The organism is Kitasatospora sp. NPDC001159 (genome assembly GCF_053598235.1).
This window is the reverse complement of sequence record NZ_JBSFJV010000001.1, coordinates 1-54380: the sequence shown is the minus strand read 5'-3', so window position 1 is coordinate 54380 and position 54380 is coordinate 1. Positions and strand designations below refer to the sequence as shown.

The 54380-nt window shown below is 71.1% G+C and carries 59 protein-coding genes, 1 tRNA gene and 2 pseudogenes (1 of these 62 running past the window's edge); 43 read left to right on the top strand and 19 right to left on the bottom strand.

The genetic code is table 11. The features are described 5' to 3' along the window. The 9 genes from ACWC9T_RS00310 to ACWC9T_RS00270 all read left to right on the top strand — a co-directional run. Nucleotides 1–912 carry the final stretch of a DNA polymerase III subunit gamma and tau gene (locus ACWC9T_RS00310; protein ID WP_449818838.1) on the top strand. It extends 1218 nt beyond the left edge of the window, so only the last 912 of its 2130 coding nucleotides appear in the window; its start codon lies beyond the left edge, outside the window; it ends in the stop codon at nucleotides 910–912. A gap of 87 nt (nucleotides 913–999) precedes the next feature. Continuing rightward, nucleotides 1000–1338: a YbaB/EbfC family nucleoid-associated protein gene (locus tag ACWC9T_RS00305; RefSeq protein WP_355668741.1), complete on the top strand. Its 339-nt coding sequence runs from the start codon at nucleotides 1000–1002 to the stop codon at nucleotides 1336–1338. Nucleotides 1339–1552: 214 nt separating this feature from the next. Continuing rightward, a complete protein-coding gene (gene recR, locus ACWC9T_RS00300; RefSeq protein WP_355668740.1) occupies nucleotides 1553–2152 on the top strand; it encodes a recombination mediator RecR in 600 nt (199 codons plus the stop codon). Beyond that, the gene (locus ACWC9T_RS00295; RefSeq protein WP_449818837.1) at nucleotides 2145–2852 is read left to right on the top strand and encodes a DUF5063 domain-containing protein; all 708 of its coding nucleotides are present in this window, start codon (nucleotides 2145–2147) and stop codon (nucleotides 2850–2852) included. The genes recR and ACWC9T_RS00295 overlap by 8 nt, the downstream gene beginning before the upstream one ends. Nucleotides 2853–3192: 340 nt before the next feature. Further along, nucleotides 3193–4473 carry an aspartate kinase gene (locus ACWC9T_RS00290; protein WP_449818836.1) on the top strand — a complete coding sequence of 427 codons (1281 nt, stop codon included), beginning with the start codon at nucleotides 3193–3195 and terminating at the stop codon, nucleotides 4471–4473. Nucleotides 4474–4501: 28 nt separating this feature from the next. Next, a complete protein-coding gene (locus ACWC9T_RS00285; protein WP_449818835.1) occupies nucleotides 4502–5563 on the top strand; it encodes an aspartate-semialdehyde dehydrogenase in 1062 nt (353 codons plus the stop codon). 283 nt (nucleotides 5564–5846) lie between these two features. Continuing rightward, on the top strand, nucleotides 5847–6392 hold the full coding sequence (locus ACWC9T_RS00280; RefSeq protein ID WP_449818834.1) for a SigE family RNA polymerase sigma factor: 546 nt from the start codon (nucleotides 5847–5849) through the stop codon (nucleotides 6390–6392). Then, on the top strand, nucleotides 6385–7545 hold the full coding sequence (locus ACWC9T_RS00275) for a hypothetical protein (RefSeq protein WP_449818833.1): 1161 nt from the start codon (nucleotides 6385–6387) through the stop codon (nucleotides 7543–7545). Before ACWC9T_RS00280 ends, ACWC9T_RS00275 begins: the two co-directional genes overlap by 8 nt. A gap of 93 nt (nucleotides 7546–7638) precedes the next feature. Further along, a complete protein-coding gene (locus tag ACWC9T_RS00270; RefSeq protein WP_449818832.1) occupies nucleotides 7639–8424 on the top strand; it encodes an SURF1 family protein in 786 nt (261 codons plus the stop codon). 23 nt (nucleotides 8425–8447) lie between these two features. On the opposite strand, the gene ACWC9T_RS00265 is transcribed toward ACWC9T_RS00270, so the two are convergent. From ACWC9T_RS00265 to ACWC9T_RS00250, 4 genes are all read right to left on the bottom strand, one after another. Beyond that, the gene (locus ACWC9T_RS00265) at nucleotides 8448–9002 is read right to left on the bottom strand and encodes a hypothetical protein (RefSeq protein WP_449818831.1); all 555 of its coding nucleotides are present in this window, start codon (nucleotides 9000–9002) and stop codon (nucleotides 8448–8450) included. Beyond that, nucleotides 8999–10855 carry a S9 family peptidase gene (locus tag ACWC9T_RS00260; protein WP_449818830.1) on the bottom strand — a complete coding sequence of 619 codons (1857 nt, stop codon included), beginning with the start codon at nucleotides 10853–10855 and terminating at the stop codon, nucleotides 8999–9001. The genes ACWC9T_RS00265 and ACWC9T_RS00260 overlap by 4 nt, the downstream gene beginning before the upstream one ends. A gap of 82 nt (nucleotides 10856–10937) precedes the next feature. Then, complete coding sequence (locus ACWC9T_RS00255; protein WP_449818829.1) at nucleotides 10938–12401, bottom strand: MFS transporter; 1464 nt, start codon at nucleotides 12399–12401, stop codon at nucleotides 10938–10940. Between the two features lie 91 nt (nucleotides 12402–12492). Continuing rightward, nucleotides 12493–12870, bottom strand: coding sequence for a nuclear transport factor 2 family protein (locus tag ACWC9T_RS00250; RefSeq protein ID WP_449818828.1), 378 nt, complete (start codon nucleotides 12868–12870; stop codon nucleotides 12493–12495). A gap of 158 nt (nucleotides 12871–13028) precedes the next feature. Between ACWC9T_RS00250 and ACWC9T_RS00245 the strand changes: the two genes are divergently transcribed. Together ACWC9T_RS00245 and ACWC9T_RS00240 are read left to right on the top strand one after the other, a co-directional pair. Then, nucleotides 13029–15749 carry an ATP-binding protein gene (locus ACWC9T_RS00245; RefSeq protein WP_449818827.1) on the top strand — a complete coding sequence of 907 codons (2721 nt, stop codon included), beginning with the start codon at nucleotides 13029–13031 and terminating at the stop codon, nucleotides 15747–15749. A 1206-nt stretch (nucleotides 15750–16955) separates the two neighbouring features. After that, complete coding sequence (locus tag ACWC9T_RS00240) at nucleotides 16956–18221, top strand: DNA-methyltransferase (protein ID WP_449818826.1); 1266 nt, start codon at nucleotides 16956–16958, stop codon at nucleotides 18219–18221. On the opposite strand, the gene ACWC9T_RS00235 is transcribed toward ACWC9T_RS00240, so the two are convergent. Then, the gene (locus ACWC9T_RS00235; RefSeq protein ID WP_449818825.1) at nucleotides 18190–18999 is read right to left on the bottom strand and encodes an SfiI family type II restriction endonuclease; all 810 of its coding nucleotides are present in this window, start codon (nucleotides 18997–18999) and stop codon (nucleotides 18190–18192) included. The genes ACWC9T_RS00240 and ACWC9T_RS00235 overlap by 32 nt on opposite strands. Before the next feature lie 764 nt (nucleotides 19000–19763). Here ACWC9T_RS00235 and ACWC9T_RS00230 point away from each other — a divergent pair. Then, nucleotides 19764–20333: a hypothetical protein gene (locus ACWC9T_RS00230; protein WP_449818824.1), complete on the top strand. Its 570-nt coding sequence runs from the start codon at nucleotides 19764–19766 to the stop codon at nucleotides 20331–20333. 60 nt (nucleotides 20334–20393) lie between these two features. Here the strand turns inward: ACWC9T_RS00230 and ACWC9T_RS00225 are convergent, their stop codons facing one another. Next, nucleotides 20394–21152, bottom strand: a complete 759-nt coding sequence (locus ACWC9T_RS00225) for a glycosyltransferase family 2 protein (protein WP_449818823.1) — start codon at nucleotides 21150–21152, stop codon at nucleotides 20394–20396. 2 nt (nucleotides 21153–21154) lie between these two features. After that, the gene (locus ACWC9T_RS00220; protein WP_449819019.1) at nucleotides 21155–21943 is read right to left on the bottom strand and encodes a GntR family transcriptional regulator; all 789 of its coding nucleotides are present in this window, start codon (nucleotides 21941–21943) and stop codon (nucleotides 21155–21157) included. A gap of 219 nt (nucleotides 21944–22162) precedes the next feature. On the opposite strand from ACWC9T_RS00220, the gene ACWC9T_RS00215 reads away from it, so the two are divergent. The 15 genes from ACWC9T_RS00215 (at nucleotide 22163) to ACWC9T_RS00145 (ending at nucleotide 30190) form a co-directional block, all read left to right on the top strand. Beyond that, nucleotides 22163–22516, top strand: a complete 354-nt coding sequence (locus tag ACWC9T_RS00215; protein WP_449818822.1) for an SCO3933 family regulatory protein — start codon at nucleotides 22163–22165, stop codon at nucleotides 22514–22516. A 5-nt stretch (nucleotides 22517–22521) separates the two neighbouring features. Then, the gene (locus tag ACWC9T_RS00210; RefSeq protein ID WP_449818821.1) at nucleotides 22522–23919 is read left to right on the top strand and encodes an FtsK/SpoIIIE domain-containing protein; all 1398 of its coding nucleotides are present in this window, start codon (nucleotides 22522–22524) and stop codon (nucleotides 23917–23919) included. 83 nt (nucleotides 23920–24002) lie between these two features. Then, the gene (locus ACWC9T_RS00205; RefSeq protein ID WP_449818820.1) at nucleotides 24003–24215 is read left to right on the top strand and encodes a hypothetical protein; all 213 of its coding nucleotides are present in this window, start codon (nucleotides 24003–24005) and stop codon (nucleotides 24213–24215) included. A 5-nt stretch (nucleotides 24216–24220) separates the two neighbouring features. Further along, nucleotides 24221–24403 (top strand): hypothetical protein, encoded by a 183-nt coding sequence (locus tag ACWC9T_RS00200; protein WP_449818819.1) that lies wholly within the window; start codon nucleotides 24221–24223, stop codon nucleotides 24401–24403. Further along, on the top strand, nucleotides 24400–24564 hold the full coding sequence (locus ACWC9T_RS00195; protein WP_449818818.1) for a hypothetical protein: 165 nt from the start codon (nucleotides 24400–24402) through the stop codon (nucleotides 24562–24564). The genes ACWC9T_RS00200 and ACWC9T_RS00195 overlap by 4 nt, the downstream gene beginning before the upstream one ends. A gap of 72 nt (nucleotides 24565–24636) precedes the next feature. Further along, on the top strand, nucleotides 24637–24849 hold the full coding sequence (locus tag ACWC9T_RS00190; RefSeq protein ID WP_449818817.1) for a hypothetical protein: 213 nt from the start codon (nucleotides 24637–24639) through the stop codon (nucleotides 24847–24849). A gap of 11 nt (nucleotides 24850–24860) precedes the next feature. Beyond that, nucleotides 24861–25568 (top strand): DUF2637 domain-containing protein, encoded by a 708-nt coding sequence (locus ACWC9T_RS00185; protein ID WP_449818816.1) that lies wholly within the window; start codon nucleotides 24861–24863, stop codon nucleotides 25566–25568. A gap of 12 nt (nucleotides 25569–25580) precedes the next feature. After that, complete coding sequence (locus tag ACWC9T_RS00180; protein ID WP_449818815.1) at nucleotides 25581–25778, top strand: hypothetical protein; 198 nt, start codon at nucleotides 25581–25583, stop codon at nucleotides 25776–25778. A 23-nt stretch (nucleotides 25779–25801) separates the two neighbouring features. Next, on the top strand, nucleotides 25802–26332 hold the full coding sequence (locus ACWC9T_RS00175; RefSeq protein WP_449818814.1) for a DUF6197 family protein: 531 nt from the start codon (nucleotides 25802–25804) through the stop codon (nucleotides 26330–26332). Between the two features lie 86 nt (nucleotides 26333–26418). Beyond that, complete coding sequence (locus tag ACWC9T_RS00170) at nucleotides 26419–26967, top strand: GGDEF domain-containing protein (RefSeq protein WP_449818813.1); 549 nt, start codon at nucleotides 26419–26421, stop codon at nucleotides 26965–26967. Between the two features lie 100 nt (nucleotides 26968–27067). Then, on the top strand, nucleotides 27068–27253 hold the full coding sequence (locus ACWC9T_RS00165) for a hypothetical protein (protein WP_449818812.1): 186 nt from the start codon (nucleotides 27068–27070) through the stop codon (nucleotides 27251–27253). Nucleotides 27254–27256: 3 nt separating this feature from the next. Next, a complete protein-coding gene (locus ACWC9T_RS00160) occupies nucleotides 27257–27424 on the top strand; it encodes a hypothetical protein (protein WP_449818811.1) in 168 nt (55 codons plus the stop codon). Nucleotides 27425–27487: 63 nt separating this feature from the next. Beyond that, nucleotides 27488–28828, top strand: coding sequence for a replication initiator (locus ACWC9T_RS00155; protein ID WP_449818810.1), 1341 nt, complete (start codon nucleotides 27488–27490; stop codon nucleotides 28826–28828). Further along, nucleotides 28821–29027, top strand: a complete 207-nt coding sequence (locus ACWC9T_RS00150; RefSeq protein WP_449818809.1) for a helix-turn-helix domain-containing protein — start codon at nucleotides 28821–28823, stop codon at nucleotides 29025–29027. Before ACWC9T_RS00155 ends, ACWC9T_RS00150 begins: the two co-directional genes overlap by 8 nt. After that, nucleotides 29024–30190 (top strand): site-specific integrase, encoded by a 1167-nt coding sequence (locus ACWC9T_RS00145; RefSeq protein WP_449818808.1) that lies wholly within the window; start codon nucleotides 29024–29026, stop codon nucleotides 30188–30190. The genes ACWC9T_RS00150 and ACWC9T_RS00145 overlap by 4 nt, the downstream gene beginning before the upstream one ends. 68 nt (nucleotides 30191–30258) lie before the next feature. Here ACWC9T_RS00145 and ACWC9T_RS00140 read toward each other — a convergent pair. From ACWC9T_RS00140 to ACWC9T_RS00130, 3 genes are all read right to left on the bottom strand, one after another. Next, a tRNA-Pro gene (locus ACWC9T_RS00140) sits at nucleotides 30259–30332 on the bottom strand. A gap of 100 nt (nucleotides 30333–30432) precedes the next feature. Beyond that, nucleotides 30433–31377, bottom strand: a complete 945-nt coding sequence (locus ACWC9T_RS00135) for a metallophosphoesterase (RefSeq protein ID WP_449818807.1) — start codon at nucleotides 31375–31377, stop codon at nucleotides 30433–30435. A 24-nt stretch (nucleotides 31378–31401) separates the two neighbouring features. Continuing rightward, nucleotides 31402–32124 (bottom strand): CGNR zinc finger domain-containing protein, encoded by a 723-nt coding sequence (locus tag ACWC9T_RS00130; protein WP_449818806.1) that lies wholly within the window; start codon nucleotides 32122–32124, stop codon nucleotides 31402–31404. Between the two features lie 102 nt (nucleotides 32125–32226). On the opposite strand from ACWC9T_RS00130, the gene ACWC9T_RS00125 reads away from it, so the two are divergent. Further along, nucleotides 32227–32679 (top strand): GatB/YqeY domain-containing protein, encoded by a 453-nt coding sequence (locus ACWC9T_RS00125; RefSeq protein ID WP_449818805.1) that lies wholly within the window; start codon nucleotides 32227–32229, stop codon nucleotides 32677–32679. A gap of 92 nt (nucleotides 32680–32771) precedes the next feature. On the opposite strand, the gene ACWC9T_RS00120 is transcribed toward ACWC9T_RS00125, so the two are convergent. Then, on the bottom strand, nucleotides 32772–35018 hold the full coding sequence (locus ACWC9T_RS00120; protein WP_449818804.1) for a transglycosylase domain-containing protein: 2247 nt from the start codon (nucleotides 35016–35018) through the stop codon (nucleotides 32772–32774). 502 nt (nucleotides 35019–35520) lie between these two features. On the opposite strand from ACWC9T_RS00120, the gene ACWC9T_RS00115 reads away from it, so the two are divergent. Continuing rightward, nucleotides 35521–35844 (top strand): WhiB family transcriptional regulator, encoded by a 324-nt coding sequence (locus ACWC9T_RS00115; RefSeq protein ID WP_195911063.1) that lies wholly within the window; start codon nucleotides 35521–35523, stop codon nucleotides 35842–35844. Nucleotides 35845–35871: 27 nt separating this feature from the next. On the opposite strand, the gene ACWC9T_RS00110 is transcribed toward ACWC9T_RS00115, so the two are convergent. Continuing rightward, nucleotides 35872–37041, bottom strand: a complete 1170-nt coding sequence (locus ACWC9T_RS00110; protein WP_449818803.1) for an ArsA family ATPase — start codon at nucleotides 37039–37041, stop codon at nucleotides 35872–35874. A gap of 144 nt (nucleotides 37042–37185) precedes the next feature. After that, nucleotides 37186–38259 carry an ArsA-related P-loop ATPase gene (locus ACWC9T_RS00105; RefSeq protein WP_449818802.1) on the bottom strand — a complete coding sequence of 358 codons (1074 nt, stop codon included), beginning with the start codon at nucleotides 38257–38259 and terminating at the stop codon, nucleotides 37186–37188. A gap of 328 nt (nucleotides 38260–38587) precedes the next feature. Between ACWC9T_RS00105 and ACWC9T_RS00100 the strand changes: the two genes are divergently transcribed. From ACWC9T_RS00100 to ACWC9T_RS00080, 5 genes are all read left to right on the top strand, one after another. Further along, complete coding sequence (locus ACWC9T_RS00100; RefSeq protein WP_094743074.1) at nucleotides 38588–38746, top strand: DUF4177 domain-containing protein; 159 nt, start codon at nucleotides 38588–38590, stop codon at nucleotides 38744–38746. After that, nucleotides 38743–39210: a RidA family protein gene (locus ACWC9T_RS00095; RefSeq protein WP_449818801.1), complete on the top strand. Its 468-nt coding sequence runs from the start codon at nucleotides 38743–38745 to the stop codon at nucleotides 39208–39210. Before ACWC9T_RS00100 ends, ACWC9T_RS00095 begins: the two co-directional genes overlap by 4 nt. A 63-nt stretch (nucleotides 39211–39273) precedes the next feature. Next, a complete protein-coding gene (locus ACWC9T_RS00090) occupies nucleotides 39274–40140 on the top strand; it encodes an NUDIX hydrolase (protein WP_449818800.1) in 867 nt (288 codons plus the stop codon). A gap of 94 nt (nucleotides 40141–40234) precedes the next feature. Beyond that, complete coding sequence (locus ACWC9T_RS00085) at nucleotides 40235–40408, top strand: hypothetical protein (protein ID WP_449818799.1); 174 nt, start codon at nucleotides 40235–40237, stop codon at nucleotides 40406–40408. Beyond that, on the top strand, nucleotides 40405–41238 hold the full coding sequence (locus ACWC9T_RS00080; RefSeq protein WP_396254025.1) for an MBL fold metallo-hydrolase: 834 nt from the start codon (nucleotides 40405–40407) through the stop codon (nucleotides 41236–41238). The genes ACWC9T_RS00085 and ACWC9T_RS00080 overlap by 4 nt, the downstream gene beginning before the upstream one ends. A 58-nt stretch (nucleotides 41239–41296) precedes the next feature. Here ACWC9T_RS00080 and ACWC9T_RS00075 read toward each other — a convergent pair whose 3' ends face one another. After that, on the bottom strand, nucleotides 41297–41971 hold the full coding sequence (locus ACWC9T_RS00075; protein WP_030288117.1) for a Crp/Fnr family transcriptional regulator: 675 nt from the start codon (nucleotides 41969–41971) through the stop codon (nucleotides 41297–41299). A 152-nt stretch (nucleotides 41972–42123) separates the two neighbouring features. Further along, nucleotides 42124–43161 carry an ArsR/SmtB family transcription factor gene (locus tag ACWC9T_RS00070; protein ID WP_449818798.1) on the bottom strand — a complete coding sequence of 346 codons (1038 nt, stop codon included), beginning with the start codon at nucleotides 43159–43161 and terminating at the stop codon, nucleotides 42124–42126. 109 nt (nucleotides 43162–43270) lie between these two features. Between ACWC9T_RS00070 and ACWC9T_RS00065 the strand changes: the two genes are divergently transcribed. Further along, a complete protein-coding gene (locus tag ACWC9T_RS00065) occupies nucleotides 43271–44107 on the top strand; it encodes an isocitrate lyase/PEP mutase family protein (protein WP_449818797.1) in 837 nt (278 codons plus the stop codon). A 57-nt stretch (nucleotides 44108–44164) separates the two neighbouring features. On the opposite strand, the pseudogene ACWC9T_RS00060 reads toward ACWC9T_RS00065, so the two are convergent. Continuing rightward, nucleotides 44165–44790, bottom strand: a pseudogene (locus ACWC9T_RS00060) (RraA family protein). 169 nt (nucleotides 44791–44959) lie between these two features. Further along, complete coding sequence (locus ACWC9T_RS00055) at nucleotides 44960–45748, bottom strand: alpha/beta fold hydrolase (protein ID WP_449818796.1); 789 nt, start codon at nucleotides 45746–45748, stop codon at nucleotides 44960–44962. Between the two features lie 130 nt (nucleotides 45749–45878). Between ACWC9T_RS00055 and ACWC9T_RS00050 the strand changes: the two are divergent. Then, nucleotides 45879–46142 (top strand): annotated as a pseudogene (locus ACWC9T_RS00050) (hypothetical protein); the annotation flags it as partial. Nucleotides 46143–46257: 115 nt separating this feature from the next. Here the strand turns inward: ACWC9T_RS00050 and ACWC9T_RS00045 are convergent. Then, entirely contained in the window at nucleotides 46258–47244 is a 987-nt protein-coding gene (locus ACWC9T_RS00045; protein ID WP_449818795.1) for a DMT family transporter, read from the bottom strand. Between the two features lie 64 nt (nucleotides 47245–47308). On the opposite strand from ACWC9T_RS00045, the gene ACWC9T_RS00040 reads away from it, so the two are divergent. Further along, nucleotides 47309–48142, top strand: a complete 834-nt coding sequence (locus tag ACWC9T_RS00040; RefSeq protein WP_449818794.1) for an AraC family transcriptional regulator — start codon at nucleotides 47309–47311, stop codon at nucleotides 48140–48142. On the opposite strand, the gene ACWC9T_RS00035 is transcribed toward ACWC9T_RS00040, so the two are convergent. Beyond that, entirely contained in the window at nucleotides 48108–49475 is a 1368-nt protein-coding gene (locus tag ACWC9T_RS00035; protein ID WP_449818793.1) for a cation:proton antiporter, read from the bottom strand. The genes ACWC9T_RS00040 and ACWC9T_RS00035 overlap by 35 nt on opposite strands. A 505-nt stretch (nucleotides 49476–49980) precedes the next feature. On the opposite strand from ACWC9T_RS00035, the gene ACWC9T_RS00030 reads away from it, so the two are divergent. The 6 genes from ACWC9T_RS00030 to ACWC9T_RS00005 form a co-directional block, all read left to right on the top strand. Beyond that, nucleotides 49981–51498, top strand: a complete 1518-nt coding sequence (locus tag ACWC9T_RS00030; RefSeq protein WP_449818792.1) for an amino acid adenylation domain-containing protein — start codon at nucleotides 49981–49983, stop codon at nucleotides 51496–51498. Further along, nucleotides 51491–51760 (top strand): acyl carrier protein, encoded by a 270-nt coding sequence (locus ACWC9T_RS00025; protein WP_449818791.1) that lies wholly within the window; start codon nucleotides 51491–51493, stop codon nucleotides 51758–51760. Before ACWC9T_RS00030 ends, ACWC9T_RS00025 begins: the two co-directional genes overlap by 8 nt. Before the next feature lie 5 nt (nucleotides 51761–51765). Beyond that, the gene (locus tag ACWC9T_RS00020) at nucleotides 51766–52722 is read left to right on the top strand and encodes a chlorinating enzyme (protein WP_449818790.1); all 957 of its coding nucleotides are present in this window, start codon (nucleotides 51766–51768) and stop codon (nucleotides 52720–52722) included. An 89-nt stretch (nucleotides 52723–52811) separates the two neighbouring features. After that, nucleotides 52812–53534 carry a thioesterase II family protein gene (locus tag ACWC9T_RS00015; protein WP_449818789.1) on the top strand — a complete coding sequence of 241 codons (723 nt, stop codon included), beginning with the start codon at nucleotides 52812–52814 and terminating at the stop codon, nucleotides 53532–53534. A gap of 118 nt (nucleotides 53535–53652) precedes the next feature. After that, nucleotides 53653–53835, top strand: coding sequence for a hypothetical protein (locus ACWC9T_RS00010; RefSeq protein WP_449819018.1), 183 nt, complete (start codon nucleotides 53653–53655; stop codon nucleotides 53833–53835). 312 nt (nucleotides 53836–54147) lie between these two features. Beyond that, the coding region (locus ACWC9T_RS00005) for a class I tRNA ligase family protein (protein ID WP_449818788.1) at nucleotides 54148–54380 on the top strand (233 nt) is incomplete at its 3' end.

Sequence of the window (54380 nt, the reverse complement as noted above, 5' to 3'; positions counted from 1 at the left end):
TCGATGGAGGCGCCCGCGCCCGTGACGGCACCGGCCCCGGTGGCCGAGGCCGCCCCGATGGCGGCGCCGCCCGTCCAGGCCGCCCCCGTGCAGGCCCCGCCGCCCCCGGCCCCCGCCGGGCCCGCGCCGGGCGCCTGGCCGATCCCGCGCAGCTTCCCGCCCGCCGGAGGCGCCCCGGCCCCCGCCGTGGCCCCCGCGCCGCAGCCGCAGGCCGCCCCGGCGCCCGTCGCGGCACCGGCCCCCGTGCCCACGCCCGTGCCCGCGGCGGCCGCCCCCGGCGGCCAGCCGTCCGCGGCCGCGCAGCAGGGCGCCGCGCAGGTCCGGCAGCTGTGGCCGCAGATCCTGGAGGCGGTGAAGAACCGCCGTCGCTTCACCTGGATCCTGCTCAGCCAGAACGGCCAGGTGGCCGGGTTCGACGGCAGCACGCTCCAGGTGTCGTTCATCAACGCCGGCGCCCGGGACAGCTTCGTCGGCAGCAACAGCGACGACGTGCTGCGCCAGGCGCTGGGTGACGCGCTGGGAGTGGACTGGCGGATCGAGTGCATCGTGGACCCGTCCGGCGGTGCCGGCGCGGCCCCGAGCGCGGCCCCGGCCGGCGGCGGCTGGGGAGCCCCGGTCCGTCCGGCGGCCGCCGCGCCGCCGATGGCCGCCCCCGCCCCGGCGCCGGTTCAGCAGGCCCCCGCCCCGGTCCAGCCGCAGCCCCGGGTCCAGGCGCCGGCCCCGGCGCCGGTGCAGGCCCCGCCGCCCGCGGCGGTGCCCCAGGCCCGTCCGGTGCAGTCGGTGGCCCCGGAGGACGACATCCCGGAGGAGGACGACCCGGACCTCAACGAGGAGGCGTTCTCCGGCCAGGAGCTGATCATCCGCGAGCTGGGTGCCACGGTGCTGGAGGAGATCCACCACCGGGGCAACTGAGCCCCGCCGACTGACTCCCGGCAGTTGAGCGAAGACGTAGGCTCGGCGGCGACGAACGACGAACCGCATGACAGCAAGGAGTGAGCCGTGTTCCCCGGTGGTGGTCAGCCCAACATGCAGCAGCTGCTCAAGCAGGCGCAGAAGATGCAGGAAGAGCTCGCCAAGGCCCAGCAGGAGCTGGCCGAGGCGAAGGTGAACGGTACGGCGGGCGGCGGCCTGGTCGAGGCCACGGTGACCGGTTCCGGTGAGCTGGTGGCGCTGACCATCGCCCCGGCCGCCGTGGACCCGGAGGACACCGAGACCCTGGCCGACCTGATCCTGGCGGCCGTCCGGGACGCCAACCAGGCCGCGCAGAAGATGCAGGCCGACCGGATGGGCCCGCTCACCCAGGGCCTGGGCGGCGGGATCCCCGGCCTGCCGTTCTGACGCAGGTCAGGGCGTAGGTCAGGGCCGGGTCAGCGCAGGCCAGGGGCCAGGCCGGGGCATCGATCAGCGCCCGGTTTGTAAGTAGACGGTCTGAAGTTCATACGACAGACCCGTGTGATTTCTGCGGGAGTCGGGCGTCGGGCGGTGTGTCCGGCGCCCGATTCGTTGGATGATGGCACCGGAGCACCACCGACCATCCGAGGGAAGGCGCGACGTGTACGAGGGCGTGGTTCAGGACCTGATCGACGAACTGGGCAGGCTGCCCGGCGTCGGGCCCAAGAGCGCCCAGCGGATCGCCTTCCACGTGTTGCAGGCCGACCCGACCGACGTGCGCCGCCTCGCGCACGCGCTGCTGGAGGTCAAGGACAAGGTCCGCTTCTGCGTGGTCTGCGGCAACGTCGCGGAGGCCGAGCAGTGCCGGGTCTGCCTGGACCCGCGCCGCGACCTCGGCGTCATCTGCGTGGTCGAGGAGCCCAAGGACGTCGTCGCCATCGAGCGCACCCGTGAGTTCCGCGGCCGCTACCACGTGCTGGGCGGCGCGATCAGCCCCATCGAGGGCGTCGGCCCGGACGACCTGCGCATCCGCGAGCTGCTCTCGCGCCTCGCGGACGGCACGGTCACCGAGCTGATCCTGGCCACCGACCCCAACCTGGAGGGGGAGGCGACCGCCACCTATCTGGCCCGGCTCTGCAAGCCGATGGGCCTGAAGGTGACCCGTCTGGCGAGCGGACTGCCCGTCGGCGGGGACCTGGAGTACGCGGACGAGGTCACCCTCGGCCGCGCCTTCGAAGGGAGACGACTGCTCGATGTCTGACCGGACGATCAACCAGCAGCCCACCGGCCCCCAGCTTCACGAGGGGCCCACGACCCACGCCCCGCACATTCACGGTCACGGCTCGGAGCCCGACGACTTCGCCGTGCAGATCGCCGACTCGGTGGAGAGCTTCGTGCTCGCCGTCACCGAGGTCGCCAAGGGCGACGAACCGGGCAGTGCGGTCTCGCTGCTGCTCCTGGAGGTCTCCCAGCTGCTGCTGGCCGGCGGTCGGCTGGGCGCCATCGAGGACGTCGTCCCCGAGGACCGCTTCGAGCCCGACGCCGGGCCGGAGCCGGACGGCGAGCAGCTGCGCGAGCGCCTCGCCGCGCTGCTCGCGCCGATCGACGTCTACCACGAGGTCTTCGACCCGTACGGCCCGCCGGAGAAGCCGAACGCCTTCCGGATCTCGGACGACCTGGCCGGCGTGGTCAGCGAGCTCCAGCACGGCCTGACCCACTACCGCGAGGGCCGGGTCAGCGAGGCGCTGTGGTGGTGGCAGTTCTCGTACCTCTCCAACTGGGGCACGACCTGTACCGCGGTGCTGCGGGCGCTGCAGTCGCTGATCGCCCACGTCCGGTTGGACAGCCCGATCGGGGCGGTGCCGGACGGCGCGGACACCGACGACGACGGGCTCACGGACGAGCAGCTGGAGCAGCAGGCCGGCGACCTGATGGCGGCCGAGCTCGGTCTCGGGCGCTGACAGCGGCAGTCGGACGGCGGATCCGGCGGCAGTCGGGTGGCGGATCCGGTAGCGGGCCGCGAATATGTGACGAAAGCCTCAGCGATCCGCCCGGAAAAGAAATCCGGCCGCGGCACCGTCCATTCGTCCGACATTCTTCGGGACCGTGCCGAACGCCCCGCAGACCTGCCGGTGGCACCGCCCGTGCTGCCGCTCACGTGCTGAAACAGCCGTCTCATCATATGGAAAGCCGCAGTTGCGGGGCCCCTGCTCGGTAGACTGACGCCGACCGCACCCCCCTCTCCCCCGGGGGTACGGGGGCCAGTCGCCCCCGGAAAACGACACAAGTCGAGGAGCGCACGTGGGCCTTGTCGTGCAGAAGTACGGCGGCTCATCCGTTGCGGATGCCGCAGGCATCAAGCGCGTGGCCCGTCGAATCGTTGACGCCAAGAAGGCCGGCCATGAGGTCGTCGTCGTGGTGTCCGCGATGGGCGACACGACGGACGAGCTCATCGAACTCGCGGAGCAGGTGTCACCGCTTCCTGCCGGCCGTGAGTTCGACATGCTGCTGACCGCTGGAGAGCGCATCTCCATGGCACTGCTGGCCATGGCGATCAAATCCCTGGGTCACGAGGCCCAGTCGTTCACGGGCAGTCAGGCCGGTGTCATCACCGACTCCGTCCACAACAAGGCGCGCATCATCGACGTGACGCCGGGCCGCATCCGCACCGCCCTGGACGAGGGCAACATCGCGATCGTGGCCGGTTTCCAGGGCGTGTCCCAGAGCAGCAAGGACATCACCACGCTGGGCCGCGGCGGCTCGGACACCACCGCCGTCGCCCTCGCGGCGGCCCTCAGGGCCGAGGTCTGCGAGATCTACACCGACGTGGACGGCGTGTTCACCGCCGACCCGCGCGTGGTGAAGAAGGCCCGCAAGATCGACTGGATCGCGTACGAGGACATGCTGGAGCTGGCCTCGTCCGGGTCCAAGGTGCTGCTCGACCGCTGTGTGGAGTACGCCCGCCGCTACAACATCCCGATTCACGTACGCTCGTCCTTCTCGGGTCTTCCCGGGACGATCGTCAGCAACGACAACCCGAACAAGCCCGAAGGGGGCGAGATGGAGCAGGCCATCATCTCCGGAGTCGCCCACGACACCTCCGAGGCCAAGGTCACGGTGGTCGGCGTGCCCGACAAGCCGGGCGAGGCGGCGCGCATCTTCCGCGCCATCGCCGACGCCGAGGTCAACATCGACATGGTGGTGCAGAACGTCTCCGCCGCGTCGACCGGCCTGACCGACATCTCCTTCACCCTGCCCAAGACCGAGGGCCAGAAGGCCATCGACGCGCTGGGCCGGGTCAAGGAGGGCATCGGCTACGAGTCGCTGCGCTACGACGACGCGATCGGCAAGATCTCGCTGGTCGGCGCCGGCATGCGCTCCAACCCGGGCGTCACCGCCACCTTCTTCGAGGCGCTCTCCGCCGCAGGCGTCAACATCGAGCTGATCTCCACCTCGGAGATCCGCATCTCGGTGGTCACCCGCGCCGAGGACGTTCCGGAGGCGGTCCGCGCCGTGCACAGTGCCTTCGGCCTGGACAGTGAGACGGACGAGGCCGTCGTCTACGGCGGCACCGGGCGATGACCCGGAAGCCGGGCGGGGGCTCCGGGCGATGACCCGGCGTCCGAACCTCGCCGTCGTCGGCGCCACGGGCGCGGTCGGCGAGGTGCTGCTCGGTCTCCTCTCGCTCCGTCAGGACATCTGGGGCGAGATCCGACTCGTCGCCTCCCCGCGTTCGGCCGGCCGTGAGCCGGTCGTGCGCGGGGAGGCGGTCAGGGTCGTCCCGCTGACGGAGGAGGCCTTCGCCGGGATCGACGTCGCCGTGTTCGCCGTCCCCGACCAGATCTCCGCCCAGTGGGCGCCGATCGCGGCGGCCAAGGGCGTCGTGGTGGTGGACGACTCGGCCGCCTTCCGGACCGCCGGGGACGTGCCGCTGGTCGTTCCCGAGGTCAACGCGGCGGCGCTGCGGATCCGTCCGCGCGGCATCGTGGCCAGCCCGGCCGGCACCACGCTCACGATGGTCGCGGCGGTCGGCGCGCTGCACGCCGAGTACGGGCTGGAGCAGTTGGTCGTCGCCACCTACCAGGCCGCCAGCGGCGAGGGCCGCGAGGGCGTCGCGGCGCTGCGCGAGCAGACCGCGCTGGTGGCCGGTACCGAGGTCGGCCGGCAGACCGGCGACCTGCGCGCGGTGATCGCCGACGACGGGCCGTTCGCGGCCCCGCTCGCCCTCAACGCCGTGCCCTGGACCGGCGGCCTGCGCGAGGGCGGCTGGTCCGCCCAGGAACTCGGGCTGCGCGACGAGGCCCGCAAGATCCTCGGCCTGCCCGCCCTGAAGGTCTCCGCGACCTGTGTCCGCATCCCGGTGGTCCGCACCCACGCGCTGGCCGTGCACGCCCGCTTCGAACGCGAGGTCAGCCAGGAGCACGCGCAGGACATCCTGCGCGAGACGCCCGGCGTGGTGCTCTACGATGACCCGGCGGCCGGGGAGTTCCCGACGCCCAACGACGTGGTCGGCACCGACCCGGTCTGGGCCGGGCGGGTGCGCCGGGCGCTGGACGAGCCGGACGCCCTCGACCTCTTCCTCTGCGGCGACAACCTGCGCAAGGGGGCCGCACTGAACCTGCTGCAGATCGCCGAGCTGGTGGCCCGTGAGCTGACGGCGGGGGAGGAATAGGCCCGCGACGTCCGGGACCTGAGGGTCCCTTGTGCCCGAGGATGTCCGGACCTGTGTCCGCTCCTCGACACAATCCGTCCGGAATCCCGTGGGAATCCCCTGGAGGCCTCTTCCGTCGATACGGAAGAATGGCCCCCGGGCTGGGCAACCATGACAGGGGATCGAGTGTCCAACGGGCGTGGCGAACGTGATGGTGGGGGCAAGGACGGGCAGCCCGGCGAGAGCCGCGGTGGCCTTCCCGTCGCGCGCCCCGTGGTCTTCGAGTAGGCCGGAAGACGACCAGATGACGGCGGCCGCACCCGGTGCGGCGGATTCCGGCGCGGGTACCGACGCGGGTACCAGCGAGGACCTGCTCACCGAGACCTACCAGGCGCACTACCGCTCGCTGCTGCGGCTTGCCGCGCTGCTCCTGGACGACCTCTCCAGCTGTGAGGATGTCGTGCAGGAGGCGTTCATCCGGGTGCACGCCGCCCGGCGGCGGGTGCGCGAACCCGAGAAGACCCTGGCCTACCTGCGGCAGACGGTGGTGAACCTGTCGCGCTCCACGCTGCGCCGACGGATCCTCGGCCTGCGACTCCTGCCGAAGCCGATGCCTGACATGGCCAGTGCAGAAGAAGGTGCCTACGATGCCCTGGAGCGCGACCAGTTGAAGGCCGCGCTGCGTGGTCTGCAACGCCGTCAGCGGGAGGTTCTGGTGCTGCGTTACTTCGTGGACATGACGGAGGCGCAGGTCGCCGAGACCCTGGGCATCTCGCTCGGATCGGTCAAGGCCTACGGATCGCGCGGACTAGCCGCCCTCCGGACCCAGATGGAGGCCGGACATGGCTGACGGCGCCTGGCAGCGGCCCGGGGACGACGACCTCTCGGGGCTCTCCTCCGAGGAACGGGCGCTGCGCGAGCTGATGCACCACGCGGTGGCCGGGATCCAGCCCGAGTCCGGTGCGCTGCCCCGCATCCGTCAGGCCGTCCCCCGGCGCCGGGCCGCCCGACGCGGGGCCTGGACCGGCGCGGCGGCGCTGGCGCTGGCCGTTTCGATCGCGCTGCCCGTCCTGCACGAGGGGGACCACCTCGGGCTCTCCGGCGGACCCGGCTCGACCGAGGCCCAGAGCCCCGCCCCCGCGGCCCCCAGCGGCAGGTCGTCCGGCGGGGTCGGCGGCACCGGCGCCGCCTCGCGCACCGGTCCGAGCGGTACCGGGGACACCGCGCCGTCCTCGGGCACCGTCGCCGCCTCGCCCAGCCCCGGCGCGGACGCCACCCGGGGCGGCGGCACCATCACTCCCACCGGGGCCCCCGGCACCGGGGACGGCGGGATCATCCCGCTGTGCACCCGGTCGGACCTCGGGCAGGGCACCGCGCAGGTCGGCTCGGCCGACGGGCAGGGGCGGATCCTCGGCTCCTTCACGGTCTACAACGTCTCCGGGCACAGCTGCCGCCTCGGCGGTCCCGGCGCGGTGGCCGTCACCGAGGTCAGCGGCACCGACCGCAGCCGCGTCCGTACGGCCGACCACGCCCCCGGCGACCCGGCGGGCAGCCTGCCGGCCATGGACACCGAGCCGCCGGTGCTGGCGCCGCAGGCCGGGTACCGGGTGCCGTTCGCCTGGATCCCCGACCAGGGCTGCGGCTCCGGCGGCACCGCGACCAGCGCGCCCACCGGGGCCAACCAGGTGTCCCTGACCACCCAGGCCCCCGCCGCCTCGGCCGCCCCCGCCTCCGGCAACTCCGCGGCCCCGAGCGCCAACCCGCAACCGAGCTCCACGCCCACCTCCGGTCCCACCTCGGCGCCCAGCCCGACGGCCACCCCGACCGGCAACCCCACCACCGCCCCGGCGACCGCCACCATCGCCCACACCCCGGCCCCGGGCAGCCCGACGGCCGCGACGGCCTCGCTGCCGGTCGCCTGCGGGGGGACGCTCTACCGGGGCGGGGTGCAGGCCGCCGGCGGGGTGGCGGCCCAGCCGTCGGGGACGCCGACGACGGGCTGAGCGGCGCCCGACGGGGCTCCCGCCTCCCGCGACTCCCGTCCCCGGCGGACCCTGTGGTCCGGGACGGTGTGAGGAATGGTTACCGTGGGGGGTGTGTACCGGTTCCTCCTGACTCCGCGCTGGCTCGGCGGCACCGCGTTGGCCGTGGCGGCCGTGGCGGTGTGCGTCTGGCTGGGCTCCTGGCAGCTCGGCCGGTTCGAGGACCGCGTCGCCACGCGCCAGGAGACCAAGCAGTCCCTCACCGCTTCGGGTGACGCCAAGCCAATCGACGCCCTGCTCACCCCGGCCGGCGCGCACGTGACCACCGAGACCGTCGGCAAGCCCGTCACGGTGACCGGCAGCTATGACACCGAGCACCAACTCCTCGTCCCCAACCGTGTGGTGGACGGCAAGCAGGGCTACTACGTGCTCACCCCGCTGCGCACCGCCGACGGACACGCCGTCGCAGTGGTGCGGGGCTGGCTGCCCGGGGCCCCGTCCGGGGCGGTGGCCGAGGCGCCGCCGACCGGGCAGGTGACGGTGAGCGGGCGGCTGCAGGCCAACGAGGCCGTGGGCAGCAACGGCGCGGTGGCCGGTGGTCTGCCCGCCGGACAGCTCGGCATGATCAACCGGGCCTCGCTGCTGAACGTGCTGGAGTACGACGGCTGGTACGACGGCTGGGTGGCCGCCGACCAGGTGCCCGCCGGGCTGACCGCCGTACCGACCGTGCAGCCGCAGGGCGGCGACGGGCTCACCCTGCGCGCCTTCCAGAACCTGGGATACACCCTGGAGTGGTTCGTCTTCGCGGGCTTCGTGGTCTTCATGTGGTTCCGCCTGCTGCGCCGCGAGGTGGAGGCGGCGCAGGACCGGGCCCTCGGGCTGGACCCGGTCCTGGACTGACCTCGGGGCCTGTCTCCCGGGTCCTACCGCGTGGGCTTGCCGGGCGCCGGCACCGGCTTGGTCGGGGTCGTGACCGCCGACAGGGCCGGGGTGGGAGCCTGCGTCGGCGTCTGGGCGGGGACGGCCGGGCTGGCGCCGCCGAACGGCGTCGACATGTCGTCGTCCTCCTCCGGCGTCCCGTTGTGGCAGTGGCTCCGGCTGCCGTTCCCGTCGGAGTCGTAGTGGTCGATGTGGTGGTGCACGGTGCGCCCCTTCGAGCCGGACGAGCCCTTGGACTTGCTCGACCCCTTCGACCCGCTCGACCCCTTCGACCCCTTGGCGAGCTGGACGGTGTCCCCGTCCGGCTGGTAAGCCGCCCGGACGACGAGCGAGCCAGCCGACCCGGCCGCGCCCGCCGGGGGCGTCGAGGCGGTCGGCGACGGCAGCGCGGGCCCGGTCGGGACAGTGGCCTTGGGGCTGGGCAGCACCGGACCGGCCGGGGGCGGGCAGGCCGCCTCGTCGCCGGGCGAGCCCGTGCAGCCGGTGAGCGCCAGCGCCCCCGCCACCGCAGCTCCCGCGAGCGTCAGCAGACGCCTCACGCATCCCCTCCCGGGGCCCCGCCCGGAACACCCAGGTACCGGCGGACGAAGTCGATCTCCAGCCGCAGCTGCCTGATCCGCTCCTCCACCACCAGCGAGCCGTGCCCGGCGTCGTACCGGTACACCTCGTGCGGCTTGTCGAGCTGCTCCAGCCGCTCGACGTAGTTGTCGATCTGCCGGATCGGGCAGCGCGGGTCGTTCACCCCGGCGCTGATGTAGACCGGCACCCGCACCCGCTCGACGTAGGTCAGCGGCGAGGAGGCGGTGAAGCGCTCCGGGACCTCCTCCGGGGTGCCGCCGAAGAGCGTGCGGTCCAGCGACTTGAGCGCCTCCATCTCGTCGGCGTACGCGGTGTGGTAGTCCGCGACCGGCACGGCGGCGACGCCGAGCGACCAGCTGTCGGGCTGGACGCCGAGGCCGAGCAGGGTCAGGTAGCCGCCCCAGCTGCCACCGGTGAGCACCAGGCGCCGCGGGTCGGCCAGGCCGCTGGAGACCGCCCACTCCCGGACCGCCGCGATGTCCTCCAGCTCGATCAGGCCGACCCGCTCGTGCAGCGCGTCGGTCCAGGCCTGGCCGTAGCCGGTCGAGCCGCGGTAGTTGACCCGGACCACCGCGAAGCCGTGGTCCAGCCAGGCGGCCGGGCCGGCCGCGAAGGAGTCGCTGTCGTGGTGGGTCGGGCCGCCGTGGATCTCGAAGACGGTCGGCAGCGGGCCGTCGGCCGGGGTGCTGCCGGCCGGGCGCTGCACCAGGGCGTGCACCCGCCCGCCGGGGCCGTCCACCCAGACGTCCTCGACCGGGACGGAACCGGGCGGCACCGAGCCGGGCGCCCGCAGCACGACCGTACCGGCGGTGGAGCGGACGGCCGAGGGCTCGGCGGCGGAGGACCACAGGTACTCCACGGTGCCGTCCGGACGGGCGGTGGCGCCGCCGACCGTGCCGCGCGGGGTGTCCAGGCGGGTCAGCCGGCCGTCCGCGAGCGAGTACGAGAACAGCTCGCTGCGCGCCTCGTACTCGTGCTCGACCAGCAGCGACCCGGCGTCCGGCCGCCACTGCGCGGAGACGTCGCCGGGCAGCTCGCGGCCCTGCTCGTCGCGCAGCGGGAGGGCCGTCTCGGCGCCGGTGGCGACGTCCCAGATCATCGGCTCCCAGCGGCCGGTGCGCTGGTGGGCGACCAGCAGGCGGGTGTCGCCCTCGACCGGGGCGAAGCCCAGGCAGGCGACACCGCGCGGCTCGTCCCGGCCGGTCACCTCGTCCAGCTCGGCGACGGTCCCGACGCCGTCCCCGCCGAGCCGCACCACGCGGATCGCGGAGTGCATCGCGTCGCCGTGCTCGGTGTGGTCGATGGCGAGCAGCGTGCCGTCGTGGCTGAGGTCGCCGACGCCGCCGTACTCCGCGTGCCGGTAGATCTCGACCGGCTCGGCCGCGCCGGGGCGGCGCAGGTGCAGGGTGGTGCCGTCCTCGTCGGTGGAGCGGCCGACGACCACGGTGCCGTCGCGGCCGAGGGCCAGGCCGGCCGAGTAGGAGGGGGCGAGGCCGGGCACGGCCTCCTCGTCCGGGCCGCCCGCGAAGGGCTGGCGGCGCCAGACGCCGAACTCGTCGCCGTCGTGGTCGTCGAACCACCAGACCCAGGCGCCGTCCGGGGACAGCTCGGCGTCGGTGGTGCCGTTCGGGCGGTCGGTGACCTGACGGTGGGTTCCGGTGGCGCGGTCCCAGGCGTAGACCTCGTAGGTGCCGGTCGAGTTGGACACGTACAGGGCCCGGTCGGGGGCGTCGTCGGCCCAGTCCGGCAGCGACACCCGGGCCGCCCTGAACCGCTGCTCCCACGCCGGTGCGGCGCTCTTCTCCTCGCTCATCCGACCATCCAACCCGATCCGGGGGAGGGAACGGAACGGGCGGGTGGGTTCGACCCGCCCGCCCGTTCCGTCCCCGCGGTGTTCACGAACGCCCGGCCTCCCGCCTGGTCGCCGGCGGCAGCAGCCGGACCAGTCCGACGAGCACCAGCTCCAGCACCGCGAGCGCCGTCACGCTGCGGCCGAAGGCTGCGGTGGCGTCGCCCGCGCCGTAGTAGACCAGGCCGATCAGCGCGATCCCGACGGCGCCGCCGACCTGCTGCACGGTGGACACCACCCCGGCCGCCGAACCGGCCAGCCCCGGCTCGACGGCCGCCAGGGCGACGGTGGTGACCGGGGCGATCACCAGGCCCATGCCGAGGCCGTCGACGAACAGCCCGGGCGCCAGCCACCAGACGCCGCCGTCCGCCGCGCCGTAGGCGGCCAGGGCGAGCAGGCCCAGTCCGGCGGTCATCAGCAGGCCGCCGACGGTGATCGTGCGGGGCTCGCCGAGGCGGGCGGTGACCCGGTGGGTGGTGTTGGAGGTGAGCAGGTAGCCGAGGCCGATCGCGGTGAACACCAGCCCGGCGCCGAGCGCGTCCAGGCCGCGGCCGAGCTGCAGGTGCAGGGCGAGCACCAGGAAGAAGGAGGCCTGGCCGAGCCAGAAGGCGAGTTGGGCGAGCAGGCCGGCGCTGAAGGCGCGGCTGCGGAACAGCCGGGTGTCGACCAGCGGAGCCGTGTTGCTCCCGGCGGAGGTCGAGGTGGTGCGGTGCTGGTGGACGGCGAAGGCGGCGAGCAGGACGAGCGAGGCGGCGAGGCAGAGCCCGGTCCACAGCGGCCAGCCCAGCCCGGGCCCCTGGATCAGCGGCAGCACCAGGCCGGTCAGCCCGAGGGTGACCAGCAGGACGCCGACCGGGTCCAGTCCGGGCCGCTGCGGGGCGCGCGACTCCGGCAGGCAGCGGCGGACCAGGGCGAGGGCGGCCAGGCCGATCGGCAGGTTGATCAGGAAGCAGCTGCGCCAGCCGAGGCCGAGGAGGTCCGCGCGGATCAGCAGCCCGCCGATCAGCTGGCCGAACACCGCGCCGACGCCCATGGTCAGCCCGTACCGGGCGAAGGCCCGCGCCTGCGCCGCGCCGCTGAAGGCCGTCCGCAGGATCGCCAGCACCTGCGGGCCCATCAGCGCCGCCGCCAGCCCCTGGGCGACCCGGGAGCCGACCAGCGCGGCGGCGGTGGGGGCGAGGCCGCAGGCCGCGGAGGCGAGGGTGAACAGGGCCAGGCCGAGCGCGAACACCCGGCGGCGGCCGTAGCGGTCGCCGAGCCGGCCAGCGGTGACCAGCCCGGCCGCCAGGGCCAGGCTGAACCCGGCCATCACCCACTGGACGGCGGCGGGGCCGGCGCCCAGGTCGGCCTGGAGGGAGGGGACGGCGACGTTGACGACGAAGACGTCCAGGGCGGTCATGAAGGTGGCGGTCAGGATGACCGGCAGCAGGCCCTTGGGGGCCGTGGCTGCCTTCGTCGCAGCGGCGGCCGCGGCTTCGGCCGACCGCCGGGTGTCCAGGGCGGTGCTCATCTCGGGCTCTCCTCAAGGGGGTTGGCTTTCGGGGAGGGGCGCCGCCGGGTGGCTCGGCAGCGCCCCTCGGGGGTGGGTCGTGCCTGCGGGCTCAGGCGCCCGGGACACGGTCCAGGAAGCCGTACACGGCGCCGATCCGGCCGTCCGGGGTGGCCGCCAGCACGTCGAAGCCGATCACCACCGGCTCGGCGCCGGCCGGGCCGAGGTTCCAGGTGAACCGGGCGGTGTCGTGGTGCGCGTCCACCGGGCCGAGGGTGAACTCCAGCCCCGGGAACTGCGCCTGGGCCGCACCGATCAGCGCGTCGATCGCGTCCCGGCCGGTGACGGCGGCCAGCGGGTCGGTGTAGCGGCCGTCCTCGGCCCACACCTCGTCGATCAGCTTGCGGCGGGCCGCCGGGTCGGTCTCGTTCCAGACCGCGAGGTAGCGCTCGGCGAGCTGCTGCAGGGTGGCGGCGGTGATCTCGGTCATGGCTGTCTCCCGTGTTCCGGTGAGTGGTTCGGCGGGTCGTTCCCGCTGCTCAACCAAGGTATGGACGGGGCGGCGCGGCCGAATCAGTCACGTATAGGCATGGCCGTACGTAGCCTTCGTGGTGGGGCACCGGCGGTCGGCTCGGTAGGGTCGGGGACATGCTGTACGGGAGGGAACGCGAACAGGCCGCCGTGGACGGCCTGTTGACGGCGGCACGGGACGGACGCAGCGGGGCCCTGCTGCTGCGGGGCGAGGCCGGGATCGGCAAGACGGCGCTGCTGGACGACGCCGTCGCGCGGGCCGGGTCCGGGTTCCGGGTGATCCGGGCGGCGGGCGTCGAGTACGAGGCCGAACTGCCCTTCGCCGGGCTGAGCTTGCTGCTCGCCCCCGGCATGGACCGGCTGGACGCCCTCCCGGGACCGCAACGGCGGTCCCTGGAAGCGGCGTTCGGGCTCGGCGACACTTCGACGGCTACCGCAGACCGACTGCTGGTCGGCCTCGCCACCCTCGGAGTGCTCGCCGAACTCGCCTCCGAAAAGCCGCTGTTGTGCGTGCTCGACGACGTGCAGTGGCTGGACCGAGCCTCCCTGGACGCGCTGCTGCTGGCCGCCCGGCGACTCCAGGCCGAAGGGGTCGCCCTGCTGCTCGCCGCCCGCACCGAGGGCGGCGCCGCCGCGGACCGGCAACTCGGCCTCCCCGAACTACGGGTGAGCGGCCTCGCCGAGTCCGACGCCACCCGGCTGCTGGCCGACCGGGCCGGCCCCGACCTGCCCGCCGCCGTCCGCGACCGGTTGCTCGCCGAGGCCGCCGGGAACCCGCTCGCACTCACCGAACTCCCGGTCGCCGCGGGCCCACAGGCGCACACCGGGGGCGGCCTGCCGCTCACCAGCCGGCTGCTGATCGCCTTCCACGGCCAGGTCACCGGCCTGCCCCCGGCCACCCAGACCCTGCTGTTGGTCGCCGCTGCCGAGGAGAGCGGCGAGCTCGACGTCGTCCTGCCCGCCGCGGCCGTGCTCGGCGTCGGCGCCGAACAGCTCACCCCCGCCGAGGAATCCGGCCTGGTGACGGTCACCGCCGACCGCCGGATCGCCTTCCGCCACCCGCTGCTGCGCTCCGCGATCCTGCAACGCGCCCCGCACCACCAGCGGCTGACCGTCCACCGGACCATCGCCGGGGCGCTGCCCGAGGGGGACCGCCGCACCTGGCACCTCGCCCTCGCCGCCACCGTCCCCGACGCCGCCCTCGCCGAGGCGCTGGAACGCACCGCCGTCCGTGCCGAACGGCGCGGCGGCCACGGCGGCGCCACCGCGTACGAACGCGCCGCCCGGCTCACCCCCGACCGCGACGCCGCCACCCGCCGCCTCGTCCTGGCCGCCGAAGCCGCGACAGAGGAAGGCGAGTTGGCACGGGCCGAGACGCTCGCCGAGGAGGCTGCCGGCCGGACCGACAGCGTCCTCGCACACGCCCTGCTGGACCAGGTCCGGGCCACCGCGCATTTCTGGCGCGGCTCCTACCCAACGGCGTACCGGCTGCTGCTCGAAGCCGCCGGTACCGACATCGAGCCCGCGCACGCCGCCCGGATGCTCTTCCAGGCCTTCCACGCCGCCTGGTACGCGGGGGAGGGGGCGGTGACCGCCGTGCTCGACCGGCTCGCCGCCCTCCCGCTCGCCCCCGACCACCCCCTGGCCCCGCTCGCCCGCCACCTGCCCGCCGCCGTCCTCCCGGCCCTCGGCAGACCCGCCGCGCCCCTGCCGCTCCTCCGGGAGAGCACCGAGGCCGCCCGCAAGGCCGGCGCCGAAACCCCCGTCGACCTCGTCCAACTCTGCGGCGCCACCCTCATCCTCGGCCGCGACGAGGAGACCGTCGAACTCGGCGGCGAACTGGTCGCCGAGGCCCGTGCCAAGGGCACCGTCGGGGTGATGCCCACCCTCCAGTTCTTCCTCGCCGAAGCCGAGCTCTTCCACGGCCGCCACGCCGACGCCGAACTCACCGCCACCGAGGCGCTCGCGCTCGCCCAGGACACCGGCCAGCACCAGTGGGTCAGCCAACTCAGCGCCCTGCTCGCCTACCTGGCCGCCCTGGACGGCCGCACCGAGCGCTGCACCGAACTGGCCACCACCGCCCTCGCCACCACCGGTCCGCAGACCGCCGCCCCCGCGGCCGGCCGTCCCTGGGCCCACTGGGCCCTCGCCCTGCTCGACCTCGGTCAGGGCCGCGCCGCGGGCGCCGCGGACCGCCTCCACCCCCTCACCACCGGCCCGCACCGCCACCACGTCTGCGCCACCCGCGCCGTCCCCGACCTGGTCGAGGCCGCCGTCCGCCTCGGCACCCCGGACCGCGCCGCCGAACCCTACGAACGCTTCGCCCGCTGGACCGTCGCCGCCGACCGCCCCTGGGCCGCAGCCCTACGCCTGCGCTGCCAGGCCCTCCTCGGCCCCGACGAACTCGCCGAACCCGCCTACCGGGCCGCCCTCGACCTCCACGCCACCACCCACCGCCCCTTCGAACACGCCCGCACCGCCCTCCTCTACGGCGAATGGCTCCGCCGCACCCGCCGCCGCACCGACGCCCGCCCCCACCTCCGCTTCGCCCTCGAAACCTTCGACCGCCTCTCGGCCCACCCCTGGTCCACCCGCGCCCGCACCGAACTCTCCGCCACCGGCACCCCCGCCCCCGACACCCCCCACTCCCCGCAGAACCCCGCGGCCCCCCTGACCCCCCAGGAACTCCAGATCGCCCGCCTCGCCGCCCAGGGCCTCACCAACCGCGACATCGCCGCCCAACTCTTCCTCAGCCCCCGCACCGTCGCCCACCACCTCTACAAGGCCTACCCGAAGCTCGGCATCGCCTCCAGGGCAGACCTTTCGGGCGTGCTCTGACGCCGCCACATGGACCGGGTCCTGCCGAAACACGTTCGGCAGGACCCGGTCCATTCAGTCTTCGGCGTCGATGTCATCGCTTGCTGAGTTTTCTGTGGAGTGCTTCCAGCCTTCCGAATAGTGCTCTCGGTGATAGGCCAGATGTGCGCGGTCTATCTGATGGTTGGGCGCGCAAAGTCCTCCCGGCGGCTCATCCAGGCAGCCTTGAGGAGTGATGGGCGCCCCTCCCGTGAGGTGTCTGCCTCGACCATCCAGGTCACCCCGCAGATCACCGGCCTCACCGTCGGCTAGGTGCCCGGGCCCGACGGCGCCACCGGCTCGGCCTCGCTGGGCCCACGGCACCGACCCCGGCAAGGCTGTCCCCCTGCTCTACGGCGATTCGGCGGCATCCTCGGTCCCGCCCTGCTCTGCGCGGACCCGCCGGTCAGAGCGGACGTCCTGTCACCTCGGGAACGCCGCAGCCCCTGCTGTGTGCCTGGATCACACGGCAGGGGCTGCGGCCCGAACGGATGGCTTCGGCCGACGCTGCCTCAACAAGCGTGGCAGCCGGAAATGCCAGAGGGCCCATCGGATCTCTCCGATGGGCCCTCTGGACTGGGTCGGGGTGGCGGGATTTGAACCCACGGCCTCTTCGTCCCGAAGCAACCTGGGCATCCGCTTGACCTCGATCGCCAGTGTTGCTGACCTGCGGAAACGGTCCCCGAACGTCCGTGCTCGTCCGCCGAAGTGCGCACCCGTTGTAGCACAGTTAGTCACTCAGCTTGCCTGTCGGGAGTCGCTCGACCAGATGGTACCTACAGCAGCTTGCACGCTCACCGCTCGGCACTCATGCCGCCTGAAGGTCGCTCTACCAGTCCAGTGGCTGCTCGCCGTCACAGCTGCCCATTTCAGTGCTCGTAGCCATCCCGTACGCACATTGGTGCAAGCACCTGTCCCGGCTCCATGCCGACCGATCCTGCTTGCCCGAACTTTTGGCACTGCATGTGCCGCACCTTGCTCCGGAGGTTGCCGGTTCATGCCTCTACAGCCCCAGATCTGCCTATGATCACGATGCAACCGACGCGCCCGCAGCGCCACTGTTGGCTACGAGGAGATCACAGATAGTGGCATACTCCAGCGGCTGTGGCCCGCTGCGATGTATCATGCACCTTTGCGTTGGCCAATCGGCCACGGCGCTGTCAGTCCACACAGGTAGTCTTTATAACCATGCGCAAGCCTTCCTCTGGCCATCCGGCAGGTCTCAACACTTGGGACGAGACGCGAGCCTCCGCCACGTACTCGGCATCAGACTGTGCACTCTTCGTCGGTGACTCCATGGGCGGACTTGCGAACCTGGCTGATGGTTCCATCAATACTGTAGTAACTTCACCGCCATACTGGGCTGCTCGCGACTATGGGCATGATGGACAGTTGGGCCTAGAAGATGATGTCGATGACTACGTAGAGCGACTGGTCAAGATATTCCGAGAGGTCTATCGAACACTGGCCGATGATGGCAGCGCATGGCTAAACATTGGCGACTCCTACTTTAATAAGCAGATCACTGAGGGGGGCAAGCCGCCTCGCTTGGGATGGAAGCGCGCCAAACAACTTAGTCTTGTTCCATTTCGCGTAGCCCTTGCACTTCAAGAAGATGGCTGGTGGATTCGAAACGTTGGCGTGTGGCACAAGCCAAATGCCATGCCGGCAAGCGTTCGCGATCGGCTCACGAACACCTGGGAGCCGGTGTTTCTCCTAACTAAGTCTGAACGCTACTACTTCAACTTGGATGCCATTAGGGTCCCCCACCTAACCGATGACTCGGCAGAGCGAAAGCGCGCCGAATCTGGCAAAGCCCGAGGCAAAGCCCAGGATCAGCCAGAACTTCGAAAGTGGCTGAACTCCCCCAGGCATCGCGCGACTATTGAAGGCGTAAAGGAGATTGAGCGCCGCCCCAACGCGCCCGCGGCTGTCGAATTGGCAGCTTATCTTCGAGGGGCGCTCAAAGATCAGAAGCGCTCGATCAACTGGGTCGCGGGGCAACTTGGGCTCCCATTCGAACGAACTCGGCATTACTTCCGCGTTGATCAGATCGGCTCTCGACTCCCCCCGCCGGAAGTGTGGGAGCAGTTGAAGGATCTTCTTGACCTCGACGCAACATACGACGAGGCGATGACCGTCGAAATTGGCGACAACGTATTCAGGAATCACCCCAAGGGCAAGAATCCTGGTGACCTTCTGAGCGTCCCCGTAGCTTCAAGCGACTCAAATCATTTTGCAGTAATGCCGCGCAGGTTGGCCGAGTTTGCCCTGAAGGCAACGCTCCCCATGAACGGATCCTGCCTGGATCCGTTCATGGGGAGCGGAACGACTGGACGGGTAGCTCGACAGCTAGGCGGAAGGTTCGTGGGAATCGACGTCAACGCCCACTACATGGAAGACTACTTGATCGAATCTGGGATCACCGCTCCAGATACAGAAACTCTGTGGTGACCTCTTTCCCGCTGGGATCCCGGTCACGCCACAATGGAACTGTATAGTCACTAGAATCGTCGTAGTGAAGTTCCTGAAGCCGCCAGGGTTGTGCCTCTCGGAGCGACTTATAATAGACGCGAATCCTGGCGTCCTCTTCCCTCTTCGGGGAATGTTTCCCCTCTCCGAAGATTGTCTTATCGGGGTTCGGATTATAGCGATCCTTGAGCCGGGCGTGCGGTATGGCCAGCGCGAATATCCCTAGCAGCCTCCTCTGAAGATTGGACCCTTCGGGGGCGTTCGAGTAGTGAAAATGAACAAACATCGAGGTTGAGATTGCTGGCAGCTCTTTGCCGGTTGCAGAGACTAGGGGGAGGTGAGGGGCCACCCCAGCCTCAAGGAACACTACTTCGCCAGTTCCCTTCTTTCGGAATTCGGCATCCATTGGGAGCTGTGACTTTTGCAGCGTTTCGCGAAAGTTTTCTTTAGAAGCCTTCGCATCAACCAGGAGAACTTGCGGGATCAAGCCATACGGCGTGGGTAGCCACCGAGCCCGCTTGTAGTCAATAAAACCAGCAAAGCGCTTATTAATTGGATAAAGCTCTGCAACTTCGAGTGCATATTGAGTTAGATCCTCGGCGAGCACGATAATTTCGCCAGCCGAATCAGCCTTCGTATTTTCGAAGATCTCTTTGGCTTCCTTGCTGTATTGCTGAAGCGCTTGAACTAGTGTGCGAAGTGTCTGCTTTTCGATATCCTCCAGCTGATCCTTGGAGAGATTCCGGTAGTCCTGGTGCACGCTCACTCCGCTCGCTGTCGAACACTTCGCCTGAGAGCCGCCAACTGGTGACGCTGGGTAGACACTACTGCCCGACCAGCAGGCTTCGCCGCTGCTTCCAGAACATCGGGCGGTGGAGCGGTTTTGGCCGGTGTCCTGTCCGGTCTGGGGTCGAGCATGATCGGGGGGCCGTAAGCTGTTGCGACTCGGTCAGGGCTCTTTGGGCCTGACCGCAATTTGGCCGAGTGGCCCCCCGGTCTTGCTCGACGCGGGTCCCTGCCCGGAGAGGTGGGTAAAACCGTGGAGCCGCCCGCCCCGGCCCCGGCGGGGTTGGTTCTGAGCTGCGCCTTGCGCACCCTCCTCCGCTGCGGGGGAAGTCTTGTCTTGTCCGTACCGCCCCGGCCTTAGCTTTCCGCCCCATTGGGCGCGGCCGACGACGGCGAAGCCCCAGCCGGGGCGAAGACAGGAGGCGGGGCGCGCGCCGGAGGAAGGCCGGCGCCGCCGCGCTTTGCGCGGTCACCCCGAACCTTGTGTGAGGCTGCTGTTTCAGTAGTTCAGGAGGCCGGGAATCGACGCCGGATCTCCGATCCGCCGTGATGTGCCTTCCCCTTGGGCTCCGCCCACCTCCCCGCCGAGCGGAGCGAGGTGCTTGAACCCGTAGAGAAGATTTTTACGCACTCCCGTCCCCTCCTGCGCCCCCGCCGCTCCCTGCCTCCGGGCTCGCCGGCCGCCTATGATCGGCAGGCTCTGATCTGACTGCTGTTCACATCCTCGGTGCGGGGGCCATGGATACGATCACCCAGCTAGTGACCATCGCCGCTGTCGTGCTCGGTGGGTTGACCACGTGGGCGACGAACAGCCTGGTGGAGCGGAGTAAGCGCCGGGACGGACTCCGAACGCGCTGGGACGAGCGGAAGTTGGACGCCTACGTTGAGTACGTTGCTGCCGTCCGGGCCTGCATCTACGCGGCCGTGTTGGCATACGAGGTGACCCAGGATCTTCGGTCGATGCCTCGGAGCGAGCATGAGCTGTTGCTGGACCTCACCGAATGCGAACGCCACCGGGCTTTGGCCTTCGAGCGGCTGATGATGCTGGCCGGAGAGCGCGTCATCGAGGCAGGGCACGCCGTGAACGTCGCCACGCTTGAGATCGACTGGCGGGCCCGAGGACTGGTGGACGGCACCCTCGCGGAATGGCGTGAGCTGCATGCCGAGGCGTTCCGGGCGATCAACGCGTTCCACGATGAAGCTCGCGCTGATCTCGGCGTCAACGGGCTCTTCGCCTACCGCCGGCACTCCGATCGCGGCCTGATCCTGCCGGCCTCTCGTTCCTCGACGTCTGCCGATCCCGAGTAGAGACAGCTCGGCCCCGACAACGGGTTCGTCCGTCGCCGGGGCCAGAGAAAGTCAAAGCTGTCAGGCCGCCTCGAACCGCCAGGTGTCCAGGGCGAGAAGCGACTCAGCCCGGGCCTGGATGACTCCCATGCGGGCCGCACGCTCGATCTCCTGGTTGTGCGCCGCCTGGTGCGTGCTCTGCCCCGGCCACTTGCGGTACAGGAGGCCGGTCTCCTCGATGAACCACCCGCGGCTGACCGCGTTGAGTGCGAGCAGCAGCCCCGTGTCCTCAGATGCCGGGAGCGCCATCCACCCGCCGAGCGCGAGCAGCAGGTCCCGCCGGACGCACAGCGTCGCCGGGTGCACCTGGGCACGGAAGTCGTGGGCCTTCCAGTGAGCCAGCACCTCGCCCCGCTCGATCGACCCCGCCGGCGGGTCCTGGTCGAAGCCGACCGTGCTGCCGTCCGGGAGGAGGTCGAGGACACGCGATGTCGTCCACGCAACGTCCGGTCGACTGGTCAGAACCGCAACGTCGCGAGCGAGCGTGCCCGCGGGCAGCTGGTCGTCGGCGTCGAGCACCTTCACAAACTGCCCGGTGGCCCGCGAGAGGCCCATGGTCCGCGCCATGCCCGCCCGTCCGTGCCGCCCCTGGCCGAAGCTGATGCGCGCGTCGTCCGGGACATGCGGGGCCACATCGTCGGTCTCGCCGTCCTGCTGGATCACCCACTGCCAGTCCCAGCCGTCCGGGAGGTCTTGGTCGAGCAGCGACTTGTAGGCGTCCGCCAGGTACTCGGCGCTCGGCCCATGGACGGCCGTGATCACGGTTACGAGATTGGTCATGCTCACCACCTGCTCAGCTTGGTCGTGTAGACCATCTCGGTGCGGTCGCCGGGCAGTACTACGTCTGCGACCTCCACCACGCGGTCCGTCGTGTCGACGCAAGTCTTCCGGAGAACGATCACCGACACACCCACCGGCAGACCGAGTTCTTCCGTCTCCTCCGGCGTCGGCGGCCGGGCCCGGAAGGTCTCCACGATGCGGTCCAGCTCGATGCCGACTGTGAACAGCTGGTTCTGCGTCCCGCCCGGCCAAGGCTCCTGGTCCTCGCGGAGCAGGTCCGGGTTCCCGGCGATCAGGTCCAGCAGCAGGTATGACCGCGACACGTTGAACGGCGCGCGCTCCTCGCTGTACCGGGTGCGGTAGGTGCGTTCCAGCAGCATGGTCCCCTCGGTCACCCCGAAGGCTGCCGCGAGATCGGCGTTCGCCGGGACCTGCTCGTAGCTGGCCGCGAACACGAGGTCGTTCACCGTGAGCCCGGTGTCATGCTCGGTGGCGCCGGTCTTCAGTCGCTCCGACTCGTGCTCGCGCGCACGGTCCTTCTCCCACTGGTGGCGGAGGTTGTCCCGCTTGACGGGGGTCGGCTGCCGGCGGACGAAGGTGCCCCGGCCGTGCTGCTTCTCGACCAGTCCCTCAGCTGCGAGCACTCCGACGCCCTGGCGAACGGTCGGCACGCTCACCCGGTACTGATCGGCGAGCGCCGTCTCCGCCGGTAGCCGGTCGCCCGGGCCCAGCTCGCCGGCCTCGATCTGGCGCCGGATATCAGCAGCGATCCGCTCGTACTGGTTGGCCATGGTGCTGGTCACCGTCCTGTCGTGGTCTCGGGCTCATCCTAAGTCCTAAAGAGGTGTTGACGACTAGCTGATGAGCCGTCATAGTTCTCGGGACGGCAACTCCTAATGAGGACTTGAAGACAAGATCTCAGGAGGTGCTGATGACACCCGGTATCTGCCGTGGTGAGGCTGCTCCGAGGGCGACGAATCCCCTCGGTGCCAGATGAAGGAGCCCAGCTCATGCGCTTCATCCCCGTCGACACGACCGCCGCGCTGGTGATGGTCGCCCAGGCGCCCCGCCCGAAGCTCAAGGACCGCCGTACCGGTGAGATGGCCATGGACGCCGAGACCGGTGCGCCGCTGGTCACCCTGGACGTCACGTTCGTGGCCAACGGTGAGGCCGACATCCTGTCCCTGACCGTGCCGCAGCCGGGTATCCCGGAGGGGCTGGCGCCCGGCATGCTGGTCGCCCTCACCCGGCTCATCGCCCGTCCGTGGGAGAACGAGTTCAACGGTCAGAAGCGCTCCGGTATCGCCTTCCGGGCCGACGCCGTGACGGTTTCCGCCCCGGTCCTCGCCGGCGCGAACGCCTGATCGCCGTGAACAACCTGACGACGGCGCTCCTGGAGTTGGGCGCTCCCGCTGCGGTCCTCGGCTCCGGCGCCCTCTACGCCAGGGCCAAGATGCCCCGGACGTACTGGGCGACGGTTGGCATCCCGCTGACCATCCACCGCATCCGGCACGACTACGAGAACGTCATGGAGGCCTGCGGGCTGACCGTGGAGCCCTCTTTCTGGCGGGCCATGGCCTCGTCCGCCACCAACCGGCCGGCCAAGCCCGCGATGCCGAAGATCCGCAGCATGCAGGTGAGTTCGACCGGCCTGCGGGTCCGGCTCCGGCTCGCTCGTGGCCAGCAGACGAAGGACATGGTCGATGCGGCCGAGCGGCTGCGGCACGCATGGGAGGTTCACGCAGTACACGTCTCGGAGATCAAGCCCGGCGTGGTGGAACTGCGGATAGTCGGCTTCGACGTGCTGCACAACGTGCGCATGCCGCGCCGGGCCATGGCCAAGTCCCGCGAACTGTTGCGGGTCCCGGTCGCGCTCCGGGCCGATGGCACCGTGCACCACCGGGACTTCCGGCAGGCTCCGAACGGGCTGAACCTCGGCGCCAACCAGTCCGGCAAGTCGATGTTCACCCGCAACCTGATCCATGGCCTCGCTCCGCAACCGGTCGCCTTGGTCGGGATCGACTGCAAGCGCGGCGTCGAACAGCGCCCCTTCGCGCCGCGGCTGTCGGCTCTGGCCACCGACCAGGGCGAAGCGCTCGGGCTGCTGCTCGCGCTGCTGATCGAGATGGACGACCGGTACGACCTCATCCGCGACTACCAGGGGGTTCCTGGCTCGGTCGCTGCCGAGGACCTGACCGCCGACATCTGGGGCCTGCCCGCGAAGGTCCGGCCGGTGCCGATCGTCGTCCTGGTGGACGAGATCGCCGAACTCTTCCTCGTGGCCAGCAAGGCCGATGAGGAGCGTCGGAACCAGATCGTCACCGCGCTCATCCGGCTCGCCCAACTCGCCCGCGCTGCCGGCATCTACCTGGAGATCTCCGGTCAGCGCTTCGGCTCGGAGCTGGGCAAGGGCGCGACGTTGCTCCGCTCCCAGCTCACCGGCCGCACCGTCCACCGGGTCAACGACCTGGAGACGGCGAAGATGGGCCTCGGCGACATCTCCGACGCCGCCGTCGCGGCCTCCACCCGGATCAGCCCGGACATGCCCGGCATGGCGGTCGCCGGCGACACCTCCGGCATGTGGTCCGAGATCCGTACGCCGTACCGATCGCTCACCGAGGTTGCCGAGCGCTGCGCCGAGTTCGCGCACCTCACGCCCCACCTGGACCGCTTGGCGGCCTTCCGCCCGCAGGTCGCCGACCCGGTCATCATCCCGCCGGCGCCCTCGACGCCGCCGGACCTCGCCACGGTCCCGCTCAGCAAGTAGCGACACCTCACCCAACTGCTGGCGCGGCAGTCTCGCGCCAAGTCCCTACCCCCGCCTTGCCTCAATCCGGAGGAGATTCGCCCGTGTCCCGCAAGCCGTCCATCGCCGAGATCGGCGCCTTCCTCGGCCACCTCAAGGCCACCCGCAACAGCCACGACGACACCGGTCCGCTGCTCGCCGAGAAGGCCGACATCTTGGAGCGCATCGCCGAGGCCAACCCGGACGACCGCGACGCCGCCCAGATCGCCCGCGAGGCCCGCGCCGCCGCCGACCGCGCCCAGCGCAACAGCGAGTGACCCCGGTGGCCGCCCGCAAGCGCACCGCGCCGCCGAAGCCCTCGCCCTGTGAGCCCTGCAAGGGCACCGGCCAAATCACCGAGACCGTGTACGCCGACAGGGCAACTCGCCGCCGCCGGATCGCTGAGCAGGAGGCCACCTGCCTCGACTGCCTCGGCACCGGCATCGCGCTGGAGGTGTCGCTGTGATCCAGATCCGCGTGATCTGCGACGTCAACGACGTCCCGTTCGTGGTCGCCGACCTCTGCCGACTGTGGCACGTGCACGACGTCAAGGAGCACCCCGCCAAGGACTCCGGCCAGCGTCGCCTCTACCTCACCGTCACCCGTCGATCGACCAGCGTCAAGTAGCACCCGCTCGCCGGGGTCGGGCGGTAGATGACCAGCGTCACGCTCGGCCCCCAACCCGCATGGGAGACAGCAATGCAGCACACCACGTACCACTGCGTTCTCACGATGCAGAAGACCACGCACGGGGAGACCGCCCTCGGCACCTTCTCCGACACCATCGAGCCCGTGCCCGGGATGACCCGCGTCGACATCTTCAACCTGGCAATTGCGCAGCTGACGCGGCGCCAGCCCGCGCTGACCGGTGGCGCGGTCCTCTTCTTCGCCCTCGACAAGAACCAGGTCTGACGGGGCCAGCCATGCGTCGACTCCCCAAGCTGGACGCCGTACTGGCACAGGCGGTGATCGCCGCCGCGCTCTCCTTCGCCCACCTGCACGACCTCGCCGAGGCCGCCGGACAGGCCGGATGGAAGTCCTGGGCCTACCCGGTGTCCGTCGACCTCCTGCTCGTTGCCGCCTGGCGCCGGATGCGCTCCGGGACCGCCCGCCGGCTCGCCTGGTGCTGGTTCGTCATCGCCCTGGCGGCCTCACTCGGCGCCAACGTCGGCACCGCCGGACTGCTCGACCTCGGCAACGCCCCGGCCTGGCTCCGCGTCCTGGTCGCCGGCTGGCCCGCCGCCGCCTTCCTCGGCGGCACCCTGCTCGCACACTCGACCACCGCGCCGCCCGTCGAGGAAACCCCGGTCGCGGAACTCGAACCGGACGACGCCGAGACCGACGACACCCAGCCGCTCTACGTCCCAGCCGCCGAGCCGATCACCGAACCGGTCATCGAGCCGACGCCCGTCGAGCCGCCCGCGGCTGTCCCAGCGATCGAGCCGGCTCCCGCCCCGGTGCCGACCACGGTTCCGGGGCCCCCGGTCCCGGCCTTCCTCCTCGACCACGCCCGCAAGGTCGCCGACGACCACCGCACCCGCACCGGCACCCCGATCGACGCCGCCACGCTCCGCGCCCGGCTCGGCGTCAAGGACCCGCTCGCCTCGGCGCTCGCCGCCGAACTCGCCTGAAAGGCCCACCTGGTGAACATCCAGCTGCCGTTCATTGTCGTCCTCGCGATCGTTGCCTGGCACATCGTCCGGCACCTCCGACTGCGCTGGTGGGCCGTCGCCGCGCTCGTCCTCCTCGGCTTCTACCTCGCCGACACCTCCGCCGCCCCGCTGATCGACAACACGACCCACGACGGCGTGAGCGTCATCAACAAGACCTCCAACAAGTAGCAATCCAGAAAGGAGAGTTGCCCATGAAGACCACCGTTTGCCTGCCGCCCCTGGTCACCGTGGGCGGCTCCGGCCTCGTCGCCGAGATCGAGGCGTACCTTGCCTCGTTGCCCGCCCCGGCCCGTATCGCGGTCCCGTACGTCTCGCCGCTCGGCTCCATCCTCCAGCCGTGGAACGCCGGCTACCCGGTGCCCCGGCTCACGCTCCTCGACCGGATCACCCACCGCCCGGCCCGCCCGGTGCCGGTGAGCGCCGCCGGCCACCTCCGGCTCACCTCCCGCTACATCGACGCCTTCGGCTGGCTCCAGGGCGCCATGTGGGACTCCGCCGGCCGCGTCTGCCTCCTCGGCGCCCAAGCCGCCGTCCTCGCCCACGGCTACGGCACCCCGACTACCGTCACCACCGCCCGCGTCCAGCTCATGGAGATCCTCCACGCCACGGGCCGCCCCGTCCGGTCCCCGGACGAGTACAACGACCGCCCCACCACCCGCCAGGCCGACATTCACCAGCTGCTCGACCGGGCCGCCGCCCGCGCCCAGCGCCTCGGCCTCTGACCTTCCCGGGACGGCCAACACGCCGCCAGCATCCCGCCGCCCCGGAGATCGCAACCCCTAACCACACCCATCACGAAGGACCGCACATGGACGTGCCCACGATCCTTGCCGCCGGTGTACCGCTGATCGGATGGACCACCCACGGCACCTGGCTGAGCCAGCGCCTCGCCACCGCCCGCCGTGACCCGCTCACCGGGCTCCACACCCGTGACGGCTTCACCGCCCGAGCCCATCGGTTGACTCAGCGCCACCCGAACCGCGCCTCGGTGCTGCTGATCGACCTGGACGACTTCAAGGCCACCAACGACACCTACGGCCACGCCGCCGGCGACGCGGTCATCACCGCCACCGCCGCCCGCCTGGCCACATGGTGTGGCCGCCCCGGCATCGCCGCCCGCCTCGGCGGGGACGAGTTCGCCGCCGTTGTTCTGGACGCCCCCGCACGCCTGCCTGACCTCCGCGCGGCCCTCAACCAGCCGGTCCCGTACGCCGGCTTCATGCTTCCGGCCTCCGCCTCAGTGGGCATCTGCCCCGTCGCCGAGCTGCCGGTCGTCTCGCTCACGGACGCGCTCGCCTCCGCCGACCGGGACATGTACGCGCACAAGCGCGACGGCCGCACATCCCGCCGCCGCTGACTCCAAGACCGGCCCCGGGGCGGCAACACGCCGCCAAGCATCCCGCCGCCCCGAGGCCGCAACCCCTTCCGAACCGAAGCCCACGAAGGAGACCACCATCATGCCGCAGCACAACCACGCCCCGACCCGCATCTGCCCGAACTGCTCCGGCTTCGCCTCCGTCGCCATCGCCACCGGCGTCCGCCTCCGCGACGGCTCCCGCGACACCGTCCCGGTCACCTGCCAGACCTGCGACGGCGCCGGCACCGTCGCCCGCCCGCTCGCCACCGCCGCCAAGGCGGTCTGACCGATGGCCCTCCTCGACTGGCGCGACTCCAAGCACTGGGCCCAGAAACCCGCCCCCTGCGGCGTCTGCGACAAGCCGACCAACCTCCGCTCCGACCGTGGCAAGCCCGTCCACAAGGTCTGCGCCGAAGAGTGGATCGACCGCCACCAGAAGCCCGCCAACCCGTCCTGACCCGCCCGCCCCGGAGTCTGCACCTCGGCTCCGGGGCCCTCCCTCGCCCAGGAGGTGAATCACATGACCACCACCACTGCGCCGCCGGTCGCCGATCTCCTCGGCCTCGCCCAGCTCGGCACCATGCCCGCCCTCATGCGGCAGCTCTCCGGCCTCGCTGGTTGCACCTCGCCCGTCCGCCTCGACGGCTGGCGCACTGAGATCAACGAAGCCACCGGACAGGTCCTCCACCACCTGGAGTCCGCCGACCTGCCCGCCGGGAACCTGCTGCTGCGCTGCGGCAACCGCCGCGTCACCCGCTGCCCGTCCTGCGCCGAAACGTACCGCCGCGACACCTACCACCTGATCACCGCCGGACTAGTCGGCGGCAAGGGCACCCCGGAGACCGTATCCGCGCACCCCCGGGTGTTCGCCACTTTCACCGCACCCAGCTTCGGCCCCGTCCACAACCGGCCCGGTTCCGGAACCTGCCGCTGTGGCACCACCCACCCGGCCGACGACCCGATACTCGGCTCCCCGCTCAACCCCGAGACGTACGACTACGAGGGCGCCGTCCTGTGGAATGCCCACGCAGGCAAGATCTGGGCCCGCTTCACGATCCACCTGCGCCGAGAGATCGCCAAGCTCGCCGGACTATCGCAACGCGCCTTCAAGGACATCGCCCGCATCTCGTTCGGCAAGGTCGCCGAGTATCAGAAGCGCGGCGCGATCCACTTCCACGCCGTCGTGCGCCTCGACGGCCCCGAAGGCGGCGACACACAGCCGCCGGCCTGGGCGACTGCTGACCTGCTCACTGATGCCATCCGCGCCGCCGCTCTCCGGGCCAACATCCCCGGCCCGTTGGTCGACGGCCGACAGCACCGCTTCGCCTTCGGTCGACAGCTCGACATCCGGACGATCCGCAACGCCGACTTCACCGGCCCCGTGCAGATCACCGAGCGCGCCGTCGCCGCTTACATCGCCAAGTACGCGACCAAGGGCGCCGAAGCCGCCACCGGCACCCTGGACCGCCCTGTCCGGCTGCTCGCCGAGATCGCCCAGCACGACATCCCCGAGCACGCCCGCCGGCTCATCCGTACCTGCTGGCACCTCGGCGCCCGCCCCGAGCTTGCGGAACTCCGTCTCCGCGCATGGGCCCACATGCTCGGCTTCCGCGGCCACTTCTCCACCAAGACCCGCAAGTACTCGACCACCCTCGGCGCGCTACGAGACGCCCGCGCCGCCTGGCGCCGCGCCCAGACGCTCGAACGCCTCCACGGCCCCGACACCCGGGCAGCCGAGGAATCAACGCTCGTGGTCGCCCACTGGGTCTTCGCCGGCCTCGGCCTCACCCGCGGCGAATCCTGGCTTGCCCAAGCGCTCCAACCCGCACCCGGCACGGAGGGAGAACCGACCCATGGCTGACGTGCTGTTGGCCGGTCCTGCTCTCTACCGGGTGTCCGACGCCGTGCAGGTCCTGAATCTGAGCCGAACGGTCATCTACGACCTGATCCGCACCGGACGCCTTCGCACCGTCAGCGAGGGCCGCTCTCGCCGCATCCCTGCGGCTGCCATCACCGACTACGTAGCGCTGCTGGAGCGCGAAGCAAAGGGGAGTCAGTGACCAAGCGCCGGAGCAGGGGAGATGGTGGCCTTCACTGGGACGAGAAGCGGCAGCGCTGGATAGCAACGGCCAGCCTCGGCTTCGACCCGAGCGGCAAGCGCATCGTGAAGCGGGGGAGCGGCAAGACCAAGACCGAGGCCAAGAACAAGCTGAAAGAGGTCCTGCGGGACTTCGAGGACGGCTTGGCCATCGCGCCCACCAACTACACGGCGGCGAACGCGGTCAATGACTGGCTGACCTACGGCCTCGCCGGCCGCGACGACCAGACCGTGACCACCTGCACGACCCTATGCCGTACCCACGTGATCCCGGCCCTTGGCGCCCGCAAGCTCCGGGACCTCAGCGCCGAGGACGTGGACAGGTGGCTGGCGACCAAGGCCAAGACCTTGAGCACGCGCACGCTGCAGGGCCTCCACTCCTGCCTGAACCGGGCGGTGAAGCGCGCGATGGCCCGGGACAAGGTGAAGCGCAACGTGGTTGAGTTGTGCTCTGTCCCCACCGGCCAGCCCGGCCGGCCGTCGAAGGCGCTGACGTTCGCTCAGGCTGAGGCCGTTCTGAAGGCGGCGGAGAAGTCCTCCATGCACGCCTACATCGTGGTGTCCTTGCTCACTGGGGCACGCACTGAGGAGCTTCGGGCGCTGACCTGGGACCACGTGTTCCTCAAGGGCCAGCCCGGCGCCAACCCGCCGATCCCGCCCCACATCGCCGTATGGCGCTCGGTCCGGGCCACCGGGGACACCAAGACCCGCAAGTCTCGCCGGACGCTCGCACTCCCCGCCCGCTGTGTCGAAGCGCTCTGGGATCACTGGGTGGACCAGGGCTGGGACCGCCTCGCCGCCGGCGACAAGTGGGAGGAGAACAACCTGGTGTTCCACTCCGCTGTGGGCACCGAGCTGGACCCGTCCCACGTCCGCCGGGCTTTCCGCTCAGCCATCGCCAAAGCCGAGGGAGTGAACGCCGCCGAATGGACGCCCCGCGAGCTACGCCACAGCTTCGTGTCCCTGCTCTCGGACAGCGGCGTGCCCTTGGAGGAAATCTCCCGGCTCGTCGGCCACTCCAGCACGGCCGTCACCGAGGAGGTCTACCGGAAGCAGATCCGCCCAGTGATCCAGACCGGCGCGACGGTCATGGACGACCTGTTCTCCCAGGACCCTGAGGCTTAGTCACTCAGTTAGTCACGCACAACGACAGAGGCCCTACCGGATTTCTCCGGCAGGGCCTCTGCACTGGGTCGGGGTGGCGGGATTTGAACCCACGGCCTCTTCGTCCCGAACGAAGCGCGCTACCAAGCTGCGCCACACCCCGGTCCTGCGGTTTGTCGCTCCGTCTCCTTCGCGACGAGTAGAACTCTACCGGACGCTCGCCGAGACACGAAATCCGGTTTCGTGCGGGCGTCCGGTGCTGGTCAGCGGGATGCCGGGGTGAGGGTGAGGAGGGTGGCCTCGGGCGGGCAGGCGAAGCGGACCGGGGTGTAGCGGTTGGTACCGCAGCCGGCCGAGACGTGGAGGTAGGAGCGGTGGCCGCCAGCCTGGTGGGTGGAGAGCCCCTTGACCCGGCGGGTGTCGAGGTCGCAGTTGGTGACCAGGGCGCCGTAGAAGGGGATGCAGAGCTGGCCGCCGTGGGTGTGGCCGGCCAGGATCAGCGGGTAGCGGTCGGCGGTGAAGGCGTCGAGGACGCGCAGGTAGGGCGCGTGGACGACGGCGAGGGAGAGGTCGGCGTCGGCGGAGGGGCCGCCGGCGACCTCGGAGTAGCGGTCGCGGCGGATGTGCGGGTCGTCGAGGCCGGTGAACTCCAGGTCGAGGCCGGCGACGGTGAGGCGGCCGCGGGTGTTGGTGAGGTCGAGCCAGCCAGCCGCGTCGAAGCCGTCGCGGAGCTTCTCCCAGGGGTTGTGGACGGCGCCGGTGATGCCGCGGTTGGCGGTGCCGTCGGGGTTGTTCATGCCGTGGATGCCGCTGCGCATGGCCTGGAGGTAGCGGGCCGGGTTCTTGCGGGCCGGGCCGTAGTAGTCGTTGGAGCCGAAGACGTAGACGCCGGGGAACTCCATGAGCGGTCCGAGCGCGTCGAGGGTGGCGGGGACGCCGAGCGGGTCGGAGAGGTTGTCGCCGGTGTTGACCACCAGGTCGGGGCGCAGGCTGGCCAGGCTCTTCAGCCAGCGCTGCTTCTTGCCCTGTCCGCTCACCATGTGGATGTCGGACACCTGCAGGATCCGGATGGGCCTGGCACCGCGGGGCAGGACGGGGACCTCGACCCGGCGGAGCCGGAAGGCACGTACCTCGTACCCGACGGAGTAGGCGAGACAGGCGGCGCCGGCGGCGGCGAAGCCGAGCGGAACGGAGTACAGCGGTCGCATCAGCCCATGCTCTCAGACGGTGGATCAGCTGGTGAACGTCCGGTGGCCCGGTGCGGGAACGGGCTCCTGGGTCGGAACCGGGGTCGGAACCGGGGACGGAGCGGGGGACGGAGCCGGGGCGGCGACCGGGGCCGGTTCCTCGGACTCCCGCCGGGCGCGCAGGGCCCGGACCTTGTTGCGGTTGCCGCACCGCTCCATCGAGCACCAGCGCCGCCGTCCGGGCCGCGAGGTGTCGATGAACAGCAGCCGGCAGTCGTGCGCCCCGCACTCGCGGATCCGGTCCGCGTACGGGCCGGTGAGCAGGGCGATCGCGTCCCGGGCGAGGGTGGAGACCAGCTGCGCCCCGTCGGCGGGCAGCGGGGCCGCCGCGGTGCCGTCCGGGGCGATCTGGGGGGCGAGCGACGGGTGGGCCGCGGCCCGGTTGAGGACGGTGTAGTCCTCGGCGGTGCCGTCCTCGCCGCGGGCGCTGGCGGCGGCCAGGCGCCAGAGGGCGTCGCGGAGGGTGCGGGCGTCGGCGAGCTGGTCGGCGGAGATCCGTACGGCGTCGGCGGGCAGCCGCAGCCGGGACTGCGGGAGCCAGTTGGCGAGGTCGGAGGGCCGGTGCAGCACCTCGTACCGGGCGTAGTCGCCGGGGCCGCCGGTGGGGAGCAGTTCAAGGCAGAGGGCGCCGGGGTCGAAGAGGAAGCGGCTGCCGGCGGGGGTGGTGAGGACCAGGCCGGTCGCTGGCTCCCGCTCTCCATGGGTCATGTAACCAGGATAAATGGTTACAGAGCGTTCCGGGGCGCCACTCCCGCTCCGTGCCCGGTTAATGGCGAGCGACCGAACGTCGCAGGTGGAAGACTCGTGCCCATGACCACGCTCAAGGTGCAGCTGCAGGAGGACCTCACGGCTGCCATCAAGGACCGGGACGAACTGCGTTCGTCCACCATCCGGCTCACGCTGGCCGCCGTCACCGCCGAGGAGGTGGCCGGCAAGGCGAAGCGCGAGCTGTCCGACGCCGAGGTGCTCAAGGTGATCACCCGCGAGGCGAAGAAGCGCCGGGAGGCGGCCGAGGCCTTCGACAAGGGCGGTCGGGCCGACCAGGCCGAGCGCGAGCGCGCCGAGGGCGAGCTGCTGGCCGGGTACCTGCCGAAGCAGCTCTCCGACGAGGAGCTGACCGCGATCGTGGCCGCCGCCGTGGCCGAGAGCGGGGCGAGCGGCCCGCAGGCGATGGGTGCCGTGATGAAGCTGGTCAAGCCGAAGGTGGACGGCCTCGCCGAGGGCGGCCGGGTCGCCGCCGCCGTGAAGGCCGCCCTGGCCTGAGCGCCGTAGGCGCAGAGCCCCGGACACGCGAAGGGGCGCCCCCCGGAAGACCGGAGGGCGCCCCTTCGCTGTGCGGTCACGCGGACGGCCCGTCAGCCGTTGCCGCCGCCGTGCTTGCCGCCGTTGCCGTTCCCGTTGCCACCGCCGATGAGGCCCGGCGGGAGGGTGAACCCTCCTCCTATCACCCCACCGGGGTTGCCGTTGCCCGGAGGCGGTGGCGGCGGGGGGTTCCCGGCCGGCGGCTGCGGCGGGGTGTTCGGGTCGGCCGGCGGGGTCGCCGGGGGCGTGGCCGGCTGCGGGTCCGGGATGTTGGTGGTCTGGATCGGCTCCAGGGGCGTGCCCTTGAGTGCCTGGTTCATCGCCATCTGCCAGATCGGGCCGGGGCCCGTCGCGCCGAACACCTCGTCGAAGTGCTTGCCGCCGATGTTGATGTTCTTCATCTTGACGCCGCCGGCCGGGCCGCCGAGCCAGACCGCGGTGGCCAGCGACGGGGTGTAGCCGTCGAACCAGGCGGCCCTCTTCTCGTCGGTGGTGCCGGTCTTACCGGCGATCTTGCGGCCGTCGTCCAGGCCGAGGGCGGCCGCGGTGCCCTTCTCGGTCACGTTGAGCAGGACGGCGTTGAGCGAGTCCGCGGTCTGGTCGGAGAAGGCCTGGCTGCACTGGGACTGCGGGACCTTGAGCTCCTTGCCGTCCACCGTGGTGATCTTGTTGATCGCGACCGGGGTGCAGTACTTGCCGCGGGCGGCGAAGGTCGCGTAGACGTTCGCCATGGTCAGCGGGGAGAGCTCCAGGGTGCCGAGGACCATCGAGGGCACCTCCTGGAACTGGTCGCCCTTGGCGGACTGGGTGATGCCCAGCTTGTTCGCCATCTGCTTCATCGAGCAGAGGCCGACCTGCTGCTCCATCTGCACGAAGTAGGTGTTGACCGAGCGGGCCATGGCCTCCTTGAGCTCGTAGGGGCCGACCTCGCTGTCCTGCTCGTTCTTGACCGTGGCCTTGGGCTTGTCGGTGTTCTTCCAGGTACCCGAGCAGGTGGTCATCTGCGGGTATTCGATCTTGTTCTGGGACGGGAACGCCTGGGTGTTCGACATGCCCGACTCCAGCGCCGCCGCGGCGAGGATCGGCTTGAAGGTCGAACCGGTCTGGAAGCCGTTGCCGCCGCCCATCGAGGCGTCGACGTTCAGGTTGACGACGGTCTGGTTCTTGTTCTGGTCCAGGCCGTACGGGCGGGTCTGGGCCATCGCCAGGATCTTGCCGGTGCCGGGCTCCATCATGGTCGCCGCGGCCGACACCTGGTCCGTCACGTTGACGTTCTTGGTGACGGCGTTCTGGGCGGCGGCCTGCTTGTCCGGGTCCAGTGTGGTGTAGATGTTCAGACCGCCGGTGTCCCAGAGCTTCTTGCGCTCCTCGGCGCTCTTGCCGAAGGCCGGGTCCTGCTTGACCACGTGGCGGACGTAGTCGCAGAAGAAGCCCATGCCGGCCTGGGCGGTGATGCAGCCGTTCTGCGGGTCCTTGAACTTCAGACCCAGCGGGGCGGCCTTCGCCTCCTTCGCCTGGTCGGCGGTGATGTGCTTGTTCTCCAGCATCTTGTCGATGACGACGTTGCGACGCTTGACCGTGTTGTCGGGGTAGCGCACCGGGTCGTAGGACGACGGGTTCTGCACTATCCCGGCGAGGGTGGCTGCCTCGGCGACGGTCAGGTCCTTGTTGCTCTTGCTGAAGTAGCGCTGGGACGCGGCCTCGACCCCGTAGGCCTGGTGGCCGTAGAAGGTGATGTTGAGGTAGTTGGTGAGGATCTGGTCCTTGGTCAGGTCCTCCTCCAGCTTGATCGCGACCTTGAGCTCCTGGATCTTGCGGCCCAGGGTCTTGCGCTGGGCCTCCAGGACGGCTGCCTGGTCGTCGCCGGCCTTCTCCACGTTGACGTTCTTCACGTACTGCTGGGTCAGCGTGGAGGCGCCCTGGGAGGCGGTGCCGCTCTCCGCGTTCTTGCCGACCGCGCGCAGGATGCCCTTGAGGTCGACGGCGCCGTGCTCGTAGAAGCGGGCGTCCTCGATGTCGACCTGGGCGTGCCGCATGAGGGGCGACATCTGGTCGGCGGTGAGGACGGTGCGGTCGCGCTCGTAGACCTTGGCGATCAGGCCGCCCTTGGCGTCGAAGATCTGGGTGGCCTGGGTGAGCGGCGGGGTCTTGAAGTCGTCGGGGATGTTGTCGAAGCTCTCCGCCGTGTCCTTGGCGGTCAGCCCGATGGCGCCGACGGCGGGCAGGGTGAGTCCTGCCAGCAGGACTCCGGAGAGCACGCTGACGCCCAGGAACTTCACGCCGTTGCCGACGTGGTCCAACGGTGATCCGCTGCTCGTGCGGCGCGGAGCTCCGGTGTTGCCTGGGGGCTGGGATGCCTGTGGGCGCTTCGGTGCCATGGGGAGAACCCTACGTCCCCGAATCCCGCACACAGGGGCAGGTGTTCGCCTAGGCTTGTCACAAGCTTGCGACAGCTTCGGTGCGTCAACACCATTCACTCTTGCGAGTGGGGAGACTTGCCCGAATTGCCCGTCTTCGTTCGGCTTCTGGGGTGGCTGTGGCCTGCTGTGTTCGAGTGAACGGTAGCGCTCCGTGACAACACCTGCGGCGAGAGTGGGGGCGCTGAACTTGGCAAGGCTTGCGACCTGCGATCACTCCAACGAGTGAGCTGGCCGATACCCATAGTCCAATCGGGTCATTCGAGATTGAGCCCGACGGGGCTGTTGCAAGCTGTCGTTCTTCCGTAACGTCCTCAACTGGCAACGGTGAATATGCCGTTGCCGCCGTGGGGGAGCCTCGAATACGGGAGAGGACGGCGCCGGCATGGGCTGGGTTGACGACTGGAGTGCGCAGGCCGCCTGCCGCACGAGTGATCCGGACGAACTGTTCGTCCAGGGGGCGGCACAGAACCGCGCGAAGGCGGTGTGCAGCGGTTGCCCCGTCCGTACGGAATGTCTCGCGGACGCTCTGGACAACCGGGTGGAGTTCGGTGTGTGGGGCGGGATGACGGAGCGCGAGCGGCGGGCGCTGCTGCGCCGTCGCCCGACGGTCATCTCGTGGCGGAAGCTGCTGGAGACGGCCCGCACCGAGTACGAGGAGTCCCTCGCGACCGGCGTGATACTGACGGACTACGCCCAGGCGGGCTGAGTCCGGCCGACCGCGCCCCCGGGGTGACTACGCCGCGCCGCTCAGCCGGTCCCCGATGGCCCGCAGCCCGTCCAGGTCGTGCACGTCGCCCGGCAGCGCCGGGACCTCAACGATCGGCACGTCCGGGTACACCGACACGAAGCGGTCGCGGGTGCGGCGCTCCCGCCCCATGATCTGCATCCGCTCGGCGTGCAGCCGCAGCAATCCGGCCGCGAGCAGCTCCGCCTCCGGCGAGGAGTGCTCCGAGCCGTTCTCCTCCAGGGCCTCGGCAGCCGCCAGCGCCCGCTCCGCGGTGAGCTGCGGTGCGCCCGTGCCGTGCACCCGGTTGAGCACCAGCCCGGCTAGCGGCATCCGGTCCGCGGCGAGCCGGTCCACGAAGTACGCCGCCTCGCGCAGCGCGTCCCGCTCCGGCGCGGCCACCACCAGGAACGCCGTGCCCGGCGCCTTGAGCAGCTGGTAGGTGCGGTCGGCGCGCTCGCGGAAGCCGCCGAACATCGAATCCATCGCGCTGACGAAGGTCTGCATGTCGGTGAGCAGCTGGGCGCCGAAGATCTTGCCCAGGGTCCCGGTGAGCAGGCCCATTCCGGCGTTGAGGAACCTCATCGCGCTGCGGCCGCCGACCTTGGCCGGCGCGGTCAGGATCCGGATCACCCGGCCGTCCAGGAAGGACCCGAGCCGGTTGGGCGCGTCCAGGAAGTCCAGCGCCGAGCGGGACGGCGGGGTGTCCACGACGATCAGGTCCCACTCCTCGGCGGCGCGCAGCTGCCCGAGCTTCTCCATCGCCATGTACTCCTGCGTGCCCGCGAAGCCGGCCGACAGGGACTGGTAGAACGGGTTCTCCATGATCGCCCGGGCCCGCTCGGGCTCGGCGTGGGCCAGCACGACCTCGTCGAAGGTCCGCTTCATGTCGAGCATCATGGCCTGGAGTTCTCCGTCGCCGGTGACGCCCTTGACCACCCGGGGGGTGTTGTCGAGTTCGGTCAGGCCCATCGACTGGGCCAGCCGCCGGGCCGGGTCGATGGTCAGCACCACGACCTTGCGGCCGCGCTCGGCGGCCCGCAGGCCGATCGCCGCGGCGGTGGTGGTCTTGCCGACGCCGCCGGAGCCGCAGCAGACGATGATCCTGGTCTTCGGGTCGTCGATCAGCTCGTCCACCGCGAGCCGCCTCCCGGTGCCTTGTACCCCGTTGCCGCTCATGCGCCCACCTCGCTGCGCTCGGCAGCCTCTTCGCGCAACGCACACTTCTCGATGGTTCGCTCGCTCACGCCGCCCCCTGTCGCCTCAGTTCGCTGCGCTCGGCAGCCTCTTCGCGCAACGCGCACCTCTCGATGGTTCGCTCGCTCACGCCGCCCCCTGTCGCCTCAGCTCGCCCGCCAGCCGGTACAGCCCGCCCAGGTCGACGCCCTCGCCGAGCAAAGGGAGTTCGTACGTCGGGAGCCTCAGCTGCTGCAGGTCGGCGCGCTGCTCGCGCTCCAGCTCGACCCGCTCGGCGTGCTCCCGGGCCTGCTCCAGCAGCGGGTCGAGCAGCGGGTCCACCGCCGCGCGGACCGTCTCCGGCTTGCGCGAGCGGCCGCCCAGCCCGGCCTCGCCGAGGGCCAGCGCCACCTCCTCGCGGTGGTCCCCGTCCACCGCGGCCACCGCCGCCGCGTCCAGCACCGGCGGCCGGACCATGTTGACCATCACGCCGCCCACCGGGAGCTTCGCCTCGCGCAGCTCCGCGATGCCGTCGACCGTCTCCTGCACCGGCATCTCCTCCAGCAGGGTGACCAGGTGCACCGCGGTTTCCGGCGACTTCAGCACCCGCATCACGGCCTGCGCCTGGGTGTGTATCGGGCCGATCCGGGCCAGCCCGGCGACCTCGGAGTTCACGTTCAGGAACCGGGTGATCCGCCCGGTCGGCGGGGCGTCCATGACGACCGCGTCGTACCGGCGCCGCCCGTCCGGGCCCTTGCGGCGGGCCGCCTCGCAGGCCTTGCCGGTGAGCAGCACGTCCCGCACGCCGGGGGCGATGGTGGTGGCGAAGTCGACGAAGCCGATCTTCTGCAGCGCCTTGCCGGCCCGGCCGAGCTTGTAGAACATCTCCAGGTACTCGAGCAGCGCCTGCTCGGTGTCGATCGCCAGCGCGAAGACCTCGCCGGGCGCGCCCTCCCTGGCGGGCAGCCCGAGCTGGGGACGGGCGACCGAGGCGATCCGGCGTTCCTCGTACGGCAGTGCGGCGATGCCGAACAGCTCGGCGATGCTCTGCCGCCCCTCGACCTCGATCAGCAGCACCCGTCCGCCGTCGGCGGCCAGCGCCAGTGCCAGTGCGGCGGCCAGCGTGGTCTTCCCGGTGCCGCCCTTGCCGCTGACCACGTGCAGCCGGACACCCTCCCAGTCGGGGTCGCGCCGGGCCGCCTGGCCGGGGGTGCGTGCCACGCTCCGTCTCCGTCCGTCTCCGTCCTACGGGCCTCCCCTCCGACGAGGGTGCCCCTGTGACGAGGGTGCCCCTACCGACGGAGGTGCCCCTCATGAGGGTGCCCTCTCGCGAGGGTAACCAGGGTCCACGCCCGATGCCCGGAGCACCTGGGGTGCAGGGACTGAATCATGCCCCCTTTGTGCTCCACCTCACACGCCGCCCGGCAGGGCCTGTCTTGCGAGCCGGCCCAGGGCTCGCGACGCCGGAGCCGCGACCTGATCCGACCCGGCCCACAAGACGGGCCCGGTGCGGCGGCGATCGCCGGGACGGCTCGTCTAGAGTCTGGCCATGACCAAGTGGGAATACATGACGGCACCCCTGCTCGTGCACGCCACCAAGCAGATCCTGGACAACTTCGGCGAGGACGGCTGGGAGCTCGTCCAGGTCGTGCCCGGCCCCAACCCGGAGCAGCTGGTGGCCTACTTCAAGCGGGAGAAGAACGCATGAGCACGGTCGAGTCGAAGCTCGCCGAGCTGGGTCTGACCCTGCCGCCGGTGGCCGCCCCGGTCGCCGCGTACGTGCCGGCCCTGCAGTCGGGCGAGTTCGTGTTCACCTCCGGCCAGCTGCCGGTCGTCGGCGGCAAGCTGCCGAGCACCGGCAAGGTCGGCGCCGAGGTGTCCCCGGAGGAGGCCAAGGAGCTCGCGCAGATCTGTGCGCTGAACGCCCTGGCCGCCGTGAAGTCGGTGATCGGCGACCTGGACCGGATCGAGCGGGTCGTGAAGGTGGTCGGCTTCGTCGCCTCCGCCGCCGACTTCACCGGCCAGCCCGCGGTGGTCAACGGCGCCAGCGAGCTGCTCGGCAAGGTGCTGGGTGACGCCGGTGTGCACGCCCGCAGCGCGGTCGGCGTCGCGGTGCTGCCGCTGGACGCCCCGGTCGAGGTCGAGCTCCAGGTGCGCGTCAAGACCGGCTGAGTGTGATCGCGAAGGCGGGGTCGGGCCTGTCCAACCCCGCCTTCGTGCGCTTAGCATCCGGGCATGGACCATCGAGCAACGACGCTCCCGATGCCGCCCGGTTGGCCCGCCCGGATCCGGGCGGTCGACTCCGGCGCGCTGACCCCGGCGGTGCCCCGGCCCGCCGCGACCGTTGTGCTGCTGCGCGACTCCGCCGCCGGGCCGGAGGCCTACCTGCTGCGCCGCCGCACCTCGATGGCCTTCGCGGCCGGGATGTACGCCTACCCGGGCGGCGGGGTTGACCCGCGGGACGCCGAGGTCGAGACGGGCTGGGCCGGTCCGACGCCCGAGGAGTGGGCGCACCGGCTCGGAGCGGACGTCCGGACGGCGCGGGCGGTGGTCTGCGCGGCCGTGCGCGAGACCTTCGAGGAGGCCGGCGTGCTGCTGGCCGGCCCGGACGCCGACAGCGTCGCCGAGCCGCGCGACTGGTCCGCCGAGCGGGCCGCGCTGGAGGCGCACGAGCTGTCCTTCGCCGAGTTCCTCCGCGACCACGGGCTGGTGCTGCGCAGCGACCTGCTGGGCGGCTGGGCCCGCTGGATCACCCCGGAGTTCGAGGAGCGGCGCTACGACACCTGGTTCTTCGTGGCGGCCCTGCCGGCCGGCCAGCGTGCGGCCCTGGAGGTCGGCGAGGCCGACCGGGTCGCCTGGCTGACGCCGACCGAGGCGGTCGAGGGCTACCGGGAGGGCCGGTTCGGCATGCTGCCGCCGACCGTGACGGTGCTGCGCGAGCTGTCGCCGGTCCTCACCGCCGCCGAGGCGGTGGCCGCGGCCACAGACCGGGCGCTGGAGCCGGTGCTGGGCCGGGCCGAGGTCCGCGGTGACCGGATGACGGTCCGCTGGCCCGGGTATGACGAGCTGACCATCGACGGGGAGTTCCCGGAGGAGGCCTGACCCGAGGACTCCCGCCTGAGGGATTTCCCGACCTGAGGGATTGCCCGACCTCACCAACGATCCGAAGATGCCGACCAGAAAGGACCGACACCCGATGAACCACAACGACGTGGCTCGCCGGACGGCCCCGGAGCTGCCCGCCCGCCGACTGACCCCCCGTTCCACCGGCTGCGACAGCCAGGTCCCCTTCGTCGAGGTCGCCCAGCGCGCCCTCGTCCGGGCCCTGCCGCTGAGGGCCCTGCATCGCGACGGCGAGCGCGGCCGGTGAGCGGACTCCTGCCGGGTGACCCCGCCGCCGCGATCGGCGGCGAGGCCACCCCTCGGGCGCTGTGCGTGCTGGCGCCGAACCCGTCGCCGATGACGTTGGACGGCACCAACACCTGGCTGCTCTCCGAGCCCGGCTCGGACCTCGCGGTGGTGATCGACCCGGGCCCGCTGCACGAGGGCCACCTGCGTCGGGTGGTCGAGCTCGCCGAGGAGCGGGGCAAGCGGATCGCGCTCACCCTGCTCACCCACGGCCACGCCGACCACTCCGAGGGCGCGGCCCGCTTCGCCGAGCTGACCGGCACCGAGGTGCGGGCCCTGGACCCGGCGCACCGGCTGGGCTCCGAGGGCCTGGTGGGTGGTCAACGCCTGGACGTCGGCGGCCTCGACCTGCGGGTGGTCGCCACCCCCGGCCACACCTCGGACTCGCTGACCTTCCACCTGCCGGACGACGGCGCGATCCTCACCGGCGACACCGTGCTCGGCCGCGGCACCACGATGGTCGCCCACCCCGACGGCCGGCTCGGCGACTACCTGGACTCGCTGCGCCACCTGCACACGATGGCCTCCCACCACGGCGTACGGACCGTGCTGCCCGGCCACGGCCCGGTGCTCGCGGACGCGCTCGGGGCCGTCGACTACTACCTGGCCCACCGGGCCACCCGGCTCGCCCAGGTGGAAACCGCGGTCGAGACGGGCTGCCGGACGGCCGCCGACGTGGTCGCCCGGGTCTACGCCGACGTGGACCGGGCGCTCTGGCCGGCCGCCGAGCTCTCGGTGCGGGCCCAGCTGGAGTACCTGGAGGAGCACGGGCTCATCCCGGACCAGGGCTGATCCGCGAACGCCGAAGGGCCCGTCCGACCCGGACGGGCCTTTCGCGGTGCCCGGAGCGTCAGCGCGAGCGGCGCGACAGCCGCTCGACGTCCAGCAGGACCACCGCGCGCGCCTCCAGCTTCAGCCAGCCGCGGCCGGCGAAGTCGGCGAGCGCCTTGTTGACCGTCTCGCGGGAGGCGCCGACCAGCTGGGCCAGCTCCTCCTGGGTGAGGTCGTGGGCGACGTGGATGCCCTCCTCGGACTGCACGCCGAAGCGGCGGGAGAGGTCCAGCAGGGCCTTGGCGACGCGGCCGGGCACGTCGGAGAAGACCAGGTCGGACATCACGTCGTTGGTCCGGCGCAGCCGACGGGCGATGGCCCGCAGCAGCGCGATGGAGACCTCGGGGCGGGCGTGCAGCCAGGGCTGCAGGTCGCCGTGGCCGAGGCCGAGCAGCTTGACCTCGGTCAGCGCGCTGGCGGTGGCGGTGCGCGGGCCGGGGTCGAACAGCGACAGCTCGCCGATCATCTCGCTGGGGCCGAGCACGGCCAGCATGTTCTCGCGGCCGTCCGGCGAGGCGCGGTGCAGCTTGACCTTGCCCTCGGCGACGACGTACAGCCGGTCGCCTGGGTCGCCCTCGTGGAACAGTGACTCCCCACGGGCGAGGGTGACCTCCGTCATGGAAGCGCGCAGCTCGCCGGCCTGTTCGTCGTCGAGTGCCGCGAAGAGTGCGGCGCGCCGCAGAACGTCGTCCACGTGCTTCCTCCTTCTCGGCCGTCCGGCGATTGGGCCGTCCGGCGCAAGTTCCGTTCAGTGTTCTGCATCACCAAGCATGGCGCATGTCGCTCCGATCATATGAGGAGGGGGTGTGTCCCGGGGCGCCGTGCGGGGCCATTCGTACCGGCGGGTCATCGGCCGGGGTGCCCGGCGGCCGTCGGCGTGTCGAACGTCTGGTCGTTTCGGTCGAACAGGGAGTCGCCCACCGCCGTACGGGCGGAGAGGACGGTGTGCCCGGCCCGGTGCGCGCTGGTCAGGCCGGCCGCGCGCAGGGCGGTGAGGTGCTGGGAGACGGCGGCTGCGGACAGCCCGGTGCGGCGGGCCAGCTCGGTGGTCGAGGCGGGGGAGTCCAGCTCGGCCAACAGCCGGGCGCGGGAGCGGCCGAGGACGGCGGCCAGCGCGTCGGTGCGCGCCGTGGTGCCCGGGCGGTCCTCCCACAGGGTGGCCGTTCCGCGCGCCGGGTAGATCAGCTGCGGCGGGTCCGGCGGCAGCACCCGGGTGAGCACCCGGGGCCAGGCGAAGGCCGACGGCAGGAGCAGCAGCCCGGCGCCGGCGTTCAGCCGGGTGACGGCGCAGTGCCGTCGCTCCAGCCGCAGTGCGGTGCCGTCCCAGCGGACCGTCTCGTCCAGCTCGTCCAGCATCCGGGCGGTGCCGTGCTCGGCGGCCTGCCGGGAGCGGTGGAAGACGTCCGCCGCCAGCAGCGCGCGGATCCGAGCCCAGTACGGGGCGAGCGCCAGCTCCCAGTAAGCCTCGATCTCGGCGGCCAGCCGGGGCAGCTGGGCAGCCGGGTCGCGGTGCAGCGGTGCCAGGGCGGCCGGCAGCCGGCCGCCCGCCTCGGCGGCCAGGACATCGAGGTCGGCCCGGACCTGTGGTTCGCCGGTCGCGGTGACCGTGGCCAGTTCCTCGGCGAGCGTGGGGGAGAAGGCGGCCGGGGCGGGGTTGAGGAAGTCGGGCAGATGGCCGTCGGGCGGGACCATCGCGGCCAGCCGGCCCCGGTCCAGCCCGGCGTCGGCCAGCCGCTCGCGCACCTGCCCGGCCCAGCGGCGGTGCAGTGCGGGGGCGGGGGAGTGCGCGAGGGCGCGCAGACTGGTGACCACCTCCTGCATCGGGCTGACGGCGAACCGGGTCAGCGCCAAGTCCTGTGCGGAGAAGTGGAGTTCCGTCCGCATCCGCGGCCCCCTTCGGAAGATTCAGCCCCAGCTTAAACACTGGTGGCCCGCTCGGCCGGGGCGCAGGATGCCTCCGTCCCCACCGATCCGCACGAAAGCCGGTACACCCATGTCCGACACCGGACGTCCGTCCACCACCACCGAGGCCCGCGAGCGGGCGCTGCGACTGCGCGAGCTCCTAGCGGAGGGCGTGCTCGTCCTGCCCAACGTCTGGGACGCGGGCAGCGCCGCGGTGATCGCCTCGGCCGGCGCGCAGGCGATCGCGACCACCAGCGGCGGCGTCTCCTGGTCGCTCGGGCACGGCGACGGCCAACGGCTGGACCGGGCGGCGGCGGTCGAGGCGGCCCGCCGGGTCGTCGCGGCGGTGGACCTGCCGGTCACCGTCGACGCCGAGGGCGGGTACGGGCCGCTGCCCGCCGATGTGGCCGCTACCGTCACCGAGCTGGTCGGCGTGGGCGCGGTGGGGGTCAACCTGGAGGACTCGACGGCCGTCGGCGGGCCGCTGTTCCCGGTGACCGAGCAGGCCGAACGGCTGCGCGCGGCCCGGACGGCGGCGGCCGTCGCCGGACTGCCCGAGCTGCTGGTCAACGCCCGCACCGACGTGTTCCTGTTCGGGCTGGGCGGGCTGGAGGACGTGCTGGTGCGGGCCGAGGCCTACGCCGAGGTGGGCGCGGACGGCCTGTTCGTCCCCGGGCTGCTGGACCTCGACGCCCTCACCGAGCTGTGCAAGCGCTCGCCGTTGCCGGTGAACGCGATGGCCGTCGCGGGCGGGCCGACCGTCGCCGAGCTCGCCGCCACGGGGGTGCGGCGAATCAGCGTCGGTACCGGCCTCGCCCAGCTCGCGTACACCGCGGCCCGCCGCGCCGCCGTCGAACTGCTCGGCCCCGGGACGCTGACGGAGTTCGACGGGGCGCTCGGCTTCGGTGAGCTGAACGGGCTGTACTGACTCCGGGGAAGGGTCCCGGGGACGGGCCTCGGAGGCTGACCTCGGGGGGCCTCGGGGTCAGCCGGTGAAGCCCAGCTCGGCGAGGCTCCGGTCGATCCGGGCGCGGTGGGCGGCCTCCCAGTCGTCCAGGGTCTCGGCGGCCTCCTTGGCCAGCTTCGCCCGGACCGCCTCCAGGGCCCTCGCCCGCTCGGTGGCGGGCACCACCACGACGCCCTCCTCGTCGGCCACCACGATGTCGCCGGGCGCCACCAGCACCCCGCCGCACCGCACCGGAGCGCCGTGGGTGCCCAGCTGCTTCTTCGAGCCGGGGATCGGGATGACGCCCCGGGCGATGACCGGGAAGCCCAGCTCCCGCACCTCACCGAGGTCCCGGATCAGGCCGTCGGCCACGAAGGCGGCGACGCCCCGGCGCTGCGCCACGGCGCAGACGTTGCCGCCGGCCAGGGCGTAGTCCAGGTCGCCGGACTCCACCACGATCACCGAGCCGGGCTCGGCCCGGTAGATCGCCGCGTGCAGCATCAGGTTGTCGCCGGGCGGGCACTGCACCGTGAAGCCGGTCCGGCCACCCGGGGCATGCCCGCCCAGAGCGGGCGCAGGCCGATGTCCATGACCTGGGCGCGGCCCAGGACGTCGGCCAGGGCGGTGGTGGGGATGTCCCGCAAGTCGGTGAAGTCCTGGTCCATGCTTTCTCGTTGCTCCCTCGCTGTTCTCTGATGATCAGATTGCGAGCAGACTAGGACGCGGATGTGAACGCGGGTTCACGCACTCCCCGACCGCGGGCTCCGGCGGCAAGACTCCCCGACTCCAAGGACTCCCCGGTGCCAAGGCTCCAGGACACTTCGGTTCCCGGCCTCAGGCGTAGAACTTCACCAGCTCGGGCACCAGCGCCTCGGCCGCCACCTCGTGCGTCTGGTCGGCCAGCGTCCGGTACTCGGCGCCCGGCACGGCCTCCGCCACCGCGCGGGAGGGCGCTCGCAGCAGCTCCGGGCTGGCGCCGCCGTCCAGCACCAGGGTCGGCACGGTGATCCCGGCCAGCAGGTCGACCGGGACGGTCGCGCCGGTCCGTGCGCCGAGCGCCGCCGCGTCGTACGCCAGGGTCGGCGCGACCGCCTCGAACACCGGCCACACCGGGGCGGAGCGCATCCCGTCCACCATCTCCCCGGGCATCCCGACGAAGGTCATGAAGGCCGCGACGGCGTCCCCGCGACGGTCCTCGGCGAGTGCCGCCTCCAGCTCGGTGACGTACCCGACGAAGCGTTCGCTCTGCCCCTCCTCGGTGCTGAACGGCGGCTCGTAGACGGCGAGTCGGGTCATGCCGACGCCTGCGGCGGCGGCCCGCAGCGCCAGCGCGGCGCCCGAGGAGATGCCGAAGGCGCAGGCCGAGCCGCCCGCGGCCGCGATGACGGCGGCCAGGTCCTCGATCTCGCGCTCCACGGCGAAGGGCGCGGTGTCCCCGCTGCCGCCGCGGCCGCGCCGGTCGTAGGCCCACACGGTGTGGTGGGCCGAGAGCTGCTCGGCGACCGCGACGCCCGGGTCGAAGCCGCGGTGGCCGATCGCCCCGTCCACCAGGACGACGGCCGGGCCGGAGCCGGTGACGGTGCAGGCGAGGGTGGTGCCGTCGGGGGAGACCACGGTGTTCACGGAGGTGTTCCTTCTGTCGCTCGAGTCGGTCACGGGGGTAGACCGGGACTGGTCGCAGAACTCATCGCTCCTGGCGGAAAATCTTTCGACGAGTTGTGAACCGGGGGAGCGGGCGCCGTCTCGGAGGGATATGCAACTGCGCGAGGCCGCCGACACCGCGACCGGCGAGTGGCGCCGCCCGGCCCTCCCGCACCGGCGCGCCGCCGACACCGAACGGCACGCCCACCACCTGCTGGCGGCCCTGCTGGAGCACCGGGGGGGGGAGTCCGTCGCAGGTGTGCTGCGCCAGTGGGAGCGCGCCTACCCCGGCCTGGACACCGGCCCGATCGCCGTCCTCGGCCGGATCAACCGCTGCGCCGCGCTGCTCCAGCAGACCCCCGACCCGCTCACCCGGTGCTGGACCCGCTCCACTACGGGAACCGCCTCCGCATCGCGGTCAGGGACGCGGACGGGTCAACCTCGCCGCAGCTCATACGGAGTCCGGGCCGGACCTGGTCGGCGGGGCCGGGTCAGGAGCTCGTCGCCGGGCTGGCCTCGCTCTCCCTCGTCCTGACGGGGGCCGGCTGCCGGGTGTCCGCCACGGGCGAGCGCCTGGGGAGCTTGCCCTGCGTCACTGCCAACGCGGCCCCGAGGACCAGCACCAGAGCACCGGTGCCCTGGAGCGCGCCGAACGACTCCCCGAGGAGCACGGTGGCACACAGGGTGTTGACGATCGGCACGTTGAACATCATGAGGGAAGCCCTCGCCGGCCCCACGGAGCCGACTCCTCGGTAGTAGAGGAGGTTGGCCACTGCCGCCGCACCGATGGCCAGGTAGGCCGCGTTCCACCAGACGCTGGCCGGCAGGTCCGCCCACGTCACCTTGCCGAGATCGGGGGCCGCGAGGGCGCCGAGCAGGACGGCGCCCGCACAGGTCGCGTACGTTGTGGCCCGCAGCGGGTCGACGCCCGCGAGCACTCGGGGGCCGATCAGGGTGTACGAGGCCCAGCAGACGGCGCTGAGTAGGAAGAGCGCGTCACCCAGGAGCCGGGACGAGCCCCCCGAGCCCTGTCCACCCGCACCGACGAAGAAGACCGCCGCACCGGCGAGACCGAGGCCCAGGCCCGTCACCCGAGCCCAATTCGTCTTCTCCTTGCCCGTGATGAGCAGGAAGCCGTTGGTCAGCAGCGGGCTCATCACCGGAATGAGGATGCCGGCGTCGAGGGACGGGGCGAGGGACAGGCCCCAGAAGAAGAAGCCGTTGTAGGCAAAGACACCCAGCACACCGGCGGCTGCCGCGAGCCATCCGCTGCGGGCCGGTACCCGGACCTCGCGGTTGCCGAACATCGCCACCGCGAGGAGCAAGGCCACCGCGCCGCCGCCGAAGCGCAGGAGCGCACCCACCGAGTGCGGCATGTGGTCCACGACGACCTTGGAGCTTGAGAAGGAGCTGCCCCAGAGCACCATCGTCGCCAGAAGGAGGACGTACGGATTGCTGATCCTGCCTGATGTTCCCATGGTCTGACTCTCCTTGAGTTCGCTGCCCGTGTCTTGAACGCTGGTGCGCGGCCACAATGGGTTCATGTCGAAGGCGAGCAGCTGGGTGCGGTACTGGCGGGACGAGGAACGGTCCCTGGAGGCCATGCACGCACATTTCCTCGAGCACGTGTACGCGCCGCACAGCCACGACACGTACTCCTTCGGCATCACCGACCTCGGCGCCCAGAGCTTCCGTTGCCGGGGGGCCAACCACACCAGCGGAGCCGGCATGGTGATGGCGTTCAACCCGGACGAGGTCCACGACGGCCGCGCCGCCGCCGAGTTGGGCTACCGGTACCGGATCGTGCACATCGGGCCCGCCGTCGTCCGCGGCATCCTTGCCGATGCCGCCGCCCGCCCGTCGGGCCCCATGCCACTGTTCGTCCGCCCGGTGCTGACCGATCCGACGCTCACCGGGCTGCTGGCCCGCCTGCACGGAGCGCTCGTTGACCGTGCGAGCCTGATCGAGCGGGAGGAACTGCTCACCGCGACCGTCCTCACCCTCGCCGAGCGCGGTGCGACCAGGGCGCCGCGCACCCAGGCCCTGGAGGGCACGGCGCAGCGCCGTGCCGCCTGGCGCGCCCAGGCCCGGTTGCACGAGTGCTTCGTCGACCAGCTGTCCACGGAGACGCTGGCGGCCGAGGCCGGATGCAGCCGTTACGCCCTCTACCGGGCCTTCCGTGCGGAGTTCGGCATGGCGCCCAGCGACTACCAGCGCCTGCTGCGCTTGCGCCGAGCGCGGGAACTGCTCGTCCGCGGCCTGACGCCGGCCCAGGCCGCGACGTCCGTCGGCTTCGCGGACCAGGCCCATTTCGGCAGGTGGTTCCGGCGCACGTACGGCATCACTCCTGCGATCTATCAGCGCGCGTCCCACTGAGCGTCGCTGTCCCGGCCAGCACGGGCTCGACCGGCTCCGCCGGAGTCGAGACCGGCTGCTGCGGGCCGCGCCCTGATCCCGCAGCCCGCAGCAGCGGTGCGGTCATGACGGTGGTGGCCAGGGCCACGATGGTCAGCATCCCGAGCATCTGCTGGCTGATGATGTGTGCCTGATAGCCGATCTGAATCACCACCAGCTCGGTCAGTCCGCGTGCATTGAGCAGAACCCCGAGGATGACCGACTCCCGCCAGGGCAGTCCGGTCAGTCGGGCGCACAGGCCGGGGCCGATCACCTTTGCGAGGGTCGCGACGACGATGAGCGCGAGGAGGACCAGGCCGGCGCTGCCGTCCAGGTGGAGCGACCGAAGGTTGACGTTCAGGCCGAATCCCAGGAAGAAGAAGGGGAGCAGGACGGTCTTGGCCGTCGTCGACAGCGGGGCCGCTGCCGCGACGGCGGCCCGGTTCTGCTGGGGCCAGACGAGGCCGACCAGCAGCGCGCCGATGAGCTGGTGGATGCCCAGGGCGGCCGTGAGGGTGGAGGTCGCAGCCACGGCGATCACGAGCAGGACCGCACCGGTGGGCGCCCGCTCGGCCCAGCCCTCGCGGTCGGGCCACCTCGCCGCCAACCGGCGCAGCGGCCCGACGAAGAGCGCGACCACGCCGAGCACCGCGATGGCCCGGCCCAGCACGGCGGCCGGATTCGAACCGTGTGCGAGCGAGAGGATCACGGAGAGGATCAGCCAGCTGCCACCGTCACCGACCGCCGCCGCGAAGAGGCTCAGCTGCCCGGGCCTGGTCCGGGTCAGGCCCAGGTCGCCGAGTATCCGGGCCAGCACGGGGAAGGCGGTGATGCTCAGCGCACAGCCGATGAACAACACGAAGGCCACCGGGCGGACTTCGCCGGCCATGTACTGGCCCATCAACGGCAAGGCGATCAGCGCTCCCGCCGCGAACGGCACGAGCAGGGAGGCCTGACTGATCAGCAGGGCCCGTGGCGCGGCCCCACGCAGTCGCATGGCCCCGAGTTCCTGGCCCACTCCGAACATGAACAGGACGAGGCCGAGCTGCGCCAGTCCGTTGAACATCGGGGTGGCACCGGCGGGAAAGAGGAAGCGAGCGGCGCCCGGTGCCACCGAGCCCAGTAAGGAAGGGCCAAGAAGGATGCCGCCGACGATCTCACCGGTGACGCGCGGTTGGCGCAGCAGAACTGCCACGTGTCCCAAGATGTGAGACACCGCGAGGACCGCGACCACGCCGAGCAGGAAGTGGCCGGCGATGTCCAGTGTGGCCTGTTCTGCGTCGCTCGGATCGGTTTGGACCGCAGGCTCTGTCACGTAGAGTGATACTGCGACCACCGCCGCGAGCGGCGCCAGGACCGTGAGTGCGGCTGCGGCTCGAATTCTTCCTCGATATCCGGTATGCCCGGATTTGGTCTGTTCGATTCTGGCCAAGTCTCCCCCGGATTCACCTTGCGTCGATTCGTCAATGCCATGAAGCCGGCTGCAGGACTGACCGACCTGTCCGTTGCATGCGGCTTTGGTCGTGTTGGTGCCCCAGGGGGCCGGCGCACGGCGCGGCCTCTCCTGCCTACCAAGAGTGAAGGAGAGGACACATGCCGCGACGAGTCAATCTTGGGACTCGCCCGTTCGTCCACTGCTTGTGGTGAGCATCACAACTTCTTGACGTGTTCACATGATCCATGCCAGCGTCATCGGGCCACGAACTGTGAGGCCACTGCGTCTCGGATATTGAGACTGATTCGGGGCGTAAATGGGGGACCAAATGACGCAATCCGTTTCCGTGCAGGCCGAAACCGGCCTGTTAGCGATGTTCCGGGAAGTGGCGTCCGCCCATGCGGAGCGCACTGCGCTGTCCGCCGACGGCAAGCGGTACTCGTACCGCGAGCTCGACGTCTGGTCGGACGGCATCGGACAGTTACTCAGGGACCAGGGCGTGCGGCCGGGCGGCCGCGTCGCCCTGCGCATGCTCCCCGGCGCCGAGGCGATCGCCGCCATGATCGGCATCCTGAAGGCGGGGGCGGCCTACGTCCCGCTGGACGTTCGGCACCCGCCGGCGAGGAAGAACTTCATCATCGCCGACAGCGAGGCGACCGCACTGATCGGCGATCCGGGCGAGGAGTACGCCGGTTCCGCGATCGGGGCGGTGATCGCCGAGGCGGAGATCGCCGCGCTCGCCGGACTTCCGGCCCGGCAGGCGGCGACGGCCATTGACGATCCGTCGGCCGAGGCGTACGTCATCTACACATCGGGGACGACCGGCGCCCCGAAGGGCGTGCCAGTACGGCACCACCACGCAGCTGCGCTGTTCACCGCAGCCCGAGCGGTCTTCGACTTCGATGAGCAGGACCGCTGGCTCCTCTTCCACTCCCTAGCCTTCGACTTCTCGGTCTGGGAGGTCTGGGGAGCCCTCACCACCGGCGCCGAGCTCGTGGTCCTGCCGCACTGGGCCGCGCGGTCGCCGGAGAAGTGCCTGCGGGTGATCGTGGGCGAGCGCATCACTGTGCTGAACCAGACGCCCACGGCCTTCACCGCGCTCGCCGCGGCGGCACTGCGCTCGGACCACGATCTGGCGCACCTGCGCTACGTCGTCTTCGGCGGCGAGAAGCTGGTGTCCGCGACGCTTCACCCCTGGGCCAAGCGGTACGGTCTGGAGCGGCCTCGTCTGGTCAACGGCTACGGGATCACGGAGGCCACGGTCTTCACCACCTTCCACGAAGTCGGCCTGGACGACCTGGCATCGGACCGCTCCGTCATCGGTGCCGCCCTCCCGGGCTTCCGGCTCCGGGTGGTCGGCGAGGACGGCCGGGACGTCCCGGACGGAGAGTCCGGTGAGCTCTGGCTGGCCGGCCCCCAGGTCACCGAGGGGTACCTCAAGCGGCCCGACCTGACCGGCGAGAAGTACCCCGTGGTTAGGGACCCGGACACCGGGGAGGCCGTCCGCTATTACCGCTCCGGCGACTTGGTGAACCGGCTGCCTGACGGAGCATTGGCGTACATCGGCCGTGCGGACCTGCAAGTGAAGCTCCGCGGGTACCGCATCGAGCTCAGTGACATCGAGGCCGTGGTCCGCAGCCACCCGGGTGTGCTCGACGCGGTCGTCCAGGTGCGGCAGTTCAAGGCCGGCGACGATCGACTGGTCTGCGCCTTCGTCGCCCGCGACGAGGACGGGGCGCCGACCGCCGCAGAGCTCCGCGGCCACGTCAAGGACGAACTGCCCGTGTACATGCAGCCGGCTCGCTATCTGCGACTGCCGGAGCTGCCCAGCACGGTCAACGGAAAGGTCGATCGGGCCGCCGTCGCCCGATCATGGAATGAAACGGCTAACGCTCATGAATGAAATCGTGTACATCGACCCGAAGTTGGCCGAAGCTCAGGAGCTGGTCCTGAGCTGGGCCGCAGAGATCCTCGAAGAGCCGGTCACGGCCGAGGACAACTTCCTGGACCTGGGCGGCCACTCGGCCCTCGCTCTTGAACTGGGCAACCGGATCAAGGAGCGCTTCGGCGTCGAGCTGGACATCGAGGTCCTTTTCGAGCGCAGCGTCGGCGAGGTTGTCGCCGACGTAGTCCGTCTTGCCAACACCACCGTACAGAGCGGATGACAGCGATGACCACTTCCGAGCAGACGACCTTCCCCCTGACCGAGGCCGAGCTCGAGCAGTTCGAGCGGGACGGCTTCCTCGGCCCCATCAAGATCTACGAGGTCGAGGAGATGGAGGAGCGCTGGAAGACCATCCAGCGTGAACTGCGCGACCGCACCCACGCCATCTACCCCGTGGGCTCGGGCAAGGCGAGCAGCATCTCCAACTACGACCGGCACCTGGACATCGATCTGCTGTCCGAGCACATCATGAAGCGGGAGATCGTCGACCGCGTAGCGTCGATCCTGGGCCCGAACCTGCTGTGCTGGCGCAGCGAGTTCTTCCCCAAGTACCAGGGGGACGAAGGGACCGACTGGCACCAGGCCGCGACCTTCGCGCATGCCAGTGGCACCCCCCAGATCCTGTGGCCCTCCGAGGACGGCCTGCCGGCCTTCGGCGGCACCATCACCGTGTGGACGGCCTTCACGCACTCCACCAAGGAGAACGGCTGCCTGCAGCTGATGCCCGGTACGCACAAGGTCATGAACTATGACGAGTCGAAGGGCATGGAGTACGAAGCCGAGGCATTCAACGCTCGTGAGAAGGACGGCATCAAGCGCGGCTTCTTCGGCTACGACTACCGTCAGCTCCAGAAGGACCCCGACTGGAAGCCGGACGAGTCCCAGGCCTTCCCGCTGGTGATGAAGCCGGGTGAGTGCGTGATCTTCTGGTCCACGCTCATGCACGCCTCGCTGCCGCACACCGGCACCAAGAAGGACTACCGGATGGGTTACGCCGCCCGCTTCGTGCCCACCCAGGTCCAGGTGTACCCGGGGACCGAGGAGGTGAGCGAGTACGGCGGCGGCATCGTGCTCGACGAGTACGGCACGGTACTCGTCTCCGGTGAGGACACCTACGGTCACAACCGGGTGGCAAAGGTGAACAAGCGCGGCTTCGAGTTCGTGCCGCACCAGCAGCCCTGACGGGCCACTGCGGCGGAGGCGGCTCCTGGCCGCCTCCGCCTGCTCTTTCGCCGGGCCTGCCCCGGCTCGGCCCGGCCTACTGGAGAGCGATGTCCGCTAAGCCCTATCCGCTCCTATTGCTCCATCACGCGGGTGGATCCGCTGCCTACTTCGACCCGCTGGTGAAGGCGCTGCCGCCGGGGATCCAACCCATCGCGGTGGATCTGCCGGGGCGGGGACGCAGGTGGCGTGAAGCACCGGCCACAGCGATGAACGAAGCCGTCGAGGCGTTGATGGGCGTCATCGCCGCGATCGACGCTCCGTTCGCCGTCTTCGGCCACAGCCTGGGGGCCTATGTCGGTCTGTCGCTGGCGGCCCGGCTGGAGGAGGCGGGCGCCACCAACCGGTGCGTCACCTTGTTCGCCTCGGCCAACTCCGGGCCCCGGGGCGCCGTTCTGCCGTTCGATGGCTCACCCCTGGCAGCGAGCGATGAGGAGATCTTCGAGATCGCGGCAAAGTCCGGCGGCGGGGTGACCCAGCAGATCCTCGACCATCCGCAACTGCGGCGCAGGACAGCAGATCTGCTCCGCGCGGACTTCTCGATCTCCGAGTCCTTCCTGGCCAAGGAGCGGCAGACCGTCACCGAAGCGGACATTGTGGTCTGCTATGGCGCTGACGACATCTTCACGACCGATCAGCTAGATATGTGGCGCCTGAACACCACTCAGTCGTCGGAGGTCCGCCTCTTCCCCGGTGGCCACTTCTACGTCGAACGGAATGCCTTCGCGCTGGCGGAGATCATCACTCGACGGCTGCTCGCTCCGGCCCTGTGACTGTGGGTTAAATCTGCTGGCTGCTCGATTCGTTGGTTCGGCCGACTGGCCTGAGCCGGGGATTCGCCGTTGGTGCGCAGCGCGTCGCGGAGATTGATGCCCACCCCAAGTCGCCGCACTGGATTGCGGATTCCGCGTTTCGGAGCGCCGACGCCGGGATTTCCTGGCCGGCCGTGCGGTGGCTGGGTCGAGCCTCGCTGCCGTGGGCCCGCCGCGGCGAGTTGTGGCCAGAACCGCTGGTGGCGTGCCGAGCTGGGCAAAGGGATGCCCGGGCCGGGCATCCCTTTGCCCAGCTGAGTAGTTGCGTGTCAGTTCTGGTTCTGGAATGCCGGCTCGGCAGATTGTCGTTCCCGATAGATTCCGGGCGCAGCCGACCCTGTTCGGTGGTCCTGTTCTCGAACCGGTCACCGGGTCGGTCGCGGGCGCCCAGGCGCGCTGGTGGTGGCAACCCCCTGTCCAGATCCTGATATCTCGCGGCCGAAAACTTCAACGCCACCGTTCTGCACGGATCTTGGCCCTATGATGAATCGGCCGATGGGCGTCGAACGAGATGACCGGCATTGACCGGCAGGCCCTGGAAGCAGCCACGCAGACCCGCCGGAGTAAGCAGCCGATGACATCCCCTCAGTACCACCAGGTGCCTGCCCAGGTCGACCTCCCCGCCCTGGAGCACGGCATCCTCAGCTTCTGGCGCGACCAGAGGGTGTTCCAGCGCAGTCTGGAGCAGTCCGAGGGTCGTCCCGAGTGGGTGTTCTACGAGGGCCCGCCGACCGCCAACGGCATGCCCGGTGCCCACCACATCGAGGCCCGCGTCTTCAAGGACGTCTTCCCGCGCTACCGGACGAT

Excerpts from the sequence above, each read along its gene's own strand:
- ACWC9T_RS00295 (WP_449818837.1), top strand. The coding sequence starts at position 2,145 with ATGTCTGACCGGACGATCAACCAGCAGCCCACCGGCCCCCAGCTTCAC.
- ACWC9T_RS00285 (WP_449818835.1), top strand. The coding sequence starts at position 4,502 with ATGACCCGGCGTCCGAACCTCGCCGTCGTCGGCGCCACGGGCGCGGTC.
- ACWC9T_RS00280 (WP_449818834.1), top strand. The coding sequence starts at position 5,847 with ATGACGGCGGCCGCACCCGGTGCGGCGGATTCCGGCGCGGGTACCGAC.
- ACWC9T_RS00275 (WP_449818833.1), top strand. The coding sequence starts at position 6,385 with ATGGCTGACGGCGCCTGGCAGCGGCCCGGGGACGACGACCTCTCGGGG.
- ACWC9T_RS00260 (WP_449818830.1), bottom strand. The coding sequence starts at position 10,855 with ATGAGCGAGGAGAAGAGCGCCGCACCGGCGTGGGAGCAGCGGTTCAGG.
- ACWC9T_RS00255 (WP_449818829.1), bottom strand. The coding sequence starts at position 12,401 with ATGAGCACCGCCCTGGACACCCGGCGGTCGGCCGAAGCCGCGGCCGCC.
- ACWC9T_RS00250 (WP_449818828.1), bottom strand. The coding sequence starts at position 12,870 with ATGACCGAGATCACCGCCGCCACCCTGCAGCAGCTCGCCGAGCGCTAC.
- ACWC9T_RS00245 (WP_449818827.1), top strand. The coding sequence starts at position 13,029 with ATGCTGTACGGGAGGGAACGCGAACAGGCCGCCGTGGACGGCCTGTTG.
- ACWC9T_RS00240 (WP_449818826.1), top strand. The coding sequence starts at position 16,956 with ATGCGCAAGCCTTCCTCTGGCCATCCGGCAGGTCTCAACACTTGGGAC.
- ACWC9T_RS00230 (WP_449818824.1), top strand. The coding sequence starts at position 19,764 with ATGGATACGATCACCCAGCTAGTGACCATCGCCGCTGTCGTGCTCGGT.
- ACWC9T_RS00225 (WP_449818823.1), bottom strand. The coding sequence starts at position 21,152 with ATGACCAATCTCGTAACCGTGATCACGGCCGTCCATGGGCCGAGCGCC.
- ACWC9T_RS00220 (WP_449819019.1), bottom strand. The coding sequence starts at position 21,943 with ATGGCCAACCAGTACGAGCGGATCGCTGCTGATATCCGGCGCCAGATC.
- ACWC9T_RS00215 (WP_449818822.1), top strand. The coding sequence starts at position 22,163 with ATGCGCTTCATCCCCGTCGACACGACCGCCGCGCTGGTGATGGTCGCC.
- ACWC9T_RS00190 (WP_449818817.1), top strand. The coding sequence starts at position 24,637 with ATGCAGCACACCACGTACCACTGCGTTCTCACGATGCAGAAGACCACG.
- ACWC9T_RS00185 (WP_449818816.1), top strand. The coding sequence starts at position 24,861 with ATGCGTCGACTCCCCAAGCTGGACGCCGTACTGGCACAGGCGGTGATC.
- ACWC9T_RS00175 (WP_449818814.1), top strand. The coding sequence starts at position 25,802 with ATGAAGACCACCGTTTGCCTGCCGCCCCTGGTCACCGTGGGCGGCTCC.
- ACWC9T_RS00170 (WP_449818813.1), top strand. The coding sequence starts at position 26,419 with ATGGACGTGCCCACGATCCTTGCCGCCGGTGTACCGCTGATCGGATGG.
- ACWC9T_RS00165 (WP_449818812.1), top strand. The coding sequence starts at position 27,068 with ATGCCGCAGCACAACCACGCCCCGACCCGCATCTGCCCGAACTGCTCC.
- ACWC9T_RS00160 (WP_449818811.1), top strand. The coding sequence starts at position 27,257 with ATGGCCCTCCTCGACTGGCGCGACTCCAAGCACTGGGCCCAGAAACCC.
- ACWC9T_RS00155 (WP_449818810.1), top strand. The coding sequence starts at position 27,488 with ATGACCACCACCACTGCGCCGCCGGTCGCCGATCTCCTCGGCCTCGCC.
- ACWC9T_RS00150 (WP_449818809.1), top strand. The coding sequence starts at position 28,821 with ATGGCTGACGTGCTGTTGGCCGGTCCTGCTCTCTACCGGGTGTCCGAC.
- ACWC9T_RS00135 (WP_449818807.1), bottom strand. The coding sequence starts at position 31,377 with ATGCGACCGCTGTACTCCGTTCCGCTCGGCTTCGCCGCCGCCGGCGCC.
- ACWC9T_RS00130 (WP_449818806.1), bottom strand. The coding sequence starts at position 32,124 with ATGACCCATGGAGAGCGGGAGCCAGCGACCGGCCTGGTCCTCACCACC.
- ACWC9T_RS00125 (WP_449818805.1), top strand. The coding sequence starts at position 32,227 with ATGACCACGCTCAAGGTGCAGCTGCAGGAGGACCTCACGGCTGCCATC.
- ACWC9T_RS00115 (WP_195911063.1), top strand. The coding sequence starts at position 35,521 with ATGGGCTGGGTTGACGACTGGAGTGCGCAGGCCGCCTGCCGCACGAGT.
- ACWC9T_RS00110 (WP_449818803.1), bottom strand. The coding sequence starts at position 37,041 with ATGAGCGGCAACGGGGTACAAGGCACCGGGAGGCGGCTCGCGGTGGAC.
- ACWC9T_RS00100 (WP_094743074.1), top strand. The coding sequence starts at position 38,588 with ATGACCAAGTGGGAATACATGACGGCACCCCTGCTCGTGCACGCCACC.
- ACWC9T_RS00095 (WP_449818801.1), top strand. The coding sequence starts at position 38,743 with ATGAGCACGGTCGAGTCGAAGCTCGCCGAGCTGGGTCTGACCCTGCCG.
- ACWC9T_RS00090 (WP_449818800.1), top strand. The coding sequence starts at position 39,274 with ATGGACCATCGAGCAACGACGCTCCCGATGCCGCCCGGTTGGCCCGCC.
- ACWC9T_RS00085 (WP_449818799.1), top strand. The coding sequence starts at position 40,235 with ATGAACCACAACGACGTGGCTCGCCGGACGGCCCCGGAGCTGCCCGCC.
- ACWC9T_RS00070 (WP_449818798.1), bottom strand. The coding sequence starts at position 43,161 with ATGCGGACGGAACTCCACTTCTCCGCACAGGACTTGGCGCTGACCCGG.
- ACWC9T_RS00065 (WP_449818797.1), top strand. The coding sequence starts at position 43,271 with ATGTCCGACACCGGACGTCCGTCCACCACCACCGAGGCCCGCGAGCGG.
- ACWC9T_RS00045 (WP_449818795.1), bottom strand. The coding sequence starts at position 47,244 with ATGGGAACATCAGGCAGGATCAGCAATCCGTACGTCCTCCTTCTGGCG.
- ACWC9T_RS00040 (WP_449818794.1), top strand. The coding sequence starts at position 47,309 with ATGTCGAAGGCGAGCAGCTGGGTGCGGTACTGGCGGGACGAGGAACGG.
- ACWC9T_RS00025 (WP_449818791.1), top strand. The coding sequence starts at position 51,491 with ATGAATGAAATCGTGTACATCGACCCGAAGTTGGCCGAAGCTCAGGAG.
- ACWC9T_RS00020 (WP_449818790.1), top strand. The coding sequence starts at position 51,766 with ATGACCACTTCCGAGCAGACGACCTTCCCCCTGACCGAGGCCGAGCTC.
- ACWC9T_RS00015 (WP_449818789.1), top strand. The coding sequence starts at position 52,812 with ATGTCCGCTAAGCCCTATCCGCTCCTATTGCTCCATCACGCGGGTGGA.